Raw genomic sequence first — 55,827 nt, 5'->3', positions numbered from 1 at the left:
CCGAATCGGCCTCGGACGGAAGCACCGGCTCGGTCGCAGGGACCGGCTCGGATGGGAGCACCGATTCCGCCGCAGGGACCGGCTCGGTCGCAGGCACCGGTTCGGACGAGAGCACGGGTTCGGACGGCAACGCCGAAGCCGGAGCCGGTACGTCCACCGCGTCGGCGACTCCGGGAATCTCGACGATCTCGGGTAGGCCGAACGGTCCTATTCTGATCTCGAACGAGCGTGTTCCGAGTCCGGGAGTCTCGAGTTCGAGGGACACCACACCGTCGTGTTCGAGCGCGATGCGGGCCCGATGCCCATCGAGCTCGGCCTCGAGATGACCACGCTCGTCGCCGGGCGTGGGCGACGCCTGCCCGGGCGGCGGCAGCGGAGCCGGCTCGGGTCGCTGGTCGCCGGTCCCGTCCGGAGCAGCGTCCTTCGTGTCGTTCTCCCCGGCCCGGCTGTCGACTGCGGTGTCGCCGGAACCGTCGAGATCTCGACCGTCGATCGTCTCGGTCAGTGCATCGTCGATCCGGTCGACGATGCCGGCGACGACTCGATCCACGAGCCCGTCCAGAGAATCCCGCACCTCGTCACCGGCGGGGTTGTCAGCGGTCGGATATCCGGCCGAAAGCACGGTGTCTGCGCCGGCCGGTCCGTGGCCGCCCGGCTGTGACGCCGCCGGTCCGACCGACGCAGGTCCGACCGCAGCAGGTCCGACCGCGGCCGAACCGACGGCTGCAGGTTCGGCTCCGGAAACGGCCGGTGCAGAACCGATCTCGGCCGGACCCGGGTCGGCGGACGAGCCGTCGGGCCCCGGCCACAGCGCCGACGCCCCGGGTTCCATCGCCCAACTGCTCTCGTCGAGTTCGCCGAACGATGGCTCGTGAACACTTCCCAGAACGTCCACCACCAATGCCAGACATCTTTCGACGGCGATGTCCGTGGCAGTACATGCTGCGAGGACTGCCTCGCACGTACCCTGCACCCGCGGTACGAACTCGGTGTCGATCCATCGCCTGCAGCGTTCGGTCACCTCGGCGGCGAACTCGTCGGAGACATCACCGCCGAGCGCCCTGTCCTTCAGATCCTCGAACGCAGACGCCAATCGCGGGAACACCGCCTCTCGATCTACCGGGAGGCACTCGATTCCCGACGCAACGACGATCGCGTCGATCTGGTCGACATCTTTGCCGTCCACCAGCTCGATGTCGATGCCGCCTACGAGCTCGGCCTTGTCGGTCACGGCGTCACGGAGAACGTCGACGGCCGCACACATCGTTTGATGAGAGTCCTCGATCGACGCCAGGAACTGAGAAGCCTTCTCCTGTTCGGCCGAGAGGTAGGTCCGAACCGCCTCCCCCGCATCACCGTGCCACCGCAACTGAAGGACCCGGCGAAGTTGCACCTGCTCCTCGAGTTGATCGGTGAGTACGGCGGACACCGTCCCGACGGCGTCGGCATCGGCTCCGAGCGCGCCCAGGTTCAGTCCGCGCTGCTCGTCGTACCTGGCGCACACGTCCTGATATCGCGGGATGTCGACGCCCGGAACGCGGCTCGCCAGCGGCAGGAAGCGCTCGAAGTACAGCAGTCCTTGTGCGTTGGCATCGAGAATGTCGTCGATGGACGCCCCGTCACCGGACGAGGCCGACGGAAGTGTCACCGGTGTGACTCGATCGCGTACGAGGCGGAGTCGTCCTGTTGCTCGTACTCGTTCATCGCGGTGGTGAGGGCTTCGGAAATGTCCTCGACCGAGGACCGCCAGGCCCTGACGGCACGCCCGAGCCCGAGGTGCGCCTGGGAATAGGCAGCGCCCAGGTCACCGTAGATCCGTCCTGCCCCCGCGGTACCGAAGCCTGCGTCCGCCACGGAATCGGCTGCGTCGCCGAGCGCCTCCGCCGACAACGCCAATGCATCCGCCACGCCGCGAACTCGGTCCACGTCCACCCGAACCCCATCGCTCATACGTTCCCGTCCCCCCTCGCAGTGCCCCTATCTCACTATGACGTGCGCCGACTCACATCGGTTCCGCAGAGAGCGGTAACGTCCCGATGTGAAATGTCAGTAACAGGTACCTGAAGTGGCTGCACCAGCTGCTCACCGAACGAGGAGTCCCATGCACATCGGAACGATGCTGAACTACAGCGGTGGTTTCAACGAGACCGTCGCCGAGGTGGCCGAGCTCGAGAAGGCGGGTCTCGACATCATTTTCGTGCCCGAGGCCTACTCGTTCGACGCCGTCAGCCAACTCGGGTTCCTCGCGGCCAAGACGAGCACGATCAAGATCGCCTCCGGCATCTTCCAGATCTACACCAGGACTCCGTCACTGACCGCCATGACCGCCGCCGGTCTCGACTACGTCTCCGACGGCCGGTTCGTACTCGGACTGGGCGCGTCGGGACCACAGGTCGTCGAGGGCTTCCACGGCGTCAAGTACGACGCACCCATCGCCCGAACCCGCGAGGTCATCGAGATCTGCCGCCAGGTCTGGCGCCGCGAGAAGGTGCAGCACCAGGGCAAGTACTACCAGATTCCACTGCCCGCCGACCGGGGAACCGGCCTGGGCAAGCCCCTGAAGCTGATCAATCACCCTGTGCGCGACCGCATTCCGGTCGTCATCGCCGCACTCGGACCCAAGAATGTCGAACTCACCGCCGAGATCGCCGAAGGTTGGCAGCCCATCTTCTACTTCCCGGAGAAGGCCGCCGACGTGTGGGGCGAGTCGCTCGCCGCAGGCAAGGCCAAGCGTGACCCGTCGCTCGGCGAACTGCAGGTCTTCGCAAGTCCCACCCTCGCCATCGGCGAGGATGCGGAGAAGTACCTCCCCTGGGTCAAGCCACACCTGGCGCTGTACATCGGCGGCATGGGAGCCAAGGGCAAGAACTTCTACAACTCCTTGGCCCAGCGATACGGGTACGAGGCCGAGGCCGAGAAGATCCAGGACCTGTACCTGGCAGGCAAGAAGGAGGAGGCCGCCGCGGCAGTGCCCGACGAGCTCGCTCGCGCGGTCAACCTCATCGGCCCGGAAAGCTTCGTCAAGGAGCGAGTGGCAGCTTTCGCCGAGGCCGGTGTGACCACTCTCAACGTCGCGCCGCTCGCCGAGAACACCGCAGGACGCGTCGCGCAGCTGACCGCACTGCGCGAACTCACCGCCTGAGACGTCAGACCGACGCGACCCGGCCCGCCAGCTCTTCGGCGAGCCGGGTCGCGACGTCGAGTTCGGACGCTTCGACCATCACACGCACCAACTGCTCGGTACCGCTGGGGCGCAACAGAACTCGACCCGATTCCCCGAGTTCCCGTTCGGCCGACGCCACCGCGTCCGACACCGACGGTGCCGACGCCACCGCTGCTTTGTCGGACACGCGCACGTTGATCAGAACCTGCGGCAGGGTCCGCATGGCCGACGCCAGATCCGCGAGCGAACGCCCGGTCTGCGCCATCCGCTCCATCAGTCGCAGCGCCGTGGCGATCCCGTCTCCGGTCGTTCCGACCGCGGGCAGCACCACGTGCCCACTCTGCTCGCCACCGAGCGCGAAGCCGCCGCGGCGCAACTCCTCGAGCACGTACCGATCTCCGACCGCGGTGGTGCGCAACGTGATTCCGGCCTCGCGCATCGCAATGTGCAGACCGAGGTTGCTCATCACCGTCGCGACCAACGTGTCGTCGGTCAAGTGGCCCGCGTCGTGCATCGCGATGGCCAGTACCGTCATGATCGCGTCGCCGTCCACCACGGAACCCGACGCATCGACGGCGAGGCATCGGTCCGCGTCGCCGTCGTGCGCGATCCCGAGGTCGGCTCCGTGCTCGACGACGGCCTTCTGCAAGCCCTCCAGGTGCGTCGACCCGCACCCGTCGTTGATGTTCAGACCGTCGGGTTCTGCATTGATCGCCACGACCGTCGCACCGGCCCGCCGGTAGATCTCGGGCCCGACGACCGAGGCGGCACCGTGCGAGCAATCGACCACGACGGTCACGCCGTCGAGTCGATGCGATACCGATCCGGCCAGATGTTCGGTGTAGCGCGCCGCGGCGTCGTGCGCGAGTTCGATACGGCCGATCGCTGCACCGGTGGCGTCGTAGGGCGGTTCGTCGTTCCGGGAGCGCCCCTCGGGATCGAGGGCAGCTTCTATCCGGTCCTCGACGTCGTCGTCCAGCTTGTGTCCACCGGCAGCGAAGATCTTGATTCCGTTGTCGGGCATCGCATTGTGGGACGCCGAGATCATCACGCCGAGCGCCGCGTCGTATTCGGCGGTGAGGTAGGCGACTGCGGGTGTGGGCAGTACGCCGACGTCGATCACGTCGACACCCGATGCGGTGAGTCCGGCGGACACGGCTGCGCTCAGCATCGCCCCACTCACCCGCGGATCACGACCGACCACTGCGACGGCCCTGACGCCGTCGACGTTCGGTGCCAACACGGCGGCTGCGGCTCGCGCGATCCTCAACGCCAGCTCAGCGGTCAGAACCCCGCCCGCAAGTCCCCGAACTCCGTCGGTGCCGAACAATCGCGCCATGAACCAAGACCCCTTCGAGCGGAGAGAATGTGGTGGAAAATGCCTCGAGGGCAGGCGTCCGATACTGCTGGATGCCTGCCCTCGAGGATGAAACGGGTAAGACGCGTCAGCGCTTGGAGTACTGCGACGCCTTACGGGCCTTCTTCAGGCCGTACTTCTTGCGCTCGACTGCACGCGCGTCACGCGTGAGGTAGCCCGCGGCCTTGAGCGGCGGGCGATCGTCGGGTGCAAGCTCGATCAGTGCACGCGAGATGGCCAGACGCAGTGCGCCTGCCTGTCCCGACGGTCCGCCGCCGTGCAGCAGCGCGACGATGTCGAAGGACTCTGCGCGGTCCACCAGAACGAGCGGAGCCTTGATCAGCTGCTGGTGCACCTTGTTGGGGAAGTAATCCTCGAGGGTGCGGCCGTTGAGCTTGAATCCGCCGGTGCCCGAGGACAGCCGAACGCGAGCGACGGCTTCCTTACGGCGACCGACGGTCTGGATCGGGCGATCGAACACGATCGGGGCCGGAGCGGCTGCGGCTTCGATGTCCGAGACGACCTCGGGATCTTCGACTGCCACGAACTCGTCGGCGGCGATCTCTTCGATGTTCTCCTGCGACGTCACGTCATTTCCCTCCGGCGCCGTCACTGGGACACCTGCTTGATCTCGAACGGAACGGGCTGCTGAGCGGCATGCGGGTGGTTCGGTCCCGCGTAGACCTTCAGCTTGCTCGCGATGGCATTACCGAGCTTGTTCTTGGGGATCATGCCGACGACGGCCTTCTCCACGAGACGATCGGGGTTGCTCTCGAGGACCTGACGGGTCGAGCGCGACTTCAGACCGCCCGGATGGCCGGAGTGGTGGTGGTGGAACTTGCCGTCGAGCTTGTTGCCGCTGATGGCAACCTTCTCGGCGTTGATGATGACGACGAAGTCGCCACCGTCGACGTTGGGTGCGTAGGTGGGCTTGTGCTTACCGCGGAGCAGAGTCGCGGCCTGGACGGCGAGGCGTCCGAGCACGACGTCCGTGGCGTCGATCACATGCCACGTCCGGGTGGTGTCCCCGGCCTTCGGGGCGTAAGTAGACACAGAAAATTCCTGTCTTCATGATGTCGCTGCTGGCCAAGACGAGTGGATGCCCTCGGCGGCCAGTTGAGACCCGAGGACAAGAGCTCGATACGCACAGAAGTACGCGGCGAGCCCATACACGCCAACGGGGAACGATACCGGGAGCGGACGCCCAGGTCAAAACACCTCCGCTCGTCGACGCCTCGACTCGTCGACCTCGTCAGCGCAGGCGCACACACTGCATGCATCGACGGGCAGCGGGAAGAGCCTCGAGCCTGATCGCCGGGATCTCGCTTCCGCACCGCTCGCAGGAACCGTAGGTCCCGGCCGTGAGCCGCGAGACCGCCGCGTCGATCTCGCGGATCTCCGACTGGGTGTCGGTGATCAGCGCGGCGATCTTCGCTCGCTCGAACGCGATCGTCGACCCCTCGGGATCGTGCTCGTCGTCGTCGGTGGTCAGCCGCGATCCTTCGATCACCGACGCAAGTTCGGCCCGAAGCGACGCCAGTCGACGGTCGGCACGAGACCGCTCGGCCCCAAGTACTGCTCCGACGTCCGTCACCGAACCAGTAGACACCCGGACCGCCGTCGTGACCAGTTTCTCCGGCTCACGAGAACCGAGCTGGAGGAAGACGGAAGCCCCGACCGAGGTCTCGGTCGGGGCTTCCGCTCTTCGTGACGACGGGTCAGCGAGCCATCCGCGCCTTGTTGGCCATCTCGACGCCGTGCATCGTCTCGCCACCGGTGCGGGCGGCCGCGACGAGGCTCGACAGAATGAGGTTGAGCTCGTCGGATGCAGAGCTCCACTGACGCTGCAGCTCGTAGTAGGACGTCATCGCGTCGCCCTCCCACGACTGGTAGAGCCGCTTCGCGGTGCTGTCCACGTCCCCGAGAAGGTCCTTGGTCACGTTCGCCTGCTTGTTCATCGCCTCGGTCAGCGCCGCGATCTGCGCGAAGTCGTATTTCATGTCGGATCGGTCTCCTTGGTCGAGCGTGGTCGTGTGGATTGTCGTGTGGTCACCGGATGCACGTTCACCTGAACGAGGACAGTCCCGAATTCAGCGATCCGGCCACCTGGTTCACGGCCGACACGTTGTCGTCGTCGGCGTCCGAATAGCCGTGGCCGTTCGTCTTGATGTCCGCGGAGATCTGCTCGAGCGCGCTCCGCATCTTCTGCGCACTGGTGTCCCACTGAGCCATGACGTCCTGAAAAGACTTGCCTGCCTTGCCGACCCACGCCTCGGCGGTCTGCTCGACGATCGACCGAACGGCCGAATTGGACGCGTTGATCGACACACTCAGGCCTTCGATCGTGGCACCGGCGGCCACGAGCTCCTGCGGTGTGACCGTGACGCCGTTCGACGAACCCGTAACTTCCGGTCCCCCTGGATATCCCACTTCGACTCCTTGTCTCCGATACTCGATTCACATGCACCCGCGGCGCACGTGCCGATCGACCGAGAGGCCACTGTCGGCCCGCTCACTCCCCTACATCTCCTTGGACGCAACGACCCCTCGATTCGGTTCCGGCCGTGCACGAAAAACTGTGGGCCGCTCTCACGACGGCGCAACGATGTCCAGAGTCTGCGTTGCCTGACCGCATTCGGCGTCGATCACCGTCGCGTCGTCTCCCTCGAACTGGCAGCCGATGCTGACCTGAAGGTCGGACTGGACGAACACGCGCCACAGCACCGTCGAGTCGTCGATCGGTCTCTCGGTGTAGGCGATCCCGACGCGGCCGCCGAAATCGCGGGTGGATTCGAGCGATCCGATGGTGGAATCCGGCCCACGGGCATCGATGGCCGACCGAAGCTCGTCGGCAACCTGCTGCTGCGTCGAACCCGGTGACAGCTCTGCCACGGTGACGACGATCCGACGCTCGGGTGGGGTCGGCGGAATCAGCACCATGCGGTCCGCTTCGTCCACCTTCGTCCAGGTGTCCGGCAACCGCATCGACACCCGCCCGGACACGAACGTCACCGTCTCGACCGGCGTCGGCGGGTCGGTCGTCGTGGTCGGTAACGGTTCGACGAGGGACGACACAGCACTCGGGGCCTCGGTAGGCGACAACGGTTGCGCTGCAACGCTATCGGAAGCAACGGGAGGACGTCCGGTGAAATACACAGCTGCGCAGACGAATACGATGACCGCTGCTGCCGCACTCACGGCCGCGAGCAGCTGGGGACGCCGCTTCTCCCGCGGCCGCGGCGGGGCGGCCACGTCGTCGAGCCATGCCGCCGATCGCGTCGTCGCAGCACGGACCGATGGCGCGGGGACGAGATCCGCCCCGGCTCGCCGATACAGCGACCGGGCGACATCGAGTCCGGTCAACCATCGAGTGGGGTGATCGGCGACGGGATCCTCTCCGACGCGGGGCGCCGCCACCACGTACACCTCGTCGGGGCAGTTCGTGACCGACGACCGGACGTACTCCCCGACCGCTCGTCGCCAACCGTCGTCGTCACCCGTACCGAAGGGCAGGATCGCGCCGGTGTCTCCGCCGTGCGCCCCCGATTCGTCGAGAACGACGACGGACGTGTCGAGAGGCCCGACTTCGACGACGACCGCGGCGGACGGCGCGCGTTCACCCGACCACGACAGGGCCGCCTCGGCCGTCTCCACGAGCACCACCTCGTTCGCCGAGGTCGCAAACAGTGCACGAAGGATGCTCGTCCGTTGCTCGCCCCAGGTCGATGGATACGCGATCTCGAGCACGTCGAGTCGGTCGTGCACCCCGGCACCGTTCAGGGCCGACCACACGATTCCGTGCAGTACCGCCTCCCGGTCCCACACCGAGCTCCCCACCGGGACCGACGCATCGTCGATACAGAGCAGGGGCGAAATCTCGTCTCCCTCCGTGCCCCGGCCGAACACCAGACGACCACCCTCGGCCGTGGCGAACGCCGATCCGACGCTCTCTCTCGGACCCTCGAAGGCTCCGGCCGTCGCGACGACGGAGATCTGCGTGTAGCCCAGATGCACTGCGGCATAACGCCACGAGGGGCTCGTCAACTCGAATGTCCGAGCTGAACGAGTGCCTGGCCCGAGCGGTCGACGAACACCCCACGTCCGGGCGGCATGGCACTGGGACGTACCGTCCCGAGCAGATTCCCTTCGTCGCGGCTTCCGCTCATGACCAGTCCCGGCGTGACCAGATCGCGCAACCGTCCGATCACCGGGTCGAACAGCGCCCGGCCTGCCCCGCCGGAACGACGCGCCACGATGAGATGCAGCCCGATGTCTCGTGCATGGGGAAGGTGTTCCACCAACGGGGCCAACGGATTTCCCGACGACGTGGCGACCAGATCGTAATCGTCGACGACGACGAACACCTCGGGGCCGTTCCACCACGACCGCTCGCGAAGCTGCTGCTGCGTCACGTCCGCCCCCGGCATGCGGTCGGCCATGCGGCCCGCGAGGTCGACGAGCATGGCCGTCAGCGTCGCCTGGGAGGCCGCGTACCCGGCCAGATGCTCGGAATCGACTGCGCCGAGAAGAGTTCGGCGGTAGTCCGCGACGACGAGTTTGACGGTGTCGGACGAGTTGGCCTCGACGAGCGATCGACAGATTCCGCGCAACAGAGAGGTCTTGCCGCACTCGCTGTCACCGAACACGACGAAGTGTGGATTCTCCGCGAAATCGACCACGACCGGTGCCAACTCGGCTTCGTCGATGCCGATTGGAACTCCGAGCTCGGGGATACCGCCGCGGATTCGTGGCCACGTATCACCGAGCCGATCGACGATCGCGGATCGTTCGAGCAGCTCGGGCAGCATGCGCACCGGCGGTGCCGGGGTTCCCGCAGATGCAGCCGAGATCGCGGCGACCGACTCACCGACCGCGCGAGAGAGTCCGTCGACGGAACAGACGTCGTCCACTCGTGGAAGTGCGATCAGCAGATGCAGTCCGTCCCTGGTCATACCCCGGCCCGGACGCCCTTCGGGAACGCTCGCGGCCTTGGCTCGGCCCATGTCCGAATCCGACGGATCTCCCAGCCGCAGTTCCAGTCGAGTACCGATCAGGTCCTTGGTCGCGGGCCGAACTTCCGCCCACCGAGAGGCGGTGAGGATCAGATGCAGACCGAAGGCGAGGCCCTGCGTCGTCAAGGTTGCGATCTGCTGTTCGAGACTCTCGAAATCGGACCTGATGGACGGCCAGCCGTCGATGACGAGAAAGACGTCACCGAACCGATCCTCGGGGTCGACGGGGTGCGCTGCACGACGCCGTCGGAACTCCGCCATCGAGTCGATCCCGCGATCACGGAAGGTCTTCTCTCGCTGCCGAACGACGCCGGCGACCTCGGCCACGGTCCGCCGAACCCGGTCGACATCGAGCCGGTTGGCCACCGATCCGACGTGCGGCAGATCGGCCAGCCCGGCCAGCGTTCCGCCGCCGAAATCCAGGCAGTAGAACTGGACCTGCGCCGGCGAATGCGTCATCGCGAGCGCCAAGATCAAGGACCGAAGCGCCGTCGACTTACCCGATTGCGGGGCACCGACGATGGCGACGTGGCCCGCAGCACCGGACAGATCGACGGTCAGCAGATCACGGCGCTGATCGAAAGGCCGGTCGATGATGCCGATCGGGGCACGCAGGGCGGCGAGCGGACCGATGCGCTCGGTCAGAACCGAGTCGGGCAGCAACCGGTTCAACGTCGGTGCGGTGTCCAGCGGCGGCAACCACACCTCGTGGGCCGGCGTTCCGCGACCCCGAATTCGTCCGACGACCACATCCAACACCGTCGGGCCGGTGCTCCGGGAGTCGACCGGATCCGGTTCTGCCTCGGGCGCAGTGGCAGCCTCGATGCGGCCGAGATCGACCGAGTCGAGCGGTACCGCGTAGGCGGTGAAGGGCCTCGGCCCGATGTCGCCTCCGAGTGAGGGCCGAACGCCAGGACCGGAACGCGGCGGCGAGTACGGGCCGGAGACGTACGCCGCGGCAAACCTGACGATCTCGGCCGAATCGCACTTGAGGTAGCCCGCACCCGGTTGTGCAGGCAGATGATAGGCGTCGGGAACTCCGAGCACCGATCGAGACTCGTTCGCGGAGAACGTCTTCAGGCCTATTCGATAGGACAGGTGACTGTCGAGACCGCGTAACTTTCCTTCTTCGAGGCGCTGACTGGCGAGCAGCAGATGCATGTGCAGAGAACGTCCGAGCCGACCGATCGCGACGAACAACTCGGCGAATTCCGGTTGCTGGCTGAGCAATTCCGAGAATTCGTCGACCACCACGAACAAGGCGGGCATCGGTGCCAGATCCGCTCCCGCGGCTCGTGCCCTCTCGTAGTCGGAGACGTTCGCGAAGTTGCCGGCCGAACGCAGCGATTCCTGCCGACGGTTCATCTCACCGGCCAGCGCATCGCGCATTCGATCCACCAACGCCAGGTCCTCGGACAGGTTGGTGATGACCGCGGCCACGTGCGGTGCCGACTCCAGGCCTGCGAACGTCGCACCGCCTTTGAAGTCGACGAGCACCAGGTTCAGCTGGTCCGGCGAGTGAGTCGACACCAAGCCCAGCACGAGTGTGCGGAGGAACTCCGATTTTCCCGAACCCGTTGCCCCGATGCACAATCCATGAGGTCCCATACCGTTCTCGGCGGATTCCTTCAGATCGATCTCGACGGCGCTGCCGTCGGGGGCGACACCGATCGGTACCCGCAGCCTCTCGCGTCCGCGCCGCGTCGTCCACGCTCGGTCCGTGTCGAGTGCACCGACATCGGCTATACCGACCAGGCTGTTCCATCCCGAGATCGGGACTCCGCCGTCGTCGACGACATCGACGACGGACGAGGACGACGGCGCACGATACGGCGACAGGCGTCGAGCCACGGTGTGCGCCTGGGTGGTGCTCATCGAATCCGCGACGGCGAACACCTCGACCGTGGTTCCGCTGACCGCTCCGATGGATCCGTTCTCGGCGAACAGCCGAAGGCCACGCGATGCGGCGAGTCCGGGACACAGGCCGGACAGATCGATGATCGTGACGGAATCGAGGCCCGTGTCGGTGAGATCGGTCGATCGGTTGTCCAGAAGCCCGCCGTCCACCACGATCAGCAACTGCACGACGCCTGCGACGGGAACAGCTCCGCGCGCAAACCGATTGCGCATGGACAGCACGTCGCCGAGTGCTCCCTCGAGTTCGAGGAAGCTGCCGAAGATCATCCGAGCGGACCCGGCACCGTCGCGCAGAGCGTCGTGCTGAGTGTGCGGGAGCCACTTGGCCCACTCCCATTGCTGCACGGTGTCCGGCCCGCAGACGATCGCGACAGCGACATGGTCGGGTCCGTGAAAGCTGCACAGCGAGGCCAACATCGCGCGCACCATCGCCCGGGCCGCGTCGCGATCTCCCGATACGGACAGCGCCGCGAATCCTCTCAGTGACACCGCGGTCGGCAGCGCGGCCACCACCGAATGAGCTCGCACGAAGCGGCGCAGAGACACTGCCGAGACGGGTTCGAGTTCTTCCACCGGCCCGGTCTCCGGCGGAACCAGTCGAGTGGCGAGCCGCTGATCCCCACAGCCGACTCGTACGTGCGCGAAATCCGGATCCGACAGTCGCCGTTCCCACATGCGCTCGGTTCCGGCGATCGACCACAACGTCTCGGGTGCCGGGTGACTCCATTCGAGGGCTCTGCGTTGTGCGCGCTCGGTCTCGGCGACGTCGCGGCGGAGCTGATCCAGATAGCGGAGGTAGTCCTTGCGATCCTCGTTCGCCTCGGCCGCACGCGCTCCGCCCGACTTCCCGCCGCCTGCCAACATCCCCACCATGGACATCAACATCATAGCCGGGAACATCAACATCATCGGGTTCGCCGCTGCCCCGGAGGTGAACATCAGCGCGACCATCCCCACCATCGCGGCCACCATCACCAGCGGCATCAGCTTCATCAGCAGATTGCCCGGCACCGCGCGCGGGATCTCGGGTGGCGACTGCAGGGTGACTTCACCGCCGGGAGATCGAGGCACTTCCCGTCTGGCACCGCGAACGAAGTGCACGGTACTCATCGATCCGCCCCCACGGCCACGCCCCCAGAACCCCATCGCGGCGGCCTCCCCCCGAGGCCGCAGGACGACAGGCTAACGCATCGAAGACCGGCCGGTCCACAGCTGCCGTCACGCCCGTCGGACGGTCGAGAAATAGAACGCTGCCCGACGCCGTTGCACATCGATGTGGCTCTTCTGCCGCGTGCTCGACGAACGAAAGGCTGGCCCCAACCGTGTCCGTACCCTTGTCCATCCTCGATCTCGCTCATGTGGGCGAGGGCGAAACAGTCCGCGACAGCTTCGATGCAAGCGTCACTCTCGCTCAGCATGCCGAGAACTGGGGATACCGACGCATCTGGTACGCCGAGCACCACAACATGAAGACGATCGCGTCGTCGGCCACGTCGGTGCTCATCGCGCATGTCGCTGCCAACACCGAGCGAATCCGGCTCGGATCCGGCGGGATCATGCTTCCCAATCACGCGCCGCTGACCATCGCCGAGCAGTTCGGCACTCTGGCGACGCTGCACCCGGGACGGATCGATCTGGGTCTCGGCCGCGCCCCCGGCAGCGACCAGGTGACGATGCGGGCGATGCGGCGAGATCCCGCGTCGGCAGATCGCTTTCCCCAGGATGTCCAGGAACTGCAGGGCTACCTGTCGGCGGAGTCCCTGATTCCCGGAGTGAGCGCGACTCCCGGCGCGGGTACCGAGGTACCGCTGTACATCCTCGGGTCCTCGCTGTTCGGCGCGCAGCTCGCGGCCGCACTCGGCCTGCCCTATGCTTTCGCGTCGCACTTCGCACCCGACGCCCTCGAGCAGGCCGTCGAGATCTATCGGCGAGACTTCCGACCGTCCGCGCAACTGTCGGAGCCGCACCTGATCGTGGGTGTGAACGTGATCGCGGCCGATTCGATGGCCGAGGCACAGGCTCAGTTCCTGCGCACCAAGCGCAGTCGCGTCAGCCTGCTGCTCGGCCGCGGCCGAACCTTCACCGACGAGGAAGCCGACATGGTCCTCGAAGCGCCTGCGGGCCAACAGATCGCGAACATGACCAAGTACTCGGCGGTGGGCACTCCTGACATGGTGAAGGACTATCTCGATCGATTCGCCGAACGCACAGGGGCGGACGAGCTGATCGTCGCGTCCGGTGTGTCCGACCGCGCGTCGTGGCTTCGCTCGTTCGAGTTGCTCGCACAGGTCAGCGATCTGGTTCCTGCCTGAGAGCTGCGCACGTCGCAGGTGGATTCCGACGACCGGTTGATTGTCGCAGCGATGTCGTAAGGTTTGGACACCGATGCCCACTGGGGCGGGCATCGGCACGCGAATCGTACGTATCCGGGGGGATCTTCATGACACGCGCCGACAGCCGTCCATCGGCCGGCATTGTGCCACCGCGCACGGCACCTGCCGATCCGACACAATCGCCCACCGCGCCGGACGCGAGTCGGCGGGCATCGGGCGCACAGTCCGTCTTCGCGCAGGACGTCTGTCGGGTGACGGTGTTGGCCAGGTCCACGCAGGTGGACATGGCGCTGCCGATCGACGTTCCTGTTTCCCTTCTCGTTCCAGGAATCGTCGACATGATTGCGGCGGCGGGAGTGGAGCCTGCGGAACGACCCGGGAGAGCGGGAGTGGAGCCTGCGGAACGACCCGGGAGAGCGGGAGTGGAGCCCGCGGAACGACCCGGGAGAGCGGGAGTGCGGCCTGGTTCGGGAGGCGGTGTGCCGAGCGACGGGGATCCCGTGTCGGACGGGTTGCCGGTGGCGTGGACGCTTGCGCGGATCGGGTTTCCACCGTTGTCGCCGACTGCGACGTTGTCCGAGCTGTCGGTGCGCGACGGGGAATTGCTCGTGCTGGGTGTGGCCGAGCGGCCCGCTCCGGTTCCCCTGTTCGACGACCTCATGTATTCGGTTGCACGGTCGGGTAGTGACGATGTTCGGCAGTGGACTGCGCGTACGGCGCGCACGGTGGGTTCGGTCGTCACCGGTCTGTCGGTGTTGGTGGCATGCGCGGTCCTGGCGCGGGAGCCGATCCGTGCGGGAGCCGAGCATGTCGGCAGTGTCGTCGAGGGATTCGCTGCCGTCACTGCGTCGATTCTCTTCGCGATCGCGGGGGTGATTCTGGGGCGGGTGTACGACCAGTACGCCGTCGCTGTCGTCTTCGGCGGATGTGCCGTAGCGCTGATGTTCACCGGCGGAACTGTGCTGGTACCCGGGCAGTTCGGTGCGGCTCAGCTGATGCTGGGTTCGGCCATGGCGGGCGCTGTGGCTCTGCTGTCCCTTCGCATCGGCGGGACCGGGTTCGCACTGTTCACCGCTGCGATTTTGCTCGCAGTTCTGACGTTCGCTGCGTCGGTGTGCGCGCTTTTCACCACCGTGCCCCAACCGTCGATCGGCACCGCGGTCGCTCTCACCGGCCTGGCGGGAATTGCGCTCTCTGCCCGGGTGTCGATGATGCAGGCCAAGTTGCCGCTTCCACCGGTTCCCACCGCAGGAGCACCGCTGGACACGGTCGAGGAAGCCGAGCTCGACGCGATCTCGTTCGCGGATCTGCAGGCCTCCGCAGCTGTGGCGCGTAGCTGTCTATCCGGCCTGCTGTCGGCGTTCACTGTTGCCGTCGTGGCGGGCGTGCTGGTTGCGGCAGCAGCCGATTCCGACGGTGGCGTCCGGTGGCCGGGGGTCGCGCTCGCGGGATTGTGTGCGCTCGTCCTGCTTCTGCGCGGACGCACCTATGCGGTGGTGACGCACGCAGTTCCGTTGGTTGCAGGGGGAACGACGATTCTGCTGGCGCTGTCGATCGGTGCGCTCGTTGCGTTGCCCGAACACGCGCTCGCCCTGTTCGGTGCGGCACTGGCCGGCGCGGTGACGGCATCGATCTTCGGAGCTTTCGTGCCCACACGCACGTACTCGCCGGTGATGCGGCGGTCGGCCGAACTGCTGGAATACGCGGCCATCGCCCTGGTCATTCCGATCGCAGTGTGGGTGTGCGGTCTGTACAGCGTCGTCCGCGGGCTGTGACAACGCGCCGGCAGCGAACGATCGTCATCGCGGCGTTCACTGCTCTCGCCCTGTTTTCGAACGCGGTCATCGGGGTGTATCCGGCAGGCGCCGAACGTCCGGTGATCGACCCGTTCCAGCTGCCTCCGCCGAGTCCTCCCGGCCCTCTCGAACCCACGGAACAGAAGAATGCCTGCGCCCTTCCGTCCGCGGCCACCGATGTTCAGGACGTGCCGACCGCGCTGAAGGCCCTCGACTTCGCATCGGTCTGGCCCATCACCCGTGGGGCAGGTCAAGTGGTCGCCGTCATCGACACCGGAGTGACCGCTCATCCACGCCTACCGGGTCTGATCGCCGGCGGTGACTACGTCAGCGCAGGTGACGGGTTGTTCGACTGCGACGCGCACGGGACGATGGTCGCCGGCCTGATCGCCGCACAGACCGCACCGGGCAGCGGATTCGCCGGAGGCGCACCCGATGCACGAATTCTGTCGATTCGTCAGTCCAGCAATGTCTTTCAGATCGTCGACAACAGGTCGGAGGAGGAGCAGGCGGGCGAGCCGGAGAACGCCGCCGGCTACGGCAACGTACGCACCATGGCCATGGCCATCCGAACTGCGGTGGACGCGGGGGCCTCGGTCATCAACATCTCCGAGGTCGCCTGCGTGCCCGCCGGAGGCGGTGTGCCCGACGGTCCGCTCGGCGCGGCCGTGCAGTACGCCGTCCGAGAGAAGAACGTCGTCGTCGTTGCAGCAGCCGGTAATCTCGGCAGCGCGGCCTGCCGGGCCCAGAACCCGATGACGGACCCGCTTCGGCCCGACGCGGACCCGTGGGCCTCCTTCGCGACCATCGCGACTCCGGCGTGGTTCGACGACGTGTTGACCGTCGGTTCGGTCGAATCGGATGGCACACCGTCTTCGTTCAGCCTGGGCGGTCCATGGGTCGACGTCGCGGCTCCTGGTTCGAATATGACCTCACTGTCGCCGACGGGAAACGGACTGGCGAACGGCACCCTGGGCACCGATGGCGTCGTTCCCATGACCGGAACGAGCTTTGCCGCACCGCTCGTTGCTGCGGTGGCGGCTCTGGTGCGCGCCCACCGCCCCGAGTTGTCGGCGCTGGAGGTGGTGGACCGGATCCAACGAACGGCGCATGCGCCGGCCGAGGGGTGGAATCCCCTCGTCGGCCACGGCATCGTCGATCCGCTTGCCGCGGTGACCGATTCGGTGACGGCTGCTCCCCTGTCGGTGCCTGCGGACAGTGTCGCGATGACTGCGCCGTTGCCACCGCCTGCGCCGGATCATCGCCCGCGGACCGCAGCCGTCACCGGTTCGGTGCTGGTGGCGGCGATCCTGGCGCTCGGGCTCGCCCTGTCGGTGCCACTGCGCCGACGGGGTAGATCCGATTGAACCGGCCCTACTTCGTCGGAAGTGCGGCGGCCCGCGGGTCGGGGCCGACTCCGTCGTGCATCGTCAGTGCCTGCCCGCGCCCCAGAGTGGGCCCGCTGCCGAGCAATTGGAGGATCTGCCATGGTGCGGGTGCCGGCGGTCCGAACCCCAGCGCCGACGCGGCCTCGGGACCATCGACGCCGTAGCGCACTCCGGTGTCGGCCACGAAGAAGACGCTGCCCTGGCGTGTACTCGACGTCGAAATGCCGGTACTGCGTACGAACCCGCCGCTACCGGGTGCCAGATAGACCTGGTCGACGGCGTCACCGCCCCCATCGGCCTGAGCCAACGCAACCGGTAGTGCACCGGTCTCGAGCGGCAACCCACGGCCGGCGGACTCGACCAGTCGAGCCGTCGGTCCGCCGTCCGCCACTGCGAGCGGCTCCCACGTCAGGCAGCCCACAGGACGCTCACCGGTATCGACTATCTCGGGAGTGGTCGCCGGGAACGTCGATACCTCCAGTCCGGACGAGGTTGTGGGTGCGTCCGCGAGCAGGTCGGGATTGACGGCTGCGATATCCGGACTGCCCTGCGAATCGGTGAATTTGATGAGTAGGGCCGCTGTTTCGTCGATCGCTTGGATTCCGTCCTCGAGTACCACGTAGTACTGGACGTCGCGCCCGGCGACCTTGACGACCGAACCGATCGTCCGCCCGTCGAACGGGAACGCGGGAGCCTCACCTGCTCGGGGAACGAACGGTGCTGCGATGGGTGGTGATTCGGGCACGGAGTTGAGCAGACCCGTACTGACCGGGGACGGTGTCGCGTCCTCGAGTCCGAGTGCGCGGACCACCGCCCTGTTGTTCAGGTCGACCGGCGATCTGGTGCCGTCGTGCACGAGATACGCAGTGCCGTTGGATGTCCAGAGGAACGCCTCGGACTCGGCGAGCGCAGCCGTGCTGTCGCCGTAGCGAGGACTGCCCACCAGCACCGTCGTCGAGGTCACTCCTGCGATCGGGTCGACGGTGTCGCAGACGGTCCACGACTGCGCGTTGCCGTCGCCGTCGTGCGGCAGCGCAGACGGTGCACCGGGAATACCCACCAGTGCGCCGCGAGGTCGTGACGACAACTCGGATTCCTGGACCGTCGACGGATCGTCCGGTTTGCCGACGATCAATCGAGCCGATGCGAGATTGAGCACCGGATGGAACACGTCGTCCACTTTCACGAACATCGCGCCCGAGTCCTTGCCGACCACGATCGATGCGTCGCCGATCTTGTCCTGTGGCCGAAACAGTGCCAGGGCAGCGCATCCCCCCAAACCGATGCATGCGATGACGACACCGACCAGCAGCGCTCGCGTCTGCGACCTCATCGGATCGTGCAGCATTCGAGCGTCGCGCCTGATCAACGCGTGTTCCATCCTGCGGACGAGGAAGCGGTAACCGCCGACCTGCCACTTCGTTGTCGGCGTCGACGCCACGATTCCTCCCCAGGACTGTGCAGACGACCCGATCCCCATTCGGGTCACGCGACACAGTACAGTTCGTCCGCACACCTCGGCGACCGTGTTGCGGTCGTCGATGGCTCTGTGACCTTCGGGGGGAGGGTTTCGATGAGGCGTACCGATTCGGCAGGGCGTAGGCGAGCCGCCGTTCCTTTCGTCGCACCCACGGTTCGGCGGGTGATCGTGGCCGAGACCGCAGCCGTGGCGATCGGTCTGCCGCTGTTCACGGCGCATATGCGGCCGTGGGCGGTGCTGCTCGTCGCTGCGGCGGTGGCGCTCGTTCCGTTCGTGGCGATCCGGCGCAGATCGGTCGTCGACTGGGTACGGTCCATCTGGCGGCTCCTCGCCGATCGTGTCCCCGCTGTCGGCGTCACCACGGAACACACCGGCACCGCAGACGGCCCGGTCGGGGTCCATTGGCAGCGCGACACCGTCACCTGCACCCTCGAGATCGTCCCGCCCCGGCACGCCACCACGGTCCTCGGCAGGGCGAGCGCCGCTACACAGCACGCACTTCCCGTCGATGCGTTGGCGTCGTGTCTGCGGCAGCACGACATCGAGGTCCGCGCGATCGACGTCGTCGCACTCGGCTGCCGCAGCTCGGCAGGTTCGGTCGCCACCGAGGTCTACGAGGGACTCATCGGTCCACTGCCTGCGGTAGCGGTGCGAACCGTCTGGGTAGCAGTGACTCTCGACTTGCGCGCGAATGCTCGGGCGATCGAGGTCAGAGGCGGAGGGAGAGCCGGAGCCGCCCGTACCGCTGTCGTTGCGACCACGCGGGTCCTTCGCGCTCTGCACGCCCACGGTCTGTCCTCGCGACTGTTGACGGGTTCCGAGCTTCGGTCGGCCGTGTTGCACCTGTGCCGAGGGGTCGGTATCGACGATCTGACCCAGACATGGTCGACAGCACCTCTGCCGGGTGCGTCGAGCACGGTGTTCGGAATCGATTGCAGCGCAATCACTGCCGAGGACATCGCCACCCTGTGGGCAACACCGTCACTCGGAACGACGATGTCGTTCCACCTGCAGCCGACCCGCGACACCGGGAAGGTGCGCGTGCGTGGGTCGTGCAGTTTCTCCGCCCGGACACCGATCACGAAGCCTCGTGTACACGCGTTGACCTCGATGAGCGCAAGTCAACGCGACGGCATCCTCGCACAGCTTCCGTTGGCCATACCCGTACCGAAGTCGTTGTCTCCCAGCCGAGTTCTCGATATCTCGTCGGTCGACGAGTTGTTGCTACCGGTGAGTGGCTGCGGCCAGCTGCTGGGATCCGACGCCGGCGGACACGGCGTCGCGGTCCGGCTGTTCGGACCGGGTCTGAGTCGGGTTCGGGTCGTCGGAGAGCTCTACCTCGCTCAGCAACTGCTGTTCCGCGCCATCGCCACCGGCGCCAGAATCCTCGTCCGCACCGACCGCCCCCATGCCTGGCGAGCGCTCCTCGACGCCATCGGTGCTCCCGATCGACTACTGGTCGACGGCACCACGTTCCGTTCCCGCACGTCGTACGACGTGATCCTCACCGACTTCGCCGACGGTTCGGCACCCCTTGCGCAACAGAAACTTTCGGGCGTCACCGTGATCTCGTTGTCCGAGCACGTGCCGCGGATCGGCCACACCGAGCAGGAGCGAAGCGCCCCGCGACCGGAACCGGATCTGACGATCGTCCAGCCCCATGCGTCGGGTGATCGAATTCGAGTCCGGTCCGGTCCACTCGACGTCGAGTTGACGCTTGTCACGATTCCTCAGGAGACGGCGTTCATCGGCGGGCCCCGGAGCCTGCGCCCCGCCGTACGTGCTTGACCGATTCTCAACCGGGGTAGTCGGCCCGCCCACGAGCGCCTGCCACCGCGTCCGCCCACCACTCGAGCTGGTCGAGAAGACGCCCGAGGCCGTCGACGGCGGCTGCGTCGTCGATGCGTCCCGACTCGTCGAACCGCTTGCGCACCCGATGCAGCGACACGACGTCTCGGACGGAGACCATGTGCAGTTCGGCGGTGATCTGCCGTAGCTGTTCGGTGGCTCGAATTCCCCCGCCGAGCCCACCGTACGAGACGAATCCCACCGGCTTGCCACGCCACTCGTACTTCACCGTGTCCAGGGCGGTCTTCAACGCACCTGGCACGCCGTGGTTGTACTCGGGGGTGACGAACACGAAGGCGTCGGCGCCGCCGACGGTCCGGGTGAAGCGCTCGGAGTCCTCGCACGGAACGAGCGAGTTCGGCAGATCGAAATCGGCCAAGTCGACCTCGACCACCTCGACGGTGGCGCGTTCGGCGGCAACACCTCGAACCCAGGAAGCGACGGTCGGTCCCACTCGACCGGCGCGCACACTACCGACGACGACGGCGAGCTGTATCGGCTTCATCGCTTCGACAGTAGACCCGGGGGCGTTCGGTCAGCCCTCTCCCCCACAGCAACCGTCGCCGGTGATCGCCGATCTCGCCTCGCGGGTGGCCGCGTTACGGGCGGCCAGTTCGTCGGCCGGTGGATAGTCGACTCGAACCAAGGACAAGCCGTGCGCCGGAGCCACGGCCACCTCGCTCGCTCTCTCGCGGCGCGTCAACAGCGACTGCGCCCAGTCGGGAGTTCGCCGACCTTCCCCCACAGCCTGCATGGCACCGACGAGACTGCGGACCATCGACCAGCAGAATGCGTCGGCACTGACGTACGCGGTGAGTCGATCGCCGTCGCGCTCCCAGTCGAACCGCTGCAGTTCTCGAACGGTGGTCGCCCCGTCACGTCGCTTGCAGAACGCGGCGAAATCGTGCAGACCGATCAATCTCGCGGATGCCTCCTGCACCGCACCGAGATCGATGGGCCTCGGCCACGAGACGACACCGGCCACGTCGAGGGGGTCGACGCCGTAGAGCGCCGTGCCGAATCGGTACTCGTAGTGCCTGCGGTACGCCGAGAACCGCGCGTCGAAATCACCGGAGACGGTGCTGATGGCTCGCACTCGAACATCGGTGGGCAGAAACCGGGCCATTCGCCGGACCAGCCTGTCGTGATCGACCGAAACGTCGACGGCATCGAAGTGCGCCACCTGACCCGTCGCGTGGACTCCCGCGTCGGTTCGGCCCGCCACGGTCAGCTCGATCGGTTGCCGCAGCACCGTGGTGAAGGCTTCCTCTAGCACTCCGCAGACGGTGCGGATGCCCGGTTGACGCGCCCACCCGGAGAAGTGCGTGCCGTCGTAGGAGATGTCGAGCCGAAATCTGGTGGGTACCGAAAAAGCGGGCCCGCCTTCCCCTGAGGGAATGGCGGGCCCGCTTCGATCGTGCTCGGAGCTCAAAAGGACTAGTCCTTCTTTGCTTCCTCGGCCTCGGGGGCGTCCGACGCGTGTGCGTCGTTGTCCTCGATGCCGTCGATGACTGCGTCGGCGTTGGCCACCTCGGCGTCGGTCGCGTCGGCTTCGACAGCCTCGACGACGTTCTCGTCGGTCGCGTCCTCGGCCGGAGCCTCGGTTGCGGCGGGAGCAGCCTGCGAAGCCTTCACGCGGCGTGCGCGATCTGCCTCGTTGGACACCGTCTGCTCGTTGACGAGCTCGATGATGGCCATCGGCGAGTTGTCACCCTTGCGGGGGACGGTCTTGATGATGCGTGTGTAGCCACCGTCGCGATCGGCGAAGAAAGGCCCGATCTCGGCGAACAGCTTGTGCACGACATCTTTGTTGTTGATCGTCTTGAGAACCTCACGACGATGCGCCAGGTCACCCTTTTTGGCGTGGGTGACGAGCTTCTCGGCGTGCGGACGAAGGCGCTTGGCCTTCGACTCGGTGGTGGTGATGCGGCCGTGCTCGAAGAGTGACGTCGCCAGGTTGGCCAGGATGGCCTTCTGGTGCGACGCCGACCCGCCGAGACGGCGGCCCTTGGTGGGCTTGGGCATGATGAATCTCCTAGTAAGAGCTCCAGCGAGCTGATTACAGCTGTTCTGTCTCGGCGTAGTCCTGCTCGGCACCTTCGGTGTCGCTGAAGGAGCCGGCGTCGGTGTCACTCCACGTGCCCGTGGTGGCGTCGTAGCCAGGCACGGTGCTCGGATCGAACGACGCGGGGCTGTCCTTGAGGGAGAGGCCGAGCGAATGCAGCTTGACCTTCACCTCGTCGATGGACTTCTGCCCGAAGTTACGGATGTCGAGCAGATCGGACTCGGTACGACCAACCAGCTCGCCGACGGTGTGAACACCCTCGCGCTTGAGGCAGTTGTAGGACCGGACGGTGAGGTCCAGATCCTCGATGGGGAGTCCGAAGGAAGCGATGTGATCGGCCTCGGCGGGCGAGGGTCCGATCTCGATGCCTTCTGCTTCGACGTTCAGCTCACGGGCGAGGCCGAAGAGCTCAACCAGGGTCTTGCCCGCCGAAGCGAGCGCGTCCCGCGCGGTGATGGAATTCTTGGTCTCCACATCGAGAACGAGCCGATCGAAGTCGGTGCGCTGTTCGACGCGGGTGGCCTCCACCTTGTAGGTGACCTTGAGCACGGGCGAGTAGATCGAGTCGACCGGAATACGGCCGATCTCGGCACCCGATGCCTTGTTCTGAACGGCGGGGACGTAGCCGCGACCGCGCTCGACGACGAGCTCGATCTCCAACTTGCCCTTGTCGTTCAGGGTCGCGATGTGCAGATCGGGGTTGTTCACCGTGACGCCGGCCGGAGGCACGATGTCGCCTGCGGTCACAGCGCCTGGGCCCTGCTTGCGGACGTACATGGTGACCGGTTCGTCTTCTTCGGAGCTCACCACGAGGCCCTTGAGGTTCAGGATGATGTCGGTGACATCTTCCTTGACTCCGGGGACGGTGGTGAATTCGTGGAGGACGCCGTCGATACGGATGCTGGTGACAGCAGCGCCGGGGATCGACGACAGCAGGGTGCGGCGGAGCGAGTTGCCGAGTGTGTAACCGAAGCCGGGCTCGAGCGGCTCGATGACGAATTTCGAGCGGTTGTCGGCGATGACCTCTTCGGTCAGCGTCGGGCGCTGTGAAATGAGCATTGTGTGTTCCTCCTGTACGGGCGTCCGCTATTTGACGCCCACGTGTGGAGGCGAAGACGCATGTGAGCCTCGCGGGGAGACTCACATGCGTGCCGCGCCTTACTTCGAGTAGTACTCGACGATGAGCTGCTCCTGGAGCGGCACGTCGATCTGTGCGCGCTCCGGCAACCTGTGAACCAGGATGCGAAGACGGTTGGGAACGACCTGCAGCCACGGGGCGACGGGACGGTCGCCGTAGCTTTCGCGGGCGATCTGGATCGGCAGCGTCTGAGCCGACTTCTCACGGACGTCGATGATGTCGTACTGCGAGACGCGGTAGCTGGGGATGTCGACGCGCTTGTTGTTCACCAGGAAGTGACCGTGCGTGACCAGCTGACGGGCCTGACGACGCGTACGTGCCAGTCCGGCGCGGTAGACGACGTTGTCGAGACGACTCTCGAGGATGGTCAGCAGGTTCTCGCCGGTCTTGCCGACGGTCCTGTTGGCTTCCTTGTAGTACAGACGGAACTGCTTCTCCATGACGCCGTAGGTGAAGCGAGCCTTCTGCTTCTCCTGCAGCTGGAGCAGGTACTCGCTCTCCTTGATCCGCGCGCGGCCGTGCTGGCCGGGCGGGTAGGGACGACGCTCGAACGCCTGGTCGCCTCCGACGAGGTCGACGCGCAGACGACGCGACTTGCGGGTGATAGGACCGGTATAACGTGCCATTTTCTAAACCTTTCCTTCCCGCTAGACCCGACGCCGCTTGGGCGGACGGCAGCCGTTGTGCGGCTGAGGGGTGACATCGGAGATGGTGCCGACCTCGAGGCCAGCGGCCTGAAGCGAGCGGATCGCGGTCTCACGGCCGGAGCCGGGACCCTTGACGAACACGTCGACCTTCTTGACGCCGTGCTCCTGTGCCTTGCGCGCAGCGTTCTCGGCTGCGAGCTGTGCGGCGAACGGAGTCGACTTGCGCGAGCCCTTGAAGCCCACGTGTCCCGAGGACGCCCACGAGATGACGTTTCCGGCGGGGTCGGTGATCGACACGATCGTGTTGTTGAACGTGCTCTTGATGTGCGCAGATCCGTGCGGGACGTTCTTCTTGTCCCTGCGACGCGTCTTCTGCGCCTTCTTCGGACCGGTACCGCGTGCTTTGGGGGGCATTACTTCGCCTTCTTCTTGCCGGCAATGGTGCGCTTGGGTCCCTTACGGGTACGCGCATTGGTCTTGGTGCGCTGTCCACGGACGGGCAGACCACGACGGTGGCGAAGACCCTGGTAGCAGCCGATTTCGATCTTGCGGCGGATGTCGGCCTGAACCTCGCGGCGCAGGTCGCCCTCGACCTTGAGGGACTCGTTGATGTAATCGCTGAGCTTGCGCAGATCGTCGTCGCCGAGATCCTTGCTTCGCAGGTCGGGGCTGACGCCCGTCGCTGTGAGGATTTCCTTGGAGCGGGTACGGCCGACGCCGTAGATGTAAGTCAGTGCGATCTCCATGCGCTTTTCGCGCGGCAGATCCACACCTGCGAGACGTGCCATGTGGCATTTCCTTTTCTTGTCCGGAGGTCTGCTCCCAGTCCGTCCCCTGTGTCCTTCTCACCGCTGGGGTGTGAAGCGTCTTTCAACCAACTCAGTGGGGCCCCGGCCTCCGTGCCGGGGGTATGCCGCAACGCGTGTGTCGCGGTTGGTGCTGGGAGGTCATCTTCTAGCTGTTGCCAAGCCGACGTGCGAAATGCTCGGTGGTTATCCCTGACGCTGCTTGTGACGCAGGTTGTCGCAGATCACCATGACGCGCCCGTTACGACGAATCACCTTGCACTTTTCGCAGATCTTCTTGACGCTCGGCTGAACCTTCACGTCGTTGATCTCCTGTGTGTAGCTCGGCCCGACTGCAGGCAGCGGCTCCGAGCATGGTTCCCCCCGACCGGACGTGGCCGGGGAAGCTCTTACTTGTAGCGGTAAACGATGCGTCCACGCGTGAGGTCGTAGGGCGAGAGCTCTACCACGACGCGATCCTCGGGAAGGATGCGAATGTAGTGCTGACGCATCTTTCCGCTGATGTGAGCGAGTACCTTGTGGCCGTTTTCGAGCTCAATGCGAAACATCGCATTGGGCAGCGGTTCGACAACTCGGCCCTCTACCTCGATAGCACCGTCTTTCTTGGCCATATCCTCCGCGATCCTGGCTCTCACACCTGGTTGATTGCATCTGTTTCCGTTACCGTGATGCCCACTGACCGACCCGAATCGACGGGCCGACGTGTCGCCGGAACGGTTCGCAGGCCACCAGGGCACGCGAACATCCGGTACGCAGGGCGCACCGTCGATCCATGTTACCGGGTAATGCACGTCTGGCCAAATGCGTTCCGCATCCATGCTCCGGGTCAACGGTTGCCCCAGTTCGATTTCCTGAGCTAGCGTTCTGCCCGGCTGTATCCCAGCCGCACAACACGGGCCGTCCCGCCTGCCCTCGCAGCGGCGGCCGTGTCCGCGACGACGACCACGAGGCACCCCTCTTGAGCTCAGGCACGCGCGCCGGCAACCCGGGCGTATCCGTCATCATTCCGGTACACAACTCCAAGGACGTTCTCGACGATCAACTGCGAGCTCTCGCTCGACAGGATTACGAGCATCCCTTCACGGTGATCGTCAGCGACAACGGCTCGACCGACGGCCTTCGCGAACACATCGAGAACCATTGCCTCCGTGGAGCGCTCGACCTGCAGTACGTCGACGCTGCGGGAACCCCGGGCGCATCGTTCGCACGTAACAGAGGTGCAGACGCCGCCCGCAGCGACCTGCTCGCCTTCTGCGACGCGGACGACGCGGTCCACCCGAACTGGCTCCGGCGCATCGTTGCCGGCCTCGACGAGTACGACATCGTGGGTACCGGTCTGGAGACGGAGACGCTGAATTCCGCTGCCGTGCGCGCATCGACACCGTTCGCACCGCCCTCGGATCAGGGCAAGTCGACATTCCTACCGTTCGCCATCGGTGCCAGCATGGCGTGCCGCAGATCGACCTACGTCGAGCTCGACGGCATGCTCGAGTACGTTCACGCCAGCGAGGACATGGAGTTCTCGTGGCGCGCACAGCACGCGGGGTATCGACTGCATTTCATCGCCGAACCACTGGTGTCGTACCGACTTCGCACCGGACGTCGGGAGAACTGGAAGCAGGCAGGCGCGCTCGGGTACGGATCGGCTCACGTACGCGGACTACACCGAGCACACGGCTGCCCGCCCTTCCGGGCTCGCACGATCTCCGTCGCCCTGCTGATGCTCGGCGTACGAAACCCACTGCTTCCCACTGCAGTGACCAGGATGCCGACTCGACTCTGGCTTCGTCTGGTGGCTGCGCATCTCGGACTGGTCCGCGGCGGCCGACGCTACGGATCACTGGCCTGGTGACCCTAGCTGGGTCGTAGTGTCAGGATCCGCGGCCCGTCCTCGGTGACGGCAACGGTGTGTTCCCAGTGCGCCGATCGGGATCCGTCGGTGGTCACGACCGTCCAGCCGTCGTCGAGAATGTCGGTGTCGTACGTGCCGAGGGTCAGCATGGGCTCGATTGCCAGAGTGGATCCGACGACCAGCTCCGGTCCCTTACCCGGCGCACCCTCGTTCGCGAGGAACGGGTCCATGTGCATCTCACGACCGATGCCATGACCGCCGTATCCGTCGACGATCCCGTACTTGCGGCCGTGCGCCTGCTCGGCCGCGTGGGTTCCGGATTCGATGGCGTGCGAGACGTCGGTGAGCCGATTGCCGGGAAGCATCGCGGCGATACCTGCCTCCATCGACAGCCTCGTCGCCTCGCTCAGCATCGCATCGGCTTCGATGATGTCGCCGACACCGAATGTCCACGCCGAGTCTCCGTGCCAACCGTCGAGAACCGCCCCACAGTCGATGGACACCAGATCGCCTGCGACCAGGAGCTCGTCCGCCGACGGAATGCCGTGCACCACACGGTCGTTGACCGACGAACAGATGCTGCCGGTGAAGCCGTGGTAACCGAGGAACGACGGCACCGCACCGGCGTCACGGATGACGGCCTCGGCAACTCTGTCGAGCTCGAGCGTCGAGACACCGGGAACCGCCGCTGCCCGCACTGCCACCAGAGCAGCGCCGACGACCGCGCCGGCCGCAGCCATGGCGTCGAGTTCGCCGGCACTGCGGAACGGCACGACCTTCCGTTTACGGCCGAATGCCATTACTTGCCGTGGTCCTCGATGGACTTCAGCGCGCGAGCGTTGACCTCGTCCACCTCACCGATCGCGTCGACCGTCACGAGTTGGCCCTCGTAGTAATCGAGCAGGGGCGCGGTCTCGTCCCGGTACACCTTGAGTCGGTTACGAATGACGTCTTCCTTGTCGTCCTCGCGTCCACGCGCGAGCATGCGTTCGACGACGACGTCCTCGTCGACGACGAAGGAGAGTACGGCGTCGAGCTTCGCGTTCAGGTCCGCCAGGATGCCGACCAGTGCCTCGGCCTGACCCACCGAACGTGGGAAGCCGTCGAGCAGGAAGCCGTTCACGGCGTCGGGTTCGGAGAGGCGGCTGCGGACCATGTCGACGGTCAGCTCACTGGGAACGAGGTCGCCTGCATCGAGGTACTTCTTCGCCTCGAGTCCGAGCGGCGTCTTCTCACCGATGTTCGCGCGAAACAGGTCGCCGGTCGAGATGTGCGGAACGCCCAGCTTCTCGGACAGGAGGACGGCCTGGGTGCCTTTGCCGGCACCGGGGGGACCGAGCAGAACAAGTCTCACTTGAGGAACCCTTCGTAGTTACGCTGCATCAGCTGGCTTTCAATTTGCTTCACGGTATCCAGGCCGACGCTGACCATGATCAGCACGGCGGTGCCACCGAAGGGGAGGTTCTGTCCTCCACCCGAACTGCCGATGTCGAGGAACAGGTTCGGGAGCACGGCGATGGTGCCCAGGTAGACCGCGCCCGGCAACGTGATGCGACTGAGGACGTAGTTCAGATAGTCGGCGGTCGGCTTGCCCGGACGAATGCCCGGGATGAACCCGCCGAACTTCTTCATCTCGTCGGCGCGCTCTTCGGGGTTGAACGTGATCGCCACGTAGAAGTACGTGAAGAACACGATCAGACCGAAGAAGATCGCGATGTACACCGGGTTGGCCGGGTTCACCAGGTACTCGTTGATGATGCGCTGCCACCAGCTCGGATCGACCGCGGTGCTGGCCGAGGTGAGCTGGGCGATCAGGTTGGGCAGATACAGCAGCGAGGACGCGAAGATCACCGGGATGACGCCGGCCTGGTTGACCTTGAGCGGAAGGTAGGTGGAGGAGCCGCCGTACATCTTTCGACCGACCATGCGCTTGGCGTACTGGACGGGAATTCGGCGCTGACCCTGCTCGACGAACACCACGCCGGTGATGATCAGGAACGCTGCGAAGCAGACGAATCCGAACACCAGCCCACCACGGCTCTCGAGGATCGAGTTGCCCTCGGAGGGGATACGCGAGGCGATTCCGGCGAAGATGAGCAGCGACATTCCGTTGCCGACGCCGCGCTCGGTGATGACCTCACCGAACCACATCACGACGGCTGCACCTGCGGTCATGACGAGCACGATGATGACGAGGCCGAAGATGCTCTGGTCGGCGATGATGTCCTGCTGGCATCCCTGCAGAAGTTGGCCGCGGGAGGCGAGGGCCACCAGGCCGGTCGCCTGCAGGATGGCCAGCGCGATCGACAGGTAACGCGTGTACTGCGTCATCTTGGCCTGCCCCGACTGTCCCTCCTTGCGGAGTTCCTCGAACTTCGGGATGACGACGGTGAGCAGCTGCACGATGATGCTGGCGGTGATGTACGGCATGATGCCGATCGCGAACACCGAGAGCTGGAGGAGCGCTCCACCGGAGAACAGGTTGATCAGCGAGTAGATGCCCGCAGAGTCTCCACCGGAGACCTGGTCGATGCATGCTCGGACATTGGCGTAGTCGACACCCGGCGACGGCAGCGTGGCACCGAAGCGATACAGGGCCACCAGACCGAGCGTGAAGAGGATCTTCCGTCTCAGGTCAGGAGTCCTGAGGGCCGACACGAAGGCGGAAAGCAAAGATCCTCCTGGCACGACTGCGTTGACGCTGCGAGTGCTTCGTCAGGAGCGCAACCGGCGCTCCTGTGAGCCTCACGAGCATGGACTGCAGGCGACATGCATCGCCCGCATCGAAACGAACTTCTGTGAACTCTAGAACTCTAACAGTGCGTATCGAACCGCCCGACGGTCAGTGTTGGACCCTGTCCGTTCGGTCGAGTACGGCACGTGGTGCCGAGGCAACGATGGCCGCAGCTCAGCTGCGAGAGCTGTGGCTGCGGCCATCGTCACGAACTGCTGCTCGATGCATTGCTACTCAACGCATCGGAGCAATGCTCATACCTCGGTTGCAGAACCGCCGGCAGCGGCGATCTTTTCCTTGGCGGAGCCCGTGAACTTGTTGGCCGAGATCTCGACCTTCACGGTCAGGTTTCCGTCGCCGAGAACCTTGACGGGCTCGTTCTTGCGAACGGCACCCTTGGCGATGAGCTCGGGGATACCGATCTGACCGCCCTCGGGGAACAGACGCTCGATGTCGCGCAGGTTCACGACCTGGAACACGACACGGTTGCGGTTGGTGAAGCCCTTGAGCTTCGGGAGCCGCATGTGGAGGGGCATCTGGCCACCCTCGAAGCGTGCCGGCACGTTCTTGCGTGCGCCGGTTCCCTTGGTACCGCGACCTGCGGTCTTGCCACGCTTGCCACCTTCACCACGGCCGACACGAATCTTCGTCGACTTGGATCCGGCTGCGGGGCGCAGGTGGTGCAGTTTGATGGTCATGGTTAGACCTCCTCAACGATTACGAGGTGGCGCACCGTGTTGACCAGTCCGCGGTTCTGCGGGTTGTCCTCGCGGACGACCGTCTGGCGGATGCCCTTGAGCCCGAGAGTACGCAGGCTGTCACGCTGGTTCGCCTTCTGGCCGATGGTGCTCTTGATCTGGGTGACCTTCAGCTGAGCCATTACTTCACCGCTCCTGCCTGTGCGCGTGCGCGCAGCATTCCGGCGGGTGCAACCTCTTCGAGGGTCAGGCCGCGGCGAGCCGCAACTTCCTCGGGACGCTGCAGACCCTTGAGGGCTGCGACGGTCGCGTGCACGACGTTGATGGCGTTGTCGCTACCGAGCGACTTCGACAGCACGTCGTGGACACCGGCGCACTCGAGCACGGCACGCACCGCGCCACCGGCGATGACGCCGGTACCGGCACTGGCCGGACGCAACATGACGACGCCAGCTGCGGCTTCGCCCTGGATGGGGTGCGTGATGGTGCCGGCGATCATCGGGACGCGGAAGAAGCTCTTGCGAGCCTCCTCGACACCCTTCTGGATGGCCGCGGGAACTTCCTTGGCCTTGCCGTAGCCGACGCCGACCAGTCCGTTGCCGTCACCGACGATGACGAGGGCGGTGAAGCTGAAGCGTCGACCACCCTTGACCACCTTGGAGACGCGGTTGATCGTGACGACCTTCTCGATGAAGTTCGACTTGTCCGCAGCGTTGCCGCCACGGCCGTTGTCACGACGGTCACGACCGCCACCGCGGTTGTCGCCGCGCTGGTTGTTGTCGCCACCTGCGTTGGGGCCACTGTTCTGTCCGGCGGGGCCGCTTCCGCCGTCACGCCGTTGACGTCCCGGCATCAGGCTGTCCTTCCGTTGTCAGTCATTGTCATCATCAGAACGTCAACCCGCCTTCACGGGCTGCGTCTGCGAGTGCCGCGATGCGGCCGCTGTAGTTGTTGCCGCCGCGGTCGAACACGACTGCCTCGACGCCTGCTGCCTTCGCGCGGCTGGCGATGAGCTCGCCGACCTTCGCACTGACCGCCTTCTTGTCGCCCTCGAGGGCGCGCACATCGGCTTCGATGCTCGACGCGCTGGCCAGCGTGTGGCCGGCGAGGTCGTCGATCAACTGCACGTGGATGTGACGCGAGGACCGGTTGACGACCAAGCGGGGACGCTCGGGCGTGCCGGAGATCTTCTTGCGAAGGCGGAAGTGACGACGTGCCTTCGACAGGCGACGCTTCGTCGAGACGTCGGTGCCACGCGGAGTGCGCTTGACGACGTTCGCCTTGTCTGCTGTTTGCTGGCTCATATCACTTACCCGTCTTTCCGACCTTGCGGCGGATCACTTCACCCTCGTAGCGGATGCCCTTGCCCTTGTACGGGTCCGGACGCCGCAGACGACGAATGTTGGCAGAGATCTGACCGACCTTCTGCTTGTCGATGCCGACAACGGTGAATCGCGTGGGCGACTCGACCGTGAACGTGATGCCCTCGGGTGCTTCGATCAGCACGGGATGGCTGTAACCGAGTGCGAACTCGAGGTCCTTGCCCTTGAGTACGACGCGGTAACCGACGCCGTGAATCTCCATCTTGTTGGTGTAACCGTTGGTGACACCGGTGATGAGGTTCGCGACGAGAGTGCGCGAGAGTCCGTGCAGTGCACGGCTCTTGCGCTCGTCATCGGGCCGGGTGACGGCGATGGTGCCGTCGTCGGCGCGAGCGATCTGGATGGGCTCGGCGACCGTCAGGCTCAGGGCACCCTTGGGGCCCTTGACCGCAACGTTCTGGCCGTCGATGGTGATATCGACTCCAGCGGGGACCGGTACCGGCAATTTTCCAATACGTGACATGGTGGTGGCCTCCCCTACCAGACGTAGGCGAGGACTTCTCCGCCCACACCCTGCTTGGCCGCCTGACGCTCCGTGAGCAGACCTGTGGACGTGGAGATGATCGCCACGCCCAGGCCGCCGAGAACCTTGGGCAGATTGGTGGATTTTGCGTATACCCGGAGACCGGGCTTGGAGACGCGTCGCACGCCGGCGAGGCTGCGCTCACGGCTCGGGCCGTACTTCAGATCGACGATGAGGGTCTTGCCCACCTCGGCGTCTTCCGTGCGGTAGTCGGAGATGTAGCCCTCGCGCTTGAGGATCTCGGCGATGTTCGCCTTGAGCTTCGAGTGGGGAAGCTTCACCTCGTCGTGGTACGCCGAATTGGCGTTGCGCAGACGGGTCAAGAAGTCTGCAATTGGATCGGTCATCGTCATGGTGTGACCTGTGCACCTTTCTCGCAGCGGTTCCCATGCAGCACGCGCGAGCTGGTGCCCCTGGATTCTCGAAAACCCGGCGGGCCTGGCTCGTCACATCGTGGGCCTACAACGAAGTGAACATGTCCTGACCGACTGTTGCCGGTCAGGGGTTGCGCTCCAAGCAATGCATCGCTGCACTGCCAGGTGTTTCGAGCTTCCGCATTTCGATGCTGACGTACGGAGAACTCGAGGTTGCGTTTCCATTGCAAGGACTCGCGTGCAGGCACGACGAAGCCCGGGCAACCGCTCTAGTGTAGGCATCGCGCACCCGAAGACCAAATCGCCTTACCATTGCGCGACGGCTCGGGTCCAGTCGGACACCCCGGCGTCCACTTCTTCGCTAACGTCGGACCATGACGGACTCGAAGGCAGTCGACATCGATCACCTCACCCACACTCTGCGTGACCGCACCATCGCCGGGGTGACGATCGGGTGGGTCGACAACAACGGCATCGTTCGATCACGCACCGTGCCCACCGCAGAACTGACCGCAGTTGCACGTCGCGGCGTAGGAGTCACCGCGGTGTTCGCGGTGTTCGATTCGCACGACGGGATCACCTTCGCTCACGAGGGACTGTCGACGCCGTCCGGCGATGTTCGGTTGATTCCGGTGATCGACAACGCGTCGAGCGTGGTTCCACTTGCCGGCCAACCGGGGCTTGCCTGGGTACACGGCAGGCAGCTCTCCGCGGACGGCTCTCCCTGGCCCTACGACCAACGCGCTGTTCTCGAGCGGCAGGTGCAGAAGGCGTCCGATGCCGGTTTCGAGGTGCGGGCCGGGTTCGAGATCGAGTTCGCCCTGACCCGGGAATCGGACGGACTGTCCGCCCATCGAGGACCTGCCTACTCCGCCAACGCGCTCCGCGATGTCGACGAATTCGTCGTATCGCTGCTGCACGCCCTGTCTGCGAACGGTGTGAGCATCGGTCAGATTCACGCCGAGTACGGCATGTCCCAGATCGAGATCGCGCTCGCGCCACTCGATCCCCTTGCTGCAGCCGATGCGCAAGTTCTCGCGCGGCAGACGATCCACTCTGCCGCCAAAGCTCACGGCCTGCGGGCGAGCTTCGCTCCCCTGCCCGCGTCCAGCAGTGCAGGCAACGGATGGCACCTGCACACGTCACTGGTTCGCGACGGGCACAACGCTCTCACCGGAGACGGAGAGCATGGATTGTCGGAGACCGGGCAGTCGTACATCGCGGGCCTGGTTCGAGAGCTGCCGGGACTCACTGCCGTCACCGCACCGAGTTCGGGATCCTTGCTCCGACGTCGACCCGGATACTGGGCCGGTGCCTTCGGGTTCTGGGGCGTCGAGAACCGCGAAGCGGCAGTACGGCTCGTACCCGGTTCTGCCCTCCTCGGTCCCGATCACACCAACGTCGAGTTGAAGGCGTGCGACGCTTCCGCCAACCCCTATCTGGCGCTTGCCGTCACCATCGCGGCCGGCATGTCGGGAGTGGCCGATTCGGCGACGTTGTCGCCACCGGTTCAGGCGGATGTGGGCGGCTGGGACGATGCCCGTCGCGACGCCGCCGGTATCTCACCACTCGCGACGACCCATGCCCAACAACGGGAGAACCTACTGTCGTCGGCGCTGGTCGCAGACGTGTTGGGCGAAGACCTTCTGGGCGCGTTCGTTGCCTGCCGGGACGCCGATGCAGCGTGGGCGGAGAGCCACACCGAGGACGAACTGCTCGAATCACTGCGCTGGATCTATTGACATGCTGCGACAGTTCCCCGGCGTCGGCGCAATCGTCTCTGCCCTCGACAGCGCTCTGCCGCAACCGGATCAGCTCTGCGGACCGTTCTCGGCATCGATAGCGTCGACGGCCGTCGTGGGCGACGACGCACCGGACGTGACTGCACTCGCGATCGCATCGGGATCCGCGATCTGGCCGGGCGAGACCGTCGCGGCCCGTCCGCCCGGAACGCCCCGGATCACCGACGGGTGGGATTGCCTACCGAGGGCCGCATCGATCGATGCGGCCGGGACCACAGCGTCAGGTCTTGCGACGGGCATCGAGACGGCGACCGAAGGACGCGTCGTGGTGGTTCCGATCGTGGGCCCCGGTTCCGACGGGCTCCGCCTGCTCCTGACCCGCCTGGCCGACGTGCAGTTCCGGTTCGGCCTGGTTGCGAATGTGCACACCGAAGACCTGACCGAATTCGATTGGAGCGTAGGACATTTCGTGACCGTCCTGGGAATGGACACCGTCGAGGACGTGGTTGCGATTGCCGATACCTATCGAGAGCTCGGAGTCGCGGGAATGCCGGCCGGATGTCGAACCGTTCCCACCGACACTCTCGCGTCTGCGATGTCCGAACGTGGCCTGCTCCTTCTCGTCGACAACGACGACCGTTCTGCCGCACTGGATCTGACTCGGTCACTCGATCTAAGAAACGATGTGTGGTCGGTCTGAGACGGGAGGCCTGAGCAAACGCGAAATGGGCGTGGGTTCCTTTCGGAACCCACGCCCATCAGCGTGGTGTGGTGAAGCCCGGAGGCCTCAGATCACCAGGAGCTCTTGCGAACTCCGGGAAGCTCTCCGGCGTGTGCCATCTCGCGCACGCAGATACGGCAGAGGCCGAACTTGCGGAACACGGAATGGGGACGGCCGCAGCGGTTGCAGCGAGTGTATGCACGCACCGCGAACTTCGGCTTCTTGTTGGCCTTGTTGACCAATGCCTTCTTCGCCATGGACTCAGTTCTCCTTGAACGGGAAGCCGAGGTGCTTGAGCAGCGCGCGGCCTTCTTCGTTGTTGGTTGCGGTGGTTACTACGGTGATGTCCATGCCGCGCGGACGATCGATCTTGTCCACGTCGATCTCGTGGAACATCGACTGCTCGTTGAGGCCGAACGTGTAGTTTCCGTTGCCGTCGAACTGCGTGCCCGAGAGGCCGCGGAAGTCCCTGATTCGGGGAAGGGCAATGGAGACCAGACGGTCGAGGAACTCCCACATGCGGTCGCCACGGAGGGTGACGCGTGCGCCGATGGGCATTCCTTCGCGCAGCTTGAACTGTGCGATGGACTTGCGTGCCTTGCGGATCTCCGGCTTCTGGCCGGTGATGGCAGCGAGGTCGGCAACTGCACCGTTGATCAGCTTGGCGTCACGGGCGGCGTCGCCGACACCCATGTTGACGACGACCTTGACGATGCCGGGGATCTGCATGACGTTCTCGTATGCAAATTCGGTGTTCAGGGCGTCTTTGATCTCGGCGCGGTAGCGCGCCTTGAGGCGGGGCTGTTCGCCCGCGATGTTTTCGGTGGTAGTCATCTCAGATGTCCTTCCCGTTCTTCCGGGAAACACGAACGCGCTTGCCGGTTTCTTCGTCGGTCCGGTAGCCCACGCGAGTAGGGTTGCCGTCCGAGTCGACCACTGCGACGTTCGATACGTGGATCGGGGCTTCCTGGGTGACGATGCCACCCGAGGATGCGCCGCGCTGGTTGGCGGAGACCGCAGTGTGCTTCTTGATGCGGTTCACACCCTCGACCAGAACCTTGGAGTCAGCGGGGTAGGCCTGAATGACCTTGCCCTTGGCACCCTTGTCCTTGCCTGCGATCACGAGAACGGTGTCGCCCTTGTGCACCTTCATTTACAGCACCTCCGGGGCGAGCGAGACGATCTTCATGAACTTCTTCTCACGCAGCTCACGGCCGACCGGGCCGAAGATACGAGTTCCACGGGGATCGTTGTCCGGCTTGATCAGCACCGCAGCGTTCTCGTCGAAACGGATGTACGAGCCATCCGGACGGCGACGCTCCTTGATGGTGCGGACGATGACGGCCTTGACGACCTCACCCTTCTTGATGTTTCCACCGGGAATGGCGTCCTTCACCGTAGCTACGATGATGTCGCCGATTCCGGCGTAGCGACGTGACGAACCACCGAGAACGCGGATGCAAAGGATTTCCTTCGCGCCCGTGTTATCAGCGACGCGTACTCGCGACTCCTGCTGAATCACTAACTTCTCCTTGACCTGGATGTACGTACGTGCCGGATTTCCGTCCCGACACGCGCGGTCGGCTGCTGGGTACGGGCACACGAAGGCACACCGCTGCCACAGGCAACCGGTCAAGTGTAGGGGAACGGGTCCCCGGCATCCAAATCGTCGTCACCGGGCCACCCGCCGTCACCTGCGCCCTTCGGGGCAATCGGTACGGTTCTGGGGATGGGACATCTTCGGATCGACGGGGCGCGGCGATGACGTCGGAGCGCGACGACACCGCGTGGTGGTCGAGTCTGCCCCTGGACCGGGTCGTGCGCATCCACGGGGTCACCGAGCGTGATCTCGCCGAATCCGTGAACCCTCTACCGGTGGACGCACCTGCGATCGTGTTCTTCGCGATCGATCCCACGACGGCCGATCGTGCCGTCGATCTCGTCGATGCAGTGGTCACGGAACTCGAGAACGCCGCCGTCGATTCGGTTCCGCTGTGGCTCACCGACTTCGACCATCACTCCGGCTCGTCGTCGTTGGATCGGCGCGCTGCTCGCGTCGCCGCCGCTCGGCTCGGTGCCGACACCGCACACTTCGGCCCCTACGTCGGGGCTCTGGCAAATGCAGCCGCCGCGGGGAGTGCGCCGCGTCGAGCCGCATTCACCGTCGAAACTCGCGCAGCAGGCTCGACCCGAATACTTGCCTCGGCTCGTCGAAGAAGCCTTGCTGCGCTCGTGTTGGTCGTGCCGGCCGGAACGGATGCCGGAGTCGTCGGGACAGCTGCGGAATGGCTGTGCACGCACGCCGGTGCAGCGGTGTGGGTGACGGGCGACGGGGCGTCGAACATGGACCGGTTCCGGTCCGTGGCGGTGCACGCGCCCGCCGTGCCCGCTGGGGTCGAGACCGTGGTCGATCGGTTCCGACCCCTGAGCTATCCGCCGATCGCGGGACATCCGCACCCGGCCAGCGATCCGGAGAAGCGCTTGTATCGAGCGCTGGACGTGCACGACTGGGCTGCGGGGCGGGAGCACAATCGTTCGATCCGGCTCGGCGAGCTCGGCCGACCGTTCACGGTCGACGTACTGTGGCGCACCGAGAAGATCGTCGTGGAAATCGACGGCAACGAGCACCGCGCCGTCGACCGCTTCGCCGAGGACCGCGTGCGCGACAACCAACTGCAGACACACGGCTACATGGTGTTGCGCTTCACCAACGCTCAGGTGATCGACGATCCGCAACGTGCGGTAGCTACCATCCGCGAGGCAGTATCGAGAAGACGATCGAAGGGGGATCCTCGATGAGTACCGAAGACCTGAACGGGACCGAGGCGGCAGTGCTGCTGGTCCTGATGGCCGAGGCAAGCCCGGTCAAGAACTCCGAACTCAAAGCGATGGGCCCCGAGCTCGCGAAGGCGTCCCGCGACAAGCTGAAGAACGCCGGTCTCGTCGAAGTGAATTCGTCCGTGCGACCGATGACTCTCGAACTCACCGACAAGGGATGGCGGGTCTGCGGCGAACTCATCGGTGGAGAACCACCGGCTCGATCGACCGGCGCGGGCAAGGCAATGTTCACCGTGTTGGCGGGGTTGCGACGGTGGCTCGATCGCACCGACGCCCGCCCGGCGGATGTGTTCTCGCCGCGAACAGAGGAGCCCGAACCCGTCGAGAAGACCGAGACCGCGGTCGACATCGAAGCCTCGATTCGCGCGGCCTACGCCGGGCTCGCCCGCGAACCCGGCAGCACCGTCCGACTGTCCAGATTGCGAAACGAATTGCGCGACATACCCAGAACCGATCTGGACGACGCTCTCGGGCGCCTGCGTCGCGCCCCGGACGTCTCGTTGATACCGGAGGAAAATCAGAAGACGCTGACCGACGAGGAACGCGCCGCGGCCGTCGTCGTCGGAAATCAGCAGAACCACCTTCTCTCGATCGAACCATGATGGGCGTTGAGTCGACGATGACGGACAGCGAGCAGATCCGAGCTCTCGAATCGGTGCGGCTGAGTTGGGCACCGACACCCGACGACGTGTGGCGTTCTCAGTCGAACGTGCACGTACCGGGGATGCACGAACGCGTGTTCCTCGAGGTGATGAACGCGTACGACGACGCTGACGCCTCCGACGACGCGAGTCCACTCGGAGTCGTCGTGCGCGGCCCGGCCGGTTCGGGCAAGACGCACCTGCTCGGCCAGGTGCGAGAGGAAGTACAGCTCAAGGGCGGGTACTTCTTCCTGATCAGGTTGCTCGACGCCGCCGGATTCTGGCGTTCGACGCTGATGGGGATGCTCGACGATCTGATGCGTCCGTCCGGCCGCGGATCGGACAGCCAGCTCGGGCTGTTGCTTCGACGGCTCTGCGAGATCGGCGACATCGCCGAGGATCAGCGCGCGAAGATCATGGGCGAGAGCATGATCGACGCGGATACGCTCAACGATTTCGTCACCGCGGTGTACAAGGTTCACCCGCGCCATCGACGGACGTCGCAGCACACGCTGCGCGCGCTCGTGCTGTCCATCGCCCCCGATTCGGCCGTTCAGGATCTGGGCGACGCGTACCTGCAGTCGATCGACGACGTCGATCCCGACGAGTTCTCGGCCTGGGGCATTCGCCGGGCCGAGCTCGGCCATCAGGGCATCGCCGAGAACATCTCGCGCCTGCTCGCCATCACCGGTCCGACGATTCTCGCGATCGACCAGATCGACACGCTCGTGGCGCAGTCTCGTACCGGGTCGGATCAGGAGTTCGCCGACGCGCAGGAAGACAAGGTCGTCGAACAGCTCGCGCACGGTTTGATGTCGCTGCGCGAGACCCTCCCTCGCACAGCCTCGGTGCTCTCCGCGCTGTCGAGCGCCTGGGAACTGATCGCCGCGCGCGGAGTCGCGCCGATGCGTGACCGTTTCCGAGTCACTCAGTCGCTCAAGCCGATTCCCTCGTCGGACATCGGCCGCCTGCTTCTCGGACGACGTCTGGCAGCATGCTTCCTCGAAGCCGGGTTCGTCCCTCCTCACCCCACGTGGCCGGTCGCGCCCGACGCGTTCGAGCAGGCTCCGGACTTCACTCCGCGCCAGCTTCTCATCGCCGTCGACCGGCACATCAGGCACTGCCTCGACACCGGCGTCGCGTCGGAGTTGGAGAGCTTCACCGACAGGTCGGGTCCGACCGATGCGCCGGACCTACCCCAGGCTCGGGTCGACGAACTCGACATCCTCGACGATCGCTACAAGCAACTGCGCGAGCAGGTCGACGTCTCGGTTCCACTGCGACCCGACAGCGAGGACTCGATCGTTCCGGCACTGCTGTCGGCGGGATTGACCGCGTGGATTCACGAGCATCAGTCGTCCGACGACAGCCTGGCCCAGGACCCACCGCCGAGCGGCAAGCCGGCGCTGCACGCCCGCCTGCGCCACACAGTCGACACCGATACCGACGACGAGGAGCACTGGTGCTTCCGCGCCGTGACGTCCGGCAACGCGCGGGCCGCGTTGGCCCGGGTCGAGCGGGCCGTGACGACGGCGGGCCTGCGCGTCGACATGCCGAGGCGACGGCTGATTCTGATCAGGAACGACCCGTGGCCGAACGGCGCGAAAACCGAGCAGACGATCGCGGCCCTGCACCGCGCCGGTGGCGTCGTGGTGCCCCTCGGGGACGAGGACCGCAGGGCGCTGGCGGCGTTGTCGATCCTGTTGGCCGAGAACTCCCCCGCGCTCACGTCCTGGTTGCTCGCACGCAAGCCGGCGCACGATGTCGAATTGTTCTCTGCGGTGCTGCCTGCAGTCAGTGTCGTGGACGACGACACCGCCCTCATCGAACCGGAAGCGACACCCTCCGTACCGGAGTCGTCGACGAGCCGAAAGCCGTCCATCGTCGTCGGTGCCGAGGTCAGCACCGGTGCCGATGTCGCCATTCCACTCGAGGCGCTGCGCAAGCACACGGCGATCTTCGCGGGATCCGGCTCGGGAAAGACCGTTCTGATTCGCCGGCTGGTGGAAGAATGTGCCCTACAAGGTGTTTCGGCGATCGTGCTGGACGTCAACAACGACCTGGCTCGGCTGGGCACCGCGTGGCCCGAGGACGAGAGGACGTGGCCACCGGGTGACGAGGCCACTGCAACGGCGTACCTTCGCGACACCGACGTCGTGGTGTGGACCCCGCGCAAGTCGGCCGGCCGGCCGCTCAGCTTCCAGCCGCTACCCGACTTCGCCAGTGTCGTCGGCGACGCGGACGAGTTCGAGGCCTCCATCGAGTCCGCTTTGGCCTCGCTCGAACCGGCCGCAGGTGTACTCGGGACGTCACAGAAGGCCAAACACGGTCGGGCCGTGCTGAAATCGGCCCTCGACCAGTTCGGTCGTCGTTCGCGGGGCGGGGATCTGTCCGACTTCATCGACCTGTTGGAAGAATTCCCCGAGGACGCGAGCGAAATGCGCGATGCGGTACGCATCGCTGCCGGACTGGCCGAGAATCTCAAGGCCGCCGCCGCGAACGATCCGATGTTCGCAGGCGCGGGCACGCCGGTCGACCCAGCTGTGCTGCTGACGCCGGCCGAGGGCAAGAAGGCTCGGGTGTCGGTGATCAACCTCGCGGGGCTGACCACCGACGAGCAGAAGCAGAGTTTCGTCAATCAACTCCAGATGGGGTTGTTCGCCTGGATCAAGAAGAATCCGGCAGGCGACCGGCCACTCGGGGGATTGTTCGTGATGGACGAGGCGCAGAATTTCGCACCCTCCGACCGGAGCACAGCGGCAACGCACAGCACCCTGGCCCTGGCGTCGCAGGCCAGAAAGTACGGACTGGGACTGGTGTTCGCCACGCAATCCCCGAAGGGCCTGCACAATCGCATCGCGGGCAATGCGTCCACGCAGTTCTACGGTCTGCTCAACAGTCCATCGCAGGTCGACGCGGCCAAGGAGATGGCGCGGGTCAAGGGGGGCTCGGTTCCCGACGTCGGACGCCTGCCCGCCGGTCAGTTCTACGCGGCTGTGGAAGGCGCCGAATTCCGACGCACCGCCACTCCCCTGTGCCTGTCCTACCATCCGAAGAGTCCGCCGACCGAGGAAGAGGTCATCGAGCTGGCGCGACAGCCCTGACGCCATGACAGTGGCACACTGGATTCGGTGAAAACCCTCGCTCGCGGGGAGAACTGCCCCGCTCCGGCCGGTCCTCTGACGGTCACGCTCACGGCATCGACCTCGGTGGACGTCTCCGCGCTGCTGCTGGGTCCGAACGGTCGGGTGCGTTCGGACGCGGACCTGGTGTTCTACAACCAGCCCTCCGCCTCGGGCGTCGAGTATCGCCGCACCCCCACCGGTCACCTGCTGATGTTCGACGCCGCTTCCGTCCCCGCCGGCGTCGACACCGTGGCCGTGGCTGCGTCCCTCGACGGAACGGGACCCGCGACGTTCGCGGCCGCGGGCCCGACTGCGGTGACGGTGTCCGATGCGTCGGACACAGCACTGGTCGGCTTCACTGCCGATGCACTCGGCGACGAGAGCGCACTGGTGTGTCTGGAGTTCTATCGGCGCGGCGAGCAGTGGAAGATCCGCGCCGTCGGCCAGGGATACGCCGATGGCCTGGCCGGTTTGGCCACGGCGTTCGGCATCAGCATCGACGAGGACGACCCGACGCCCGACCCGACGGCCTCCGTCGAGCAACCTCTCCGTCCCACGCAGTCACCTACGTCGTCCACCGATTCATCAGCCCCTCGAGGAGTTCTGGCCATGAGAAGTGAACTGTTCGCGCCCGCTCACGCCGAGGTTCCCGGTTCGGGTATCCAGAAGCAGGGCAGCAAGATGTGCCGCATCGGGATGAACGGCGAGGTGATGGCCCGGGCCGGTTCGATGGTGGCGTATCAGGGCAATCTGCAGTTCGAGGCGAAGGGGTCCGGTGGGATCGGCCGGGCTCTGAAACAGGCACTCTCGGGTGAGGGTGTTCCTCTGATGAAGGTCACCGGTCAGGGCGACCTCTTTCTCGCCAACGCCGCTCAGGACGTTCATCTCATCGACCTGGACGGCACGGACGGGTTGACCATCAACGGGGCCAATGTGCTGGCTTTCGAGAGTTCGCTGAGCTACGACATCAAGCGGGTGCAGGGTGCCGCGGCAGGCGGCAATGCCGGTTTCTTCAACTGCGTGTTCTCCGGACGCGGCCGGATTGCCATCACCACGGACGGGGTTCCGGTGGTGCTGAACGTCGACCAGCCGACCTTCGCGGATCCACAGGCTGCGGTCGCGTGGTCGTCGTCCTTGCAGACGAGAGTCAAGAAGAACGATTCGTTCGGACTCGGCACGCTGATCGGTCGAACGACGGGTGAGCGCTTCACCCTCGAGTTCTCGGGTCAGGGATTCGTCGTGGTTCAGCCATCGGAGCAGCCGCCCGGTGGCCTGGTCGGTGGCAGCGGCAGCGGGGAGCAGGCCGGGGTCGGCGGTGCGCTCGGAGGATTGTTGGGCAGGTAGGGCCGCACACCGGAACGCAAAATGCCCGCTCCCAGGAAGGGAGCGGGCATTTGTGTGCAGGTACTACTTGGCCTTTTCGAGAACCTCGACCAGTCGCCAGTGCTTCGTGGCGGACAGCGGGCGGGTCTCCATGAGCTGAACGCGATCGCCTACGCCGGCGTCGCCCTTCTCGTCATGTGCCTTGACCTTGGTGGTACGACGGATGATCTTGCTGTAGAGGGGGTGCTTGACCCTGTCCTCGAGCTCGACCACGATCGTCTTCTCCATCTTGTCGGATACGACGTAGCCGATCCGGACCTTACGGTTGTTGCGCTCTTCAGTCACAGTCTTTTCCTCGCTCATGCCGCGTCACCTGCAGTGTCCTCGGAAGGACCAGATGCCAAGCCGAGCTCACGCTCGCGCAGGACGGTGTAGATGCGCGCGATCTCGTGACGGACGGTGCGCAGTCGACGGTTGTTGTCCAACTGGCCGGTAGCCATCTGGAAACGAAGGTTGAACAGCTCTTCCTTCGACTCACGCAGCTTGGTGACCAGCTCTTCACCGGTGAGCTCGCGGAGCTCTGCGGCTGGGGTTCCGGTAGCCATCAGAACTGCTCCTCCCTGGTGATGATGCGTGCCTTGATGGGCAGCTTGTGGATGGCGCGAGTCAGTGCCTCACGCGCGATGGTCTCGTCGGGGTACGACAGCTCGAAGAGCACACGACCCGGCTTGACGTTCGCGATCCACCACTCGGGCGAACCCTTACCGGAACCCATGCGGGTCTCGGCAGGCTTCTTGGTGAGCGGGCGGTCCGGGAAGATGTTGATCCAGACCTTGCCGCCACGCTTGATGTGGCGAGTGATCGCGATACGAGCGGACTCGATCTGACGGTTGGTGATGTAGGCGGGCTCGAGAGCCTGGATGCCGTAATCACCGAATGTCACCTGAGTTCCGCCCTTGGCGGCACCCGAACGCTTCGGGTGGTGCTGCTTGCGGTGCTTGACCCGGCGGGGGATCAACATGCGTCAGCCCTCCTGAGTGGGCTCGGTCGAGGCCGGAGCCTCGGTTGCGGATGCCGCGCGGCCTGCCTCGGTGCTGGTCGCTGTGGTGCCCGAGGCACCGCTGCGACGCGGACGAGTGGGACGCTCACGACGGGGACGGTCTGCACCGGCGGCCGGAGCCGCAGCGGCGGCGAGTTCACGCCGTCCGCCGACGATGTCGCCCTTGTAGATCCAGACCTTCACGCCGATACGGCCGAAGGTGGTCTTGGCCTCGTACAGCCCGTAGTCGATGTCGGCACGGAGCGTGTGCAGGGGAACGCGTCCCTCGCGGTAGAACTCCGAGCGAGACATTTCAGCGCCACCGAGACGGCCGGAGCACTGAACACGAATGCCCTTGACGTTGGGCTGACGCATGGCCGACTGGATGGCCTTGCGCATTGCCCGACGGAATGCGACGCGGTTGCTGAGCTGCTCGGCAACACCCTGAGCCACGAGCTGAGCTTCGGACTCGGCGTTCTTGACCTCGAGGATGTTGAGCTGAACCTGCTTGCCGGTCAGCTTCTCGAGAGCTCCGCGGATGCGGTCGGCCTCGGCGCCACGGCGACCGATGACGATGCCCGGGCGTGCCGTGTGGATGTCCACGCGAACACGGTCACGGGTGCGCTCGATCTCGACCTTCGCGATGCCTGCGCGCTCCATGCCGGTGGCAAGAAGCTTGCGGATCTCGACGTCTTCCTTGACGTACTCCGAGTACTGCTTGTCTGCGTACCAACGCGACTTCCAGTCAGTGGTGATACCCAAGCGGAAGCCGTGCGGGTTGATTTTCTGACCCACTACTGAGCCCCTTCCTTGGACGCCTGGCCCTTACGACGGTTACGAGACGTTCCGCCGGTCTTGGGCAGGCTTTCGACGATCACCGTGATGTGGCTGGTGCGCTTGCGGATCCGGAATGCCCGGCCCTGAGCGCGCGGCTGGAATCGCTTGAGGGTTGCACCCTCGTCGACGAATGCAGTGGCGACGATCAGTGTGCTGGGATCGAGATCCAGGTTGTTCTCGGCGTTGGCCGCTGCGGACGCGATCACCTTGGCGACCGGCTCGCTCGCTGCCTGCGGCGCGAACTTGAGGATGTTGAGCGCGTCCTCGACGGAGCGCCCGCGAACCAGATCCACGACGCGACGTGCCTTCATCGGCGTGACGCGAACGTGCTTCGCTACGGCCTTGGCAGTCGGATTGGCGGTGGGGGTGAAGTTGGTCATCGCCTCTTCGCCTTCCGGTCGTCCTTGATGTGACCCTTGAACGTGCGGGTCGGTGCGAACTCCCCGAGCTTGTGGCCGACCATGGAGTCGGACACGAACACCGGTACGTGCTTGCGACCGTCGTGGACGGCGAAAGTGTGACCGATGAAGTCGGGCAGGATTGTCGATCGACGGGACCAGGTCTTGATGACCTGCTTGGTTCCCTTGTCGTTCTGGACGTCAACCTTCGCGAGGAGGTGATCGTCTACGAACGGGCCTTTCTTCAGGCTGCGTGGCATTCTGAACTCCCTCCTAGCGCTTGTTCTTGCCGGTACGACGACGACGGACGATCAACTTGTCGCTCGCCTTGTTCTTGCGGGTACGGCCTTCCGGCTGTCCCCAGGGGCTGACCGGGTGGCGTCCACCGGAGGTCTTGCCCTCGCCGCCACCGTGCGGGTGGTCGACCGGGTTCATCACGACACCACGAACGGTCGGGCGCTTGCCCTTCCAGCGCATGCGGCCGGCCTTGCCCCAGTTGATGTTCGACTGCTCGGCGTTGCCGACCTCGCCGACGGTTGCGCGGCAGCGCACGTCGACGCGACGGATCTCACCGGACGGCATACGCAGCGTGGCGTAGGGGCCTTCCTTACCGAGGAGCTGGATGCTCGCTCCAGCGGAGCGGGCCATCTTGGCGCCTCCACCCGGACGAAGCTCGACCGCGTGGATGGTCGTACCCGTCGGGATGTTGCGCAGGGGCAGGTTGTTGCCGGGCTTGATGTCGGCATTGGCACCCTGCTCGATCGGCGATCCCTGGGCGATGCCCTTGGGTGCGACGATGTAGCGCTTCTCGCCGTCTGCGAAGTGCAGCAGTGCGATGTTCGCGGTGCGGTTGGGGTCGTACTCGATGTGAGCGACCTTGGCCGGCACGCCGTCCTTGTCGTTGCGACGGAAATCGATGAGACGGTATGCACGCTTGTGACCGCCACCCTTGTGCCGGGTGGTGATGCGACCGTGTGCGTTACGTCCACCGCGGCCGTGCAGCGGGCGGATCAGCGACTTCTCGGGGGTCGAACGCGTGATCTCAGCGAAATCGGAAACGCTGGAGCCACGACGGCCCGGGGTTGTCGGCTTGTATTTACGGATTGCCATGAGTCTTCTCGTCCTCTATATCCGAAGAGTCCCAGCCGCTTACGCGACCGGACCTCCGAAGATCTCGATGGGCTTGCTGTCGGCGGAGAGCGTTACGAGCGCGCGCTTGGTGTCCTTGCGCTTGCCGTAACCGAACCGGGTCCGCTTACGCTTGCCCTGACGGTTCATCGTGTTGACGCTGGTCACGGTGACGTCGAAGATCTTCTCGACGGCAATCTTGATCTGCGTCTTGTTCGAGTCCGGGTGCACCAGGAACGTGTACGTGCCTTCTTCGATAAGTCCGTAGGACTTCTCGGAGATGACCGGTGCCAGCAAGATGTCGCGGGGATCGGCGATCGTGGTCACTTGCTTGCCTCCTCGTTCTTTGCAGGCCCAGCGATGAAGGTGTTCAGCGCTTCCACGCTGAAAACGACATCATCGGCGTTGAGCACGTCGTAGGTGTTGAGCTGGTCGGGTGCGATGGGGTGCACGCCGTCCAGGTTCTGCACGCTCTTCCAGGCTGCGATGTCCTCGCGGCCGACGACGAGCAGGACCTTTTTGCGGTCCGAGATCTCGGCGAGGAACGTCTTCGCACCCTTGGTGGACGGAACCTGTCCGGCAACCAGTTCGGTGATGACGTGCAGTCGCTCGCTGCGGGCCCGATCGGAGAGGGCTCCGCGCAGGGCGGCTGCCTTCATCTTCTTGGGGGTCCGCTGGCTGTAGTCGCGCGGCTGCGGTCCGTGGACCGTGCCACCGCCGACGAACTGAGGAGCGCGGGTCGAGCCCTGACGGGCGCGGCCGGTGCCCTTCTGCCGGTACGGCTTCTTGCCGCCGCCGCGAACCTCGCCACGAGTCTTCGTGGAGTGGGTTCCCTGACGAGCAGCTGCCAGCTGTGCGATGACGACCTGGTGCAGCAGCGCGATGTTCGCCGGAGCGTCGAAGATCTCCGCGGGGAGATCGACGGTGCCGTTGGTCTTGCCGCCGGCTTCCTTGACATCGAGCGTCAGCTTGGTCTCGGTGTTCTTCTCGAGGCTGGTCATGCCCGTGCACCACCCTTCAATGCAGACTTGACGATCACGACGTTGCCGCGACGGCCCGGGATCGCTCCCTTGATCAGCAGCAGACCGTTCTCGCTGTCCACCTTGTGGACCGAGAGGTTCTGCGTCGTGACGCGGTCGCCACCCATACGTCCGGACATGCGCATTCCCTTGAAGACGCGACCGGGTGTTGCGCAGCCACCGATGGATCCGGGGCGACGGTGCACGGCCTGTGCACCGTGGCTCGCGCCCTGACCCTTGAAGCCGTGACGCTTCATGGTTCCGGCGAAGCCCTTGCCCTTGCTGGTGCCGGTGACGTCGACGTATGCGCCGTCCTCGAACACTGCAGCGGTGAGCTCCTGGCCGATCTCGAACTGCGAGGCGTCGGCTACGCGAATCTCCACGATGTGGCGACGCGGCGTGACACCTGCCTTCTCGAACTGGCCGGTGGTGGGCTTGTTCACCTTGCGCGGGTCGATCGCACCGAATGCGACCTGGACGGCGCTGTAGCCGTCACGTTCCTGGGTGCGGATCTGGGTGACCACGTTGGGGCCTGCCTTGATCACGGTCACCGGAACGACGCGGTTGTTCTCGTCGAAGACCTGGGTCATTCCGAGCTTGGTGCCCAGAATTCCTGTCGCAGGCCGGTTCTTGTTATCAGTCATCGTTGTCTCCGCGCTCACTGGATGTTGACGTCGACACTGGCCGGGAGGTCGATGCGCATGAGCGCGTCCACCGTCTTCGGTGTCGGGTCGAGGATGTCAATGAGCCGCTTGTGAGTACGCATCTCGAAGTGTTCGCGCGAGTCCTTGTACTTGTGCGGCGAACGGATGACGCAGTACACGTTCTTCTCTGTCGGCAACGGCACCGGTCCGACGACGCGGGCACCCGTACGGGTGACCGTTTCGACGATCTTGCGCGCTGACGCGTCGATCGCCTCATGGTCGTAGGCCTTGAGCCTGATGCGGATCTTTTGTCCCGCCACGCTTAGTGTCCTTTTCTTGCCGCTTGGTCGTAGAACGGGCCGTTCGGCCTGCTCCACCTCGTCTGCACAGTCCCCGAGCCGTGGAAAACCCACCGACTCGAACTGCCTTCGTGCACACACGACAGTGAAAAACGTTGACGACCAGGCGTGGCCTGATTCCGTTGCCGCTCTTCATCTGTCATGGTTCTCCGGTCCACGCGGTCGGGCGTGTCGCGATTCCGCTCATTCCTCTGCGCTGAAACTTTCGCTTCAACCATCCGAATCGAACGAAATCCGCACCGATCGAGCTGGTGTTCCGGACGCGCTCACGTGGAGCGCTGGTCTCATGTTCTTGCTCAGTCGACCTTTCGGCCGACTCACCTGTTTCAGGCCGCACGCAAGCGCGTCCCGTGTCCAGGCAACCCGACCAGTATGCCGCAGACCGGGCAGCAGATCAACTCGGGGCCGATCGATCGCTACCGAGCTACCTTACCGAGCAGTAAGGTAGCGCCATGACCACCCTCGAGAACACTACCGGAGCGACCTATCGCGCCTGGTCGAAGCTACCGAACAACACTGTCGGGTCCACTCTCTTCTCCGTCGGCATGTGTCTGCGCGTTCCGTACTTCGCATCCGTGCTTCCCCGTGTCGTCGCGCTCGAGCCGGGACGCTGCGAGGTCACCGCGCCCAAGTGGTTCGGCATTCGGAACCACCTGGGCACCTTCCACGCCATCGCCGCGTGCAACCTCGCCGAGGTCGCCATGGGCATGCTCGCCGAGGCGACCGTCCCCACCACGCACCGATGGATTCCCAAGTCCATGACAGTCCAGTACCTGACGAAGGCCACGACGTCGCTGCGCGCGGTCGCCGAACTCGACGAGGTCCCCGATTTCGGAACGATCACCGACGGCATCGACATCGTCGTACCCGTCGCGATCCGAGATACCTCGGGCATCGAGGTGGTGCACGCGGACATCACCATCTGGGTCTCCGCGGCGTCCCGTTGACATACTCGACCGATGAACTCGGTGACACGGTCGCGGTCCCATGACTCGGTAGCGGTGATCGGAGGTTCGGGAGCGGTGGGCCGCCTGATGGTCGATCTGCTGCTCGCGGACGGCGTACCGGTGACCGTCGTGGACGTGCACGCTGGCCCGGAGCTCGACGGTTCGACGGTGATCGCCGGCGACATCACCGCCCCCGCCGAGCCGGTCGAATCGGTGCTGAGAGAAGCGACGACGGTGATTCTGGCCGTCCCCGAATCCGTGGCGCTGCGGGCCGACCTGTCCGCAATGCGCGCCGACGCCCTGCTGGTGGAGACCCTGTCGGTGAAGTCCGGCTTCTCCCACCATGTACAGGGCGCGCGTCCGATCGGTGCCACGCTGGGAATCAATCCCATGTTCGCCCCGTCGCTCGGAATGGCCGGACGCCCGGTTGCGGCCGTCGTGCATCGACCCGGCCCGCCGGTGGATGCCTTCCTGGACGGCATCTCGCGGTGGGGCGCTCGGGTAGTCCTTCTCGACGCCGCACGTCATGATCGCCTCGCCGCGGCGACGCAGGCGCTGACGCACGCCAGCGTCCTGGCGTTCGGACTGGCTCTGGCCGAACTGGACCTTCCGTTCGTCGACATCGACGCCGTTGCGCCTCCCCCGCACGCGTCGATGCTCGCGATACTGGCGCGGATCACCGGCGGGGAACCCGAGGTCTACTGGGATGTTCAGGCCGGCAATCCCCACGCGGCCGAGGCCAGGGCGGCGTTGCATCGCGCGACGCAGACGGTGAGCGAGACCGTCGATTCCGGTTCCGAGGCCGACTTCGCCGCTCTGTTGGCGCAGGCCGAGGCCGCTCTGGGTGGGAACGGGGATCGGTATCGGGCGGTGTGCGCGGAGATGTTCGGTATCGTTCGAGGTAGCAGTGGTAACCGATGACCACGAGTACGAGCGCGGAGGCGAGGCACACGATGTTGGAACAGCCGTCGTTGCCGGAGTTCGATTCCGACGATGTCGTCGAGAGTGCGGTCGTCGCTCGATTGGCGAAGAACTGGTCGCAGCGCGCGACGGTCAAGAAGCCCGAGCCCGAGCTGGACGATCTGTTCGACACCACCAAGCAGGATTTCCCCGACGTTCTGATCCCATTCGGCGAGCACGACACCTTCACCGGTGCCACTGCCGAGCAGCAGGATCGACTGCGTGCCTGGGGTTGGATCGCGTTCAACAAGAACGTGATGGACGTCGAGCAGCACGTCGTTCATCCCGGTTTCGCTCTGTTGGCGCAGGACGTGTTCGAGACCGGGATGGGTGACACCCTCGCTGTGGCGGTCACCCAGGCCATGGTGGACGAGCAGTACCACACCCTCATGCACCTCAACGCGAGCGCTGCGACCAGACGCGGACGCGGGTGGGCTCTGTCGGAACGATCGTTGCCGTTCAGCTCCACCGTGCGCAGGCAGCGTGCGGCGCAGGCGACCAGTGACGACCCCTGGTCGGCGGCGATCAGCTCGCTCGCGTTCATGACGGTTGCAGAGATCTCCATCACCTCGTATCTGGACCTGATCGAGGACGACGACATCATTCAGCCCATCAACCGGGCCACCGTCAAACTGCACAACCGCGACGAGTACTGCCATGCGTCCATCGCCGACGACATGGCTGCGATCGTCTTCGACAGGCTCCGCCCCGACGACCGCCAGAAGTTCCTGGACGGGCTGGTCGACGGCATGGACGCGTTCTCGAGCAGCGACTTCTCCACCTGGGGACGCATTCTCGAACTCGAGGGCGTGCGCGGTGGCGGGCAGATGCTCGTGGACGTCGAGCAGGACAAGAGCCGCCGCGCGTTGGTTCAGGACTACAGCGGGTTGCGGTCTCTGTGCCGCAAACTCGACGTCGAGAACAGTATCGATATCGACTGGGACTGACTGCGGAGGTCACGCAGCGACGACCCACAAGTAACATCCACGGCGAATTTCGCTATCAAGTAGTGGCCCTCGACTCCACGGGGTCCGGTCCCACCACTCCCCCCCCGACAGCTCGGAGATTCGATGTCGTCAGCTCAACACGCAGCCGTACACGTGGAGGACGTACACAAGTCCTTCGGCGATGTGCAGGCGTTGCGCGGCATCAGCTTCTCCGCCGAACGGGGAACGGTGCTGGGGATTCTGGGCCCGAACGGTGCAGGCAAGACGACGACGGTGAAGGTGCTCTCCACTCTGATCGCACCCGACCGGGGCAGGGCATTCGTCGCAGGTCACAATGTCGCGACCGACGCTCCGGCAGTGCGCCGCTCGATCATGATGACCGGGCAGTACGCGGCCCTCGACGACACTCTGTCCGGCCGCGAGAACATCGAGCTGTTCGGCCGTCTGATGGGTCTGGACAAGAAGGCCGCGAAGGCCCGAGCCAAGGCCCTGCTCGACGAGTTCGACCTGTCCGATACCGGCAAGCGCCCCGTCCGTGGCTACTCGGGCGGTATGCGTCGCCGCATCGACATCGCCTGCGGCCTCGTCGTGCGGCCGGAGGTCGTGTTCCTGGACGAGCCGACCACCGGACTCGATCCCCGCAGTCGGCAGGGCGTCTGGTCGTTGGTCGAGGCACTCAAGTCGCAGGGCATCACTGTGCTGTTGACGACGCAGTATCTCGAAGAAGCAGATGTCCTGAGCGACAACATCATCGTCATCGACAAGGGCACGGTCATCGCAGAAGGCACCTCGGACCATCTCAAGGCCATGACCGGCGGCAGCTACTGCGAGGTCGTTCCCCTCGATCCCGGCCAACTCCGCGCGGCCGCCGAAGCCCTCGGCGACATGGTTCCCGCTGCAGTTCACGCCGAGATCACCGCTGCCTCGGACCGGCTCTCCGTTCCTGCCCCCGACGGCGCAGCCACGCTGTCGGAAATCCTGCGCCGCATCGATGCGGTGGGCATCGTGCTCGCCGACATCGCCCTGCGCCGCCCGTCGCTCGACGACGTGTTCCTCACCCTCACCGGTCACTCGAAGACGAGCACCACACCATGACGGCCACGACGCGAGGCGTAGCCGGTTCGCAGGCGAGGACCGTGCAGCGGACCGATGTCGGTTCGACGGCTCAGCAACCCAAGCGACGGTCGAGGACGAAGCCGTCGGGATTCGTGCAGTGGCAGGCCCTCACCGGGCGTGCGCTGTGGACGATGCTCACCAAGGGTGAGTTGTTGGTCGCGGTCATCGCCCCGCTCATCTTCACCGTCGGCTTCTACCTGCCGCTCAAGTTCGTCATGGGTCTGCAGGGCATCGACTACGCCCAGTTCCTGATGCCGATCATCGTGCTGCAGGCCATGGCGTTCACCGCGATCTCCGCGGCGCAGCGTGCCTCGGCCGAGGCGATGAGTGGCCTGAATTCCCGGTTGAAGACCATGCCCGTCGTGCGGGGTGTGCCGCTGGTGTCGCGCATCTCGAGTGGTGTCGTCCGCTCACTGGTGTCTCTGGTGTCCGCTCTCGGCTTCGGTTACGTCATCGGCTTTCGATTCACTGCGGGATTCGGTCAGGCCCTGTTGTTCTGTGCACTGGCCATGCTGATCAGCACCACGTTGTCGATCGGTGCCGATGCGATCGGAACGCTGTCGAAGAGCCCCGAAGCGACCAGCCAGGTGTTGACCCTGCCCCAGCTCATCCTCGGCATGGCCTCGTGCGGATTCGTTCCGGAAAGCGGTTTTCCCGAACTCATCCGCCCCTTCGTTCGCAATCAACCGATCTCTCAGTTCTCGTTCGCGATGCGGGACATGGCCGAAGGCGGAGTCACCTTTCAGGTGCTGTGGCCATCCCTCGCCTGGATCGCAGGCCTGATCGTGTTCTTCGTCCCGCTTGCCATCTGGGCGAGCTCTAGACCGGAATGACGAGTCCGAGATGACCATGTCCGAAGCGTCGGTGAACGCTGCTCGCGTATCCAACTTGACCTTTCCCGAACCCAACATGGCCCTGCGAGAAGGGTCGATCCGCGCGCTCGGGACGCACAGTCTGATCCAGGCCAAGCGACTTCTGATGCGGTGGATGCGCGATCCGTCGACGATGATCCAAGCCTTGCTGTACCCCGCGTTGATGCTGGTCATGTTCCGGGTCGTACTCGGCAACTCGATCTCCGCGGCCACCGGAGCCCCGGCCATCTACGGCCAGGTTCCGATGATCGCTCTCGTCGGGGCCATGTTCGGGTCCATCGTCAGCGCTGTCGGTCTCAAGGGTGAGCGGAAATCGGGCTTGCTGTCCAGGTTCTGGACGACACCGACTCACCGTGCCGCCGGCCTGCTCGGCAGAATGATCGCCGAAGCCGTCCGAGTGCTCGTCACCACCACCGTCATCATCGCTGCCGGAGTGGCGATGGGGTTCAGATTCACCCAGGGGTTCCAGGCCGGACTCTTGTTGCTTCTGATTCCGGTCGTGTTCGGTATCGGGTTCGCGGTGATGGTCACGTTCCTCGCGACCGTCGCCGGTAATGCTCCCCTGGTTGAACTGGTCTCGATCTTCTGCACCCTGTTGATGTTCTTCAATGCCGGCTTCGTTCCGGTTCTGGCGTATCCGCTCTGGCTGCAGCCGGTCGTCGCAGCTCAACCGATGTCGGTCGCGGTCGATGCCATGAGGAACCTCGCTCTCGGAGGTCCGGTCATGACACCGGTGCTCCAGACGTTGGCGTGGTCTCTGGGTCTGGTCGTGGTGTTCCTCTATCCTGCAATTCGGGGGTACAAGAAGGCATCCGCGACCGGCTGATCGAATAGGCTCCGGCCGTCGATGGCCACGCTGGGAGGTGACGTCGTGGCCAATGGGCACCCCGAGCACCCGTCGATCTCGGTGATCATTCCGGTGAGCTCGCTCGATCCCCTGCTCGACGCGCAGTTGCAGGCATTGGCGGAGCAGGATTCCGATTATCGGTTCGATGTGCTGATTTCGGACAATGCCGGTGACGGACGAGTCGGCGATCACGTGTCCTCGCACCCCCTACGGGATCGACTGCAGTTGACCTGTGTCGACGCATCCCAGCAGGTCGGCGCGGCGCATGCCCGCAATCGCGGTGCCGAGAACGCCTCCGGTGAGCTGTTGATGTTCTGCGATGCGGACGACGTGGTGCATCCGTCGTGGCTACGAACCCTCGCCGAGCTGGCCAGGTCGTTCGACGTAGCCGGTACCGCGGTGGAGACGTACACGTTGAACAGTGCGCAGGCGTTGTCCTGGACTCCGACCACACCGCCGGAGGATCAGGGCCGCACCGACTTCCTGCCCTTCGCCATCGGGGCCAGCATGGCCTGCTGGGCGTCGGTCTATCGCGATGTCGGTGGCATGGACAACCGGTTCCGGGCCAGCCAGGACGTGGAATTCTGCTGGCGCGCACAATTGGCCGGCTACACCCTCGGCTTCAGCACCGAGGCTGTCGTCGCCTATCGGCTCCGAGCCGAGCTCCGGCCCATGCTGCGCCAATCGTTTCGGCTCGGCTTCGGCTTCGCCAAACTGCGCGGAATCTATCGGACGCAGGGGTGCCCGGCCATGAGGGTCCGTACCGTCGCCTCGTGGTGGACCGCCCTACTGGTTCGCAATCCGCTTCTGCCGACCTCGTGGACCGGATTGGCCCGTGGTCATTGGGCGAGGGCCCTGTTCATCCGGGTCGGCGAAGTTCGCGGCGGCATCGCCTATCGCGCCTTCTGTTGGTGACGTCCGACACACCCACTGGATCGCCGGGCTGCCCGGCCTGCAGTCTTGAGTCGCGCGCCTGTAACGGATGGATGACCGATGTTACGGTCGAGAACACGGAGCTGCCGAAACCGGCGGCACATCGCACGCCTTCACACGAGATCGAGGCCATGTCGAACACGCTTTCCCGAGTACTGCCCACGGCGGTCGCTGCCGCCGTTGCCGGTGCCCTGTGCCTGACCGGGGCGGGAACAGCTACCGCGGCACCCGCCTCCCCCACGGGCACCTCCGTGTCTGCCACTCCTGTCCTGGAGGGCGCGAACGACTTCGGCTGCGTGCCCAGTGCGGCTCATCCACGTCCGGTGGTACTCGTGCACGGAACGAAGATGGATGCGTCGACGTGGAAGACGCTCGCACCGCAGTTGAAGAGCGAGGGCTACTGCGTCTTCGCGCCCAACTACGGCGGCGTCTCGCTCCTGTTCGATCCGAGCACGACCATCTGGGGTTCGGGTGATATCGCCGAGTCGGGACGGCAGATCGGTCGGTTCGTCGACGAGGTGCTTGCCGCCACCGGTGCAGAACAGGTCGATCTCGTCGGTCATTCACAGGGCGGCACGTCCTCGCGCCAGTACATGAAGTTCGACGGTGGCACCGATCCGCAGGATCCTGCCCGCAACAAGGTGCACACTTTGGTCACCCTCGGTGCCACCAACCACGGAACGACGTTCGGCGGTCTGCAGCAGCTCTCCGAACTGCTCACCTCGCTCGGACTCCCCGGCGACGCGCTCACCCCGCTCACGTACAACATGGCCGGTGCACAGCAGTTGGTCGGCTCCACGACGTTGACGAGCCTGAACGACGGCGGAGACGTCCAACCGGGAGTCGAGTACACCGTCATCGCCACCCGCAACGACACG

At 65.3% G+C, this 55,827-nt stretch carries 64 protein-coding genes (2 of these 64 running past the window's edge); 20 read left to right on the top strand and 44 right to left on the bottom strand.

The genetic code is table 11. The features are described from left to right. Together CH276_RS27250 and CH276_RS27245 are read right to left on the bottom strand one after the other, a co-directional pair. Positions 1-1,648: the 5' portion of a hypothetical protein gene (locus tag CH276_RS27250; RefSeq protein ID WP_094632415.1), read on the bottom strand. The gene continues 146 nt to the left of window position 1, outside the view; only the first 1,648 of its 1,794 coding nucleotides appear in the window; it begins with the start codon at positions 1,646-1,648; the stop codon falls past the left edge of the window. Then, positions 1,645-1,950, bottom strand: a complete 306-nt coding sequence (locus CH276_RS27245) for a type VII secretion target (RefSeq protein ID WP_094632413.1) — start codon at positions 1,948-1,950, stop codon at positions 1,645-1,647. Before CH276_RS27245 ends, CH276_RS27250 begins: the two co-directional genes overlap by 4 nt. Before the next feature lie 151 nt (positions 1,951-2,101). Here CH276_RS27245 and CH276_RS27240 point away from each other — a divergent pair, with 151 nt between their 5' ends. Next, on the top strand, positions 2,102-3,142 hold the full coding sequence (locus CH276_RS27240; protein WP_032397514.1) for an LLM class F420-dependent oxidoreductase: 1,041 nt from the start codon (positions 2,102-2,104) through the stop codon (positions 3,140-3,142). Between the two features lie 4 nt (positions 3,143-3,146). Here the strand turns inward: CH276_RS27240 and glmM are convergent, their stop codons facing one another. The 8 genes from glmM to eccCa all read right to left on the bottom strand — a co-directional run bounded on the left by glmM (position 3,147) and on the right by eccCa (position 12,559). After that, positions 3,147-4,502 carry a phosphoglucosamine mutase gene (gene glmM / locus CH276_RS27235; RefSeq protein ID WP_094632411.1) on the bottom strand — a complete coding sequence of 452 codons (1,356 nt, stop codon included), beginning with the start codon at positions 4,500-4,502 and terminating at the stop codon, positions 3,147-3,149. Positions 4,503-4,608: 106 nt separating this feature from the next. Further along, positions 4,609-5,133: a 30S ribosomal protein S9 gene (rpsI, locus tag CH276_RS27230; RefSeq protein ID WP_032397516.1), complete on the bottom strand. Its 525-nt coding sequence runs from the start codon at positions 5,131-5,133 to the stop codon at positions 4,609-4,611. Further along, a complete protein-coding gene (rplM, locus tag CH276_RS27225; RefSeq protein WP_032397517.1) occupies positions 5,130-5,573 on the bottom strand; it encodes a 50S ribosomal protein L13 in 444 nt (147 codons plus the stop codon). The genes rpsI and rplM overlap by 4 nt, the downstream gene beginning before the upstream one ends. 199 nt (positions 5,574-5,772) lie before the next feature. Next, positions 5,773-6,114, bottom strand: coding sequence for a TraR/DksA family transcriptional regulator (locus CH276_RS27220; RefSeq protein ID WP_094632409.1), 342 nt, complete (start codon positions 6,112-6,114; stop codon positions 5,773-5,775). Positions 6,115-6,238: 124 nt separating this feature from the next. Then, positions 6,239-6,520 (bottom strand): WXG100 family type VII secretion target, encoded by a 282-nt coding sequence (locus CH276_RS27215; protein ID WP_032397518.1) that lies wholly within the window; start codon positions 6,518-6,520, stop codon positions 6,239-6,241. Positions 6,521-6,584: 64 nt separating this feature from the next. Next, positions 6,585-6,950, bottom strand: a complete 366-nt coding sequence (locus CH276_RS27210; protein WP_176459470.1) for a WXG100 family type VII secretion target — start codon at positions 6,948-6,950, stop codon at positions 6,585-6,587. Between the two features lie 159 nt (positions 6,951-7,109). Beyond that, complete coding sequence (locus CH276_RS27205) at positions 7,110-8,564, bottom strand: type VII secretion-associated protein (RefSeq protein ID WP_094632405.1); 1,455 nt, start codon at positions 8,562-8,564, stop codon at positions 7,110-7,112. After that, the gene (gene eccCa / locus CH276_RS27200) at positions 8,561-12,559 is read right to left on the bottom strand and encodes a type VII secretion protein EccCa (protein WP_094632403.1); all 3,999 of its coding nucleotides are present in this window, start codon (positions 12,557-12,559) and stop codon (positions 8,561-8,563) included. The genes CH276_RS27205 and eccCa overlap by 4 nt, the downstream gene beginning before the upstream one ends. A 212-nt stretch (positions 12,560-12,771) precedes the next feature. Between eccCa and CH276_RS27195 the strand changes: the two genes are divergently transcribed. The 3 genes from CH276_RS27195 (at position 12,772) to mycP (ending at position 16,945) form a co-directional block, all read left to right on the top strand. Beyond that, positions 12,772-13,761, top strand: a complete 990-nt coding sequence (locus tag CH276_RS27195; protein WP_032397521.1) for an LLM class flavin-dependent oxidoreductase — start codon at positions 12,772-12,774, stop codon at positions 13,759-13,761. A gap of 128 nt (positions 13,762-13,889) precedes the next feature. Further along, positions 13,890-15,557 (top strand): type VII secretion integral membrane protein EccD, encoded by a 1,668-nt coding sequence (gene eccD / locus CH276_RS27190; RefSeq protein ID WP_094632401.1) that lies wholly within the window; start codon positions 13,890-13,892, stop codon positions 15,555-15,557. Then, positions 15,554-16,945, top strand: coding sequence for a type VII secretion-associated serine protease mycosin (mycP, locus tag CH276_RS27185; protein ID WP_441344247.1), 1,392 nt, complete (start codon positions 15,554-15,556; stop codon positions 16,943-16,945). Before eccD ends, mycP begins: the two co-directional genes overlap by 4 nt. A 7-nt stretch (positions 16,946-16,952) precedes the next feature. Here mycP and eccB read toward each other — a convergent pair whose 3' ends face one another. Then, positions 16,953-18,446, bottom strand: a complete 1,494-nt coding sequence (eccB, locus tag CH276_RS27180) for a type VII secretion protein EccB (RefSeq protein ID WP_254924475.1) — start codon at positions 18,444-18,446, stop codon at positions 16,953-16,955. Between the two features lie 93 nt (positions 18,447-18,539). Between eccB and eccE the strand changes: the two genes are divergently transcribed. Next, positions 18,540-20,234, top strand: coding sequence for a type VII secretion protein EccE (gene eccE / locus CH276_RS27175; protein ID WP_094632397.1), 1,695 nt, complete (start codon positions 18,540-18,542; stop codon positions 20,232-20,234). 7 nt (positions 20,235-20,241) lie between these two features. Here eccE and CH276_RS27170 read toward each other — a convergent pair whose 3' ends face one another. The 9 genes from CH276_RS27170 to infA form a co-directional block, all read right to left on the bottom strand. Next, positions 20,242-20,799 carry an NADPH-dependent FMN reductase gene (locus CH276_RS27170; RefSeq protein WP_032397525.1) on the bottom strand — a complete coding sequence of 186 codons (558 nt, stop codon included), beginning with the start codon at positions 20,797-20,799 and terminating at the stop codon, positions 20,242-20,244. A gap of 30 nt (positions 20,800-20,829) precedes the next feature. Then, the gene (gene truA / locus CH276_RS27165; protein WP_094632395.1) at positions 20,830-21,726 is read right to left on the bottom strand and encodes a tRNA pseudouridine(38-40) synthase TruA; all 897 of its coding nucleotides are present in this window, start codon (positions 21,724-21,726) and stop codon (positions 20,830-20,832) included. 5 nt (positions 21,727-21,731) lie between these two features. Beyond that, entirely contained in the window at positions 21,732-22,319 is a 588-nt protein-coding gene (gene rplQ / locus CH276_RS27160; RefSeq protein ID WP_032397527.1) for a 50S ribosomal protein L17, read from the bottom strand. Between the two features lie 34 nt (positions 22,320-22,353). Further along, the gene (locus tag CH276_RS27155) at positions 22,354-23,418 is read right to left on the bottom strand and encodes a DNA-directed RNA polymerase subunit alpha (protein WP_008718222.1); all 1,065 of its coding nucleotides are present in this window, start codon (positions 23,416-23,418) and stop codon (positions 22,354-22,356) included. 99 nt (positions 23,419-23,517) lie between these two features. Further along, complete coding sequence (gene rpsD, locus CH276_RS27150; RefSeq protein WP_032397528.1) at positions 23,518-24,123, bottom strand: 30S ribosomal protein S4; 606 nt, start codon at positions 24,121-24,123, stop codon at positions 23,518-23,520. A gap of 21 nt (positions 24,124-24,144) precedes the next feature. Continuing rightward, positions 24,145-24,558, bottom strand: coding sequence for a 30S ribosomal protein S11 (rpsK, locus tag CH276_RS27145; protein WP_027496331.1), 414 nt, complete (start codon positions 24,556-24,558; stop codon positions 24,145-24,147). Then, entirely contained in the window at positions 24,558-24,932 is a 375-nt protein-coding gene (gene rpsM / locus CH276_RS27140) for a 30S ribosomal protein S13 (protein ID WP_008718227.1), read from the bottom strand. Before rpsM ends, rpsK begins: the two co-directional genes overlap by 1 nt. A gap of 204 nt (positions 24,933-25,136) precedes the next feature. Continuing rightward, positions 25,137-25,250: a 50S ribosomal protein L36 gene (gene rpmJ / locus CH276_RS27135; RefSeq protein WP_025347279.1), complete on the bottom strand. Its 114-nt coding sequence runs from the start codon at positions 25,248-25,250 to the stop codon at positions 25,137-25,139. An 89-nt stretch (positions 25,251-25,339) separates the two neighbouring features. After that, positions 25,340-25,561, bottom strand: coding sequence for a translation initiation factor IF-1 (gene infA / locus CH276_RS27130; RefSeq protein ID WP_005140011.1), 222 nt, complete (start codon positions 25,559-25,561; stop codon positions 25,340-25,342). 347 nt (positions 25,562-25,908) lie between these two features. On the opposite strand from infA, the gene CH276_RS27125 reads away from it, so the two are divergent. Next, complete coding sequence (locus tag CH276_RS27125) at positions 25,909-26,802, top strand: glycosyltransferase (RefSeq protein ID WP_176459469.1); 894 nt, start codon at positions 25,909-25,911, stop codon at positions 26,800-26,802. Between the two features lie 2 nt (positions 26,803-26,804). Here CH276_RS27125 and map read toward each other — a convergent pair whose 3' ends face one another. The 9 genes from map to rpsH form a co-directional block, all read right to left on the bottom strand. Further along, positions 26,805-27,602 carry a type I methionyl aminopeptidase gene (gene map / locus CH276_RS27120; protein WP_032397529.1) on the bottom strand — a complete coding sequence of 266 codons (798 nt, stop codon included), beginning with the start codon at positions 27,600-27,602 and terminating at the stop codon, positions 26,805-26,807. After that, positions 27,602-28,156: an adenylate kinase gene (locus CH276_RS27115; protein ID WP_032397530.1), complete on the bottom strand. Its 555-nt coding sequence runs from the start codon at positions 28,154-28,156 to the stop codon at positions 27,602-27,604. The genes map and CH276_RS27115 overlap by 1 nt, the downstream gene beginning before the upstream one ends. Beyond that, positions 28,153-29,475, bottom strand: coding sequence for a preprotein translocase subunit SecY (gene secY / locus CH276_RS27110; protein WP_032397531.1), 1,323 nt, complete (start codon positions 29,473-29,475; stop codon positions 28,153-28,155). Before secY ends, CH276_RS27115 begins: the two co-directional genes overlap by 4 nt. A 315-nt stretch (positions 29,476-29,790) precedes the next feature. Next, complete coding sequence (rplO, locus tag CH276_RS27105) at positions 29,791-30,234, bottom strand: 50S ribosomal protein L15 (protein WP_032397532.1); 444 nt, start codon at positions 30,232-30,234, stop codon at positions 29,791-29,793. A 2-nt stretch (positions 30,235-30,236) separates the two neighbouring features. Further along, positions 30,237-30,416: a 50S ribosomal protein L30 gene (rpmD, locus tag CH276_RS27100; RefSeq protein ID WP_032397533.1), complete on the bottom strand. Its 180-nt coding sequence runs from the start codon at positions 30,414-30,416 to the stop codon at positions 30,237-30,239. Further along, positions 30,416-31,087 (bottom strand): 30S ribosomal protein S5, encoded by a 672-nt coding sequence (rpsE, locus tag CH276_RS27095; RefSeq protein ID WP_032397534.1) that lies wholly within the window; start codon positions 31,085-31,087, stop codon positions 30,416-30,418. The genes rpmD and rpsE overlap by 1 nt, the downstream gene beginning before the upstream one ends. Positions 31,088-31,121: 34 nt before the next feature. Continuing rightward, on the bottom strand, positions 31,122-31,538 hold the full coding sequence (gene rplR, locus CH276_RS27090; RefSeq protein ID WP_032365631.1) for a 50S ribosomal protein L18: 417 nt from the start codon (positions 31,536-31,538) through the stop codon (positions 31,122-31,124). 1 nt (position 31,539) lies between these two features. After that, the gene (gene rplF / locus CH276_RS27085; protein ID WP_032397535.1) at positions 31,540-32,079 is read right to left on the bottom strand and encodes a 50S ribosomal protein L6; all 540 of its coding nucleotides are present in this window, start codon (positions 32,077-32,079) and stop codon (positions 31,540-31,542) included. A 14-nt stretch (positions 32,080-32,093) separates the two neighbouring features. Continuing rightward, positions 32,094-32,492, bottom strand: coding sequence for a 30S ribosomal protein S8 (gene rpsH, locus CH276_RS27080; protein ID WP_008718266.1), 399 nt, complete (start codon positions 32,490-32,492; stop codon positions 32,094-32,096). Between the two features lie 395 nt (positions 32,493-32,887). Between rpsH and CH276_RS27075 the strand changes: the two genes are divergently transcribed. After that, positions 32,888-34,255 (top strand): glutamine synthetase family protein, encoded by a 1,368-nt coding sequence (locus CH276_RS27075; protein WP_094632391.1) that lies wholly within the window; start codon positions 32,888-32,890, stop codon positions 34,253-34,255. A gap of 1 nt (position 34,256) precedes the next feature. Further along, positions 34,257-34,955: a DUF6885 family protein gene (locus tag CH276_RS27070; protein WP_094632389.1), complete on the top strand. Its 699-nt coding sequence runs from the start codon at positions 34,257-34,259 to the stop codon at positions 34,953-34,955. A gap of 92 nt (positions 34,956-35,047) precedes the next feature. On the opposite strand, the gene CH276_RS27065 is transcribed toward CH276_RS27070, so the two are convergent. Genes CH276_RS27065 through rplN form a run of 4 tightly spaced genes read right to left on the bottom strand, consistent with a single transcriptional unit; the run spans position 35,048 to position 36,498 of the window. Further along, on the bottom strand, positions 35,048-35,233 hold the full coding sequence (locus tag CH276_RS27065) for a type Z 30S ribosomal protein S14 (protein WP_008718273.1): 186 nt from the start codon (positions 35,231-35,233) through the stop codon (positions 35,048-35,050). A gap of 4 nt (positions 35,234-35,237) precedes the next feature. Further along, a complete protein-coding gene (rplE, locus tag CH276_RS27060) occupies positions 35,238-35,810 on the bottom strand; it encodes a 50S ribosomal protein L5 (RefSeq protein ID WP_008718275.1) in 573 nt (190 codons plus the stop codon). 1 nt (position 35,811) lies between these two features. Continuing rightward, complete coding sequence (gene rplX, locus CH276_RS27055; protein ID WP_032397537.1) at positions 35,812-36,129, bottom strand: 50S ribosomal protein L24; 318 nt, start codon at positions 36,127-36,129, stop codon at positions 35,812-35,814. After that, positions 36,130-36,498 carry a 50S ribosomal protein L14 gene (rplN, locus tag CH276_RS27050; RefSeq protein ID WP_032397538.1) on the bottom strand — a complete coding sequence of 123 codons (369 nt, stop codon included), beginning with the start codon at positions 36,496-36,498 and terminating at the stop codon, positions 36,130-36,132. 239 nt (positions 36,499-36,737) lie between these two features. Between rplN and CH276_RS27045 the strand changes: the two genes are divergently transcribed. From CH276_RS27045 to CH276_RS27030, 4 genes are read left to right on the top strand one after another with little or no spacing between them, the layout of a single operon-like run. Further along, complete coding sequence (locus CH276_RS27045; RefSeq protein ID WP_094632387.1) at positions 36,738-37,775, top strand: endonuclease domain-containing protein; 1,038 nt, start codon at positions 36,738-36,740, stop codon at positions 37,773-37,775. Beyond that, positions 37,772-38,416 (top strand): hypothetical protein, encoded by a 645-nt coding sequence (locus CH276_RS27040; RefSeq protein ID WP_094632385.1) that lies wholly within the window; start codon positions 37,772-37,774, stop codon positions 38,414-38,416. The genes CH276_RS27045 and CH276_RS27040 overlap by 4 nt, the downstream gene beginning before the upstream one ends. Before the next feature lie 17 nt (positions 38,417-38,433). Then, the gene (locus tag CH276_RS27035; protein ID WP_094632441.1) at positions 38,434-41,559 is read left to right on the top strand and encodes an ATP-binding protein; all 3,126 of its coding nucleotides are present in this window, start codon (positions 38,434-38,436) and stop codon (positions 41,557-41,559) included. A gap of 27 nt (positions 41,560-41,586) precedes the next feature. Beyond that, the gene (locus tag CH276_RS27030) at positions 41,587-42,924 is read left to right on the top strand and encodes an AIM24 family protein (RefSeq protein WP_094632383.1); all 1,338 of its coding nucleotides are present in this window, start codon (positions 41,587-41,589) and stop codon (positions 42,922-42,924) included. 63 nt (positions 42,925-42,987) lie between these two features. Here CH276_RS27030 and rpsQ read toward each other — a convergent pair whose 3' ends face one another. Genes rpsQ through rpsJ form a run of 11 tightly spaced genes read right to left on the bottom strand, consistent with a single transcriptional unit; the run spans position 42,988 to position 48,288 of the window. After that, positions 42,988-43,266: a 30S ribosomal protein S17 gene (rpsQ, locus tag CH276_RS27025; RefSeq protein WP_032397542.1), complete on the bottom strand. Its 279-nt coding sequence runs from the start codon at positions 43,264-43,266 to the stop codon at positions 42,988-42,990. Beyond that, positions 43,263-43,508, bottom strand: coding sequence for a 50S ribosomal protein L29 (gene rpmC / locus CH276_RS27020; RefSeq protein WP_027496314.1), 246 nt, complete (start codon positions 43,506-43,508; stop codon positions 43,263-43,265). Before rpmC ends, rpsQ begins: the two co-directional genes overlap by 4 nt. Next, positions 43,508-43,924 carry a 50S ribosomal protein L16 gene (gene rplP / locus CH276_RS27015; RefSeq protein WP_027496313.1) on the bottom strand — a complete coding sequence of 139 codons (417 nt, stop codon included), beginning with the start codon at positions 43,922-43,924 and terminating at the stop codon, positions 43,508-43,510. Before rplP ends, rpmC begins: the two co-directional genes overlap by 1 nt. A 3-nt stretch (positions 43,925-43,927) precedes the next feature. Next, positions 43,928-44,737, bottom strand: coding sequence for a 30S ribosomal protein S3 (gene rpsC, locus CH276_RS27010; protein WP_027496312.1), 810 nt, complete (start codon positions 44,735-44,737; stop codon positions 43,928-43,930). Further along, complete coding sequence (gene rplV, locus CH276_RS27005) at positions 44,737-45,159, bottom strand: 50S ribosomal protein L22 (protein ID WP_037188319.1); 423 nt, start codon at positions 45,157-45,159, stop codon at positions 44,737-44,739. The genes rpsC and rplV overlap by 1 nt, the downstream gene beginning before the upstream one ends. Continuing rightward, positions 45,156-45,437, bottom strand: a complete 282-nt coding sequence (gene rpsS / locus CH276_RS27000) for a 30S ribosomal protein S19 (protein WP_008718309.1) — start codon at positions 45,435-45,437, stop codon at positions 45,156-45,158. The genes rplV and rpsS overlap by 4 nt, the downstream gene beginning before the upstream one ends. Positions 45,438-45,450: 13 nt before the next feature. Next, positions 45,451-46,287 (bottom strand): 50S ribosomal protein L2, encoded by an 837-nt coding sequence (gene rplB, locus CH276_RS26995; RefSeq protein ID WP_008718311.1) that lies wholly within the window; start codon positions 46,285-46,287, stop codon positions 45,451-45,453. Positions 46,288-46,326: 39 nt separating this feature from the next. Then, entirely contained in the window at positions 46,327-46,632 is a 306-nt protein-coding gene (gene rplW, locus CH276_RS26990) for a 50S ribosomal protein L23 (protein ID WP_027496310.1), read from the bottom strand. Beyond that, positions 46,629-47,306 carry a 50S ribosomal protein L4 gene (gene rplD, locus CH276_RS26985; RefSeq protein ID WP_008718317.1) on the bottom strand — a complete coding sequence of 226 codons (678 nt, stop codon included), beginning with the start codon at positions 47,304-47,306 and terminating at the stop codon, positions 46,629-46,631. The genes rplW and rplD overlap by 4 nt, the downstream gene beginning before the upstream one ends. Beyond that, positions 47,303-47,968 carry a 50S ribosomal protein L3 gene (rplC, locus tag CH276_RS26980; RefSeq protein WP_032398245.1) on the bottom strand — a complete coding sequence of 222 codons (666 nt, stop codon included), beginning with the start codon at positions 47,966-47,968 and terminating at the stop codon, positions 47,303-47,305. The genes rplD and rplC overlap by 4 nt, the downstream gene beginning before the upstream one ends. 14 nt (positions 47,969-47,982) lie before the next feature. Then, positions 47,983-48,288 (bottom strand): 30S ribosomal protein S10, encoded by a 306-nt coding sequence (gene rpsJ / locus CH276_RS26975; RefSeq protein ID WP_003938093.1) that lies wholly within the window; start codon positions 48,286-48,288, stop codon positions 47,983-47,985. Positions 48,289-48,779: 491 nt separating this feature from the next. On the opposite strand from rpsJ, the gene CH276_RS26970 reads away from it, so the two are divergent. The 8 genes from CH276_RS26970 to CH276_RS26935 form a co-directional block, all read left to right on the top strand. Continuing rightward, a complete protein-coding gene (locus tag CH276_RS26970; protein ID WP_094632381.1) occupies positions 48,780-49,274 on the top strand; it encodes a hotdog fold domain-containing protein in 495 nt (164 codons plus the stop codon). A gap of 12 nt (positions 49,275-49,286) precedes the next feature. Then, positions 49,287-50,195, top strand: a complete 909-nt coding sequence (locus tag CH276_RS26965) for a prephenate dehydrogenase dimerization domain-containing protein (RefSeq protein ID WP_094632379.1) — start codon at positions 49,287-49,289, stop codon at positions 50,193-50,195. A gap of 32 nt (positions 50,196-50,227) precedes the next feature. After that, positions 50,228-51,181 carry a diiron oxygenase gene (locus tag CH276_RS26960; RefSeq protein ID WP_094632439.1) on the top strand — a complete coding sequence of 318 codons (954 nt, stop codon included), beginning with the start codon at positions 50,228-50,230 and terminating at the stop codon, positions 51,179-51,181. Between the two features lie 123 nt (positions 51,182-51,304). After that, the gene (locus CH276_RS26955; protein WP_094632377.1) at positions 51,305-52,276 is read left to right on the top strand and encodes an ATP-binding cassette domain-containing protein; all 972 of its coding nucleotides are present in this window, start codon (positions 51,305-51,307) and stop codon (positions 52,274-52,276) included. Further along, the gene (locus CH276_RS26950; RefSeq protein ID WP_032397547.1) at positions 52,273-53,130 is read left to right on the top strand and encodes an ABC transporter permease; all 858 of its coding nucleotides are present in this window, start codon (positions 52,273-52,275) and stop codon (positions 53,128-53,130) included. The genes CH276_RS26955 and CH276_RS26950 overlap by 4 nt, the downstream gene beginning before the upstream one ends. A 10-nt stretch (positions 53,131-53,140) precedes the next feature. Continuing rightward, the gene (locus tag CH276_RS26945; RefSeq protein ID WP_045195971.1) at positions 53,141-53,995 is read left to right on the top strand and encodes an ABC transporter permease; all 855 of its coding nucleotides are present in this window, start codon (positions 53,141-53,143) and stop codon (positions 53,993-53,995) included. A gap of 21 nt (positions 53,996-54,016) precedes the next feature. Next, complete coding sequence (locus tag CH276_RS26940; protein ID WP_045195973.1) at positions 54,017-54,931, top strand: glycosyltransferase; 915 nt, start codon at positions 54,017-54,019, stop codon at positions 54,929-54,931. Positions 54,932-55,080: 149 nt separating this feature from the next. Further along, positions 55,081-55,827 carry the 5' portion of an esterase/lipase family protein gene (locus tag CH276_RS26935; protein WP_045200047.1) on the top strand. It continues 192 nt past the right edge of the window, so 747 of the gene's 939 nt are visible here — the first part of the coding sequence; the start codon lies at positions 55,081-55,083; its stop codon lies beyond the right edge, outside the window.

It is taken from the genome of Rhodococcus sp. 06-470-2 (genome assembly GCF_002258235.1).
In the GTDB taxonomy this organism is placed as follows: domain Bacteria; phylum Actinomycetota; class Actinomycetes; order Mycobacteriales; family Mycobacteriaceae; genus Rhodococcoides.
The sequence above is the reverse complement of the archived record's forward strand: the minus strand, read 5'-3'. Positions and strand labels throughout refer to the sequence as shown.

Coding starts and splice junctions, on each gene's coding strand:
- CH276_RS27245 (WP_094632413.1), bottom strand. CDS start 1,950: ATGAGCGATGGGGTTCGGGTGGACGTGGACCGAGTTCGCGGCGTGGCG.
- CH276_RS27240 (WP_032397514.1), top strand. CDS start 2,102: ATGCACATCGGAACGATGCTGAACTACAGCGGTGGTTTCAACGAGACC.
- glmM (WP_094632411.1), bottom strand. CDS start 4,502: ATGGCGCGATTGTTCGGCACCGACGGAGTTCGGGGACTTGCGGGCGGG.
- CH276_RS27215 (WP_032397518.1), bottom strand. CDS start 6,520: ATGAAATACGACTTCGCGCAGATCGCGGCGCTGACCGAGGCGATGAAC.
- eccCa (WP_094632403.1), bottom strand. CDS start 12,559: ATGAGTACCGTGCACTTCGTTCGCGGTGCCAGACGGGAAGTGCCTCGA.
- eccD (WP_094632401.1), top strand. CDS start 13,890: ATGACACGCGCCGACAGCCGTCCATCGGCCGGCATTGTGCCACCGCGC.
- eccB (WP_254924475.1), bottom strand. CDS start 18,446: ATGGGGATCGGGTCGTCTGCACAGTCCTGGGGAGGAATCGTGGCGTCG.
- eccE (WP_094632397.1), top strand. CDS start 18,540: ATGAGGCGTACCGATTCGGCAGGGCGTAGGCGAGCCGCCGTTCCTTTC.
- CH276_RS27170 (WP_032397525.1), bottom strand. CDS start 20,799: ATGAAGCCGATACAGCTCGCCGTCGTCGTCGGTAGTGTGCGCGCCGGT.
- rplQ (WP_032397527.1), bottom strand. CDS start 22,319: ATGCCCAAGCCCACCAAGGGCCGCCGTCTCGGCGGGTCGGCGTCGCAC.
- CH276_RS27155 (WP_008718222.1), bottom strand. CDS start 23,418: ATGCTCATTTCACAGCGCCCGACGCTGACCGAAGAGGTCATCGCCGAC.
- rpsD (WP_032397528.1), bottom strand. CDS start 24,123: ATGGCACGTTATACCGGTCCTATCACCCGCAAGTCGCGTCGTCTGCGC.
- rpsK (WP_027496331.1), bottom strand. CDS start 24,558: ATGCCCCCCAAAGCACGCGGTACCGGTCCGAAGAAGGCGCAGAAGACG.
- rpsM (WP_008718227.1), bottom strand. CDS start 24,932: ATGGCACGTCTCGCAGGTGTGGATCTGCCGCGCGAAAAGCGCATGGAG.
- infA (WP_005140011.1), bottom strand. CDS start 25,561: ATGGCCAAGAAAGACGGTGCTATCGAGGTAGAGGGCCGAGTTGTCGAA.
- map (WP_032397529.1), bottom strand. CDS start 27,602: ATGGCATTCGGCCGTAAACGGAAGGTCGTGCCGTTCCGCAGTGCCGGC.
- rplO (WP_032397532.1), bottom strand. CDS start 30,234: ATGACCATCAAACTGCACCACCTGCGCCCCGCAGCCGGATCCAAGTCG.
- rpmD (WP_032397533.1), bottom strand. CDS start 30,416: ATGGCTCAGCTGAAGGTCACCCAGATCAAGAGCACCATCGGCCAGAAG.
- rpsE (WP_032397534.1), bottom strand. CDS start 31,087: ATGCCGGGACGTCAACGGCGTGACGGCGGAAGCGGCCCCGCCGGACAG.
- rplR (WP_032365631.1), bottom strand. CDS start 31,538: ATGAGCCAGCAAACAGCAGACAAGGCGAACGTCGTCAAGCGCACTCCG.
- rplF (WP_032397535.1), bottom strand. CDS start 32,079: ATGTCACGTATTGGAAAATTGCCGGTACCGGTCCCCGCTGGAGTCGAT.
- rpsH (WP_008718266.1), bottom strand. CDS start 32,492: ATGACGATGACCGATCCAATTGCAGACTTCTTGACCCGTCTGCGCAAC.
- CH276_RS27075 (WP_094632391.1), top strand. CDS start 32,888: ATGACGGACTCGAAGGCAGTCGACATCGATCACCTCACCCACACTCTG.
- CH276_RS27070 (WP_094632389.1), top strand. CDS start 34,257: ATGCTGCGACAGTTCCCCGGCGTCGGCGCAATCGTCTCTGCCCTCGAC.
- CH276_RS27065 (WP_008718273.1), bottom strand. CDS start 35,233: ATGGCGAAGAAGGCATTGGTCAACAAGGCCAACAAGAAGCCGAAGTTC.
- rplE (WP_008718275.1), bottom strand. CDS start 35,810: ATGACTACCACCGAAAACATCGCGGGCGAACAGCCCCGCCTCAAGGCG.
- rplX (WP_032397537.1), bottom strand. CDS start 36,129: ATGAAGGTGCACAAGGGCGACACCGTTCTCGTGATCGCAGGCAAGGAC.
- CH276_RS27045 (WP_094632387.1), top strand. CDS start 36,738: ATGACGTCGGAGCGCGACGACACCGCGTGGTGGTCGAGTCTGCCCCTG.
- CH276_RS27040 (WP_094632385.1), top strand. CDS start 37,772: ATGAGTACCGAAGACCTGAACGGGACCGAGGCGGCAGTGCTGCTGGTC.
- CH276_RS27035 (WP_094632441.1), top strand. CDS start 38,434: ATGACGGACAGCGAGCAGATCCGAGCTCTCGAATCGGTGCGGCTGAGT.
- rpsQ (WP_032397542.1), bottom strand. CDS start 43,266: ATGAGCGAGGAAAAGACTGTGACTGAAGAGCGCAACAACCGTAAGGTC.
- rpmC (WP_027496314.1), bottom strand. CDS start 43,508: ATGGCTACCGGAACCCCAGCCGCAGAGCTCCGCGAGCTCACCGGTGAA.
- rplP (WP_027496313.1), bottom strand. CDS start 43,924: ATGTTGATCCCCCGCCGGGTCAAGCACCGCAAGCAGCACCACCCGAAG.
- rplV (WP_037188319.1), bottom strand. CDS start 45,159: ATGACCAACTTCACCCCCACCGCCAATCCGACTGCCAAGGCCGTAGCG.
- rpsS (WP_008718309.1), bottom strand. CDS start 45,437: ATGCCACGCAGCCTGAAGAAAGGCCCGTTCGTAGACGATCACCTCCTC.
- rplB (WP_008718311.1), bottom strand. CDS start 46,287: ATGGCAATCCGTAAATACAAGCCGACAACCCCGGGCCGTCGTGGCTCC.
- rplD (WP_008718317.1), bottom strand. CDS start 47,306: ATGACCAGCCTCGAGAAGAACACCGAGACCAAGCTGACGCTCGATGTC.
- rplC (WP_032398245.1), bottom strand. CDS start 47,968: ATGACTGATAACAAGAACCGGCCTGCGACAGGAATTCTGGGCACCAAG.
- CH276_RS26970 (WP_094632381.1), top strand. CDS start 48,780: ATGACCACCCTCGAGAACACTACCGGAGCGACCTATCGCGCCTGGTCG.
- CH276_RS26965 (WP_094632379.1), top strand. CDS start 49,287: ATGAACTCGGTGACACGGTCGCGGTCCCATGACTCGGTAGCGGTGATC.
- CH276_RS26960 (WP_094632439.1), top strand. CDS start 50,228: ATGTTGGAACAGCCGTCGTTGCCGGAGTTCGATTCCGACGATGTCGTC.
- CH276_RS26955 (WP_094632377.1), top strand. CDS start 51,305: ATGTCGTCAGCTCAACACGCAGCCGTACACGTGGAGGACGTACACAAG.
- CH276_RS26950 (WP_032397547.1), top strand. CDS start 52,273: ATGACGGCCACGACGCGAGGCGTAGCCGGTTCGCAGGCGAGGACCGTG.
- CH276_RS26945 (WP_045195971.1), top strand. CDS start 53,141: ATGACCATGTCCGAAGCGTCGGTGAACGCTGCTCGCGTATCCAACTTG.
- CH276_RS26940 (WP_045195973.1), top strand. CDS start 54,017: ATGGCCACGCTGGGAGGTGACGTCGTGGCCAATGGGCACCCCGAGCAC.